This is a genomic window from Marinobacter sp. F4206, from assembly GCF_019392195.1.
Taxonomy (GTDB): domain Bacteria; phylum Pseudomonadota; class Gammaproteobacteria; order Pseudomonadales; family Oleiphilaceae; genus Marinobacter.
Map to the genome: position 1 here is coordinate 575,978 of NZ_JAHXKI010000002.1, position 54,552 is coordinate 630,529.

Sequence of the window (54,552 nt, forward strand, 5' to 3'; positions counted from 1 at the left end):
GCTCGGAACGCGTATGTACCTTGAGGCCGCCCTGCTGATTGCTGTTATGGGGTTTGTCGGCACCGTAGCCATGGCCAAATACCTGAAGCGGGGCAGCGTCATTGACTAAGCCACTACCTCGCCCAACCGCCTTTGGAGAACTTTTGCGATGAGCCAGTTTGCTGAGTACGCCATCTGCCTGCTATTGCTGACCGGTGGCGCGTTTACCCTGATAGGTGCTATCGGCCTCGCCCGACTGCCCGACTTCTTTACCCGACTCCACGGCCCCACCAAGGCGACCACCGTGGGCGTCGGCGCCATAGTCATCAGCTCCGTGATCTATTTCAGCAGTCAGGGAGGGGGCATTGGCACCGCGGAGATCCTGATCACGGTCTTCCTTTTCATGACCGCTCCGGTAAGCGCCAACATCCTGGGCAAGGCGGCCATGCACATCGGCGTGCCGACGGCGGAAAACACCCGGGGCAAGCCCTGGGAACAGTGACTGGCTGAACCCGACTGATCCGTTGGAGCTCATCGCCAAAATAGTCATTGGTCCTGAAGAATTTTTCCGTATAGTAGGCGCCCCACCCATTTTTGAGGAACCAGCGTATGCTGAAAGTTAACGAATACTTCGATGGCAAAGCCAAGTCCATCGCCTTCCAGACCTCAACACTGCCGGCGACTGTAGGCGTCATCAGCCCGGGTGAATACGAGTTTGGAACGAGCAAGAAAGAAACCATGACGGTGATCAGTGGTGCCCTCACCGTACTGCTACCCGGTGTGGAGGAGTGGATGACCTACGGTGCCGGCGAAAGTTTCGATATTGCAGGCCAGGCCAGTTTCAAGGCAAAAACCGATATCGATACCGCTTACCTCTGCACCTACGAATAATCTCTGGAACCGCAGAGCGTAACCGTCGTTTCATTTAAGCGCCGGTATGTTCTGCGTTTTTTTCTTTCTTCAAGGTTTCCGTTTTACTCAATCTGTGTCAGATTTACTCCTGTTTCTCGTGACAAAACCAACAACTGAGAAAGAGGAAACTCGTGATGGCACAAACCCGGATTCTCCCCCCTGCGGACAACGCCTATCAGTATCCGTTACTGATCAAGCAGCTTCTGCTCTCCGGCCCTCGTTATAACCCGGAGCAGGAGATCGTGTACGCCAATCGCAGCAAGTACACCTACACCGACCTGGTAGAGCGCATCCATCGCCTCGCCAACGCCTTGACTGATGCGGGTGTGAAGGCCGGCGATACAGTCGCGGTAATGGACTGGGATACCCCTCGCTACCTGGAGTGTTTCTTCGCCATCCCGATGATCGGCGCGGTGTTGCATACCGTGAACGTGCGCCTGTCGCCTGAGCAGATTGTCTACACCATGAACCATGCCGAGGACGACGTGGTTCTCGTGCACGACGACTTCCTGCCGATCCTGGAATCGGTCAAAGACGAGATCAAGACCGTCAAGACTTACATCCAGCTGACTGACGAGGCCTCTGCCCAGTCCACGCAGCTGGATACCGCGGGGGAATACGAAGCCCTGCTGGCCAAAGCCGCCACCGAGTTCGATTTCCCGGATTTCGACGAAAACAGCGTCGCAACCACCTTCTACACCACCGGTACCACCGGCAACCCGAAAGGCGTTTTCTTCAGCCATCGGCAGCTGGTGCTGCACACACTGTCCATGACCGGTTCTCTCTCCGCCTACGACGAGATGCCATTGCTCCGCTCATCCTCGGTGTACATGCCGGTCACCCCCATGTTCCACGTGCATGCCTGGGGCGTTCCCTACGCCGCCACGCTGATGGGCATCAAGCAGGTCTACCCCGGTCGCTACGAACCGGAGCTTCTGGTCGACCTGCTCAAGGAGCACAAGGTTTCCTTCTCCCACTGTGTGCCAACGATCATGCAGATGATGATGGGCACCGAGTCCATCAAGACCGCCGATCTGAGTAACTGGCACGTGCTGATCGGCGGTAGCGCCCTGACCAAGGGCCTGTGTGACGCCGGCGCCAAGCTCGGCATCCGCATGTACACCGGTTATGGCATGTCCGAGACCTGTCCGCTGCTGAGCGCCACCCACCTGGACCCTGAAGATCTGGATTTGCCGCTGGAACAGCAGACCGCCAAACGGGTCAAGACTGGCATCGCAGTGCCCATGGTGGAACTTGAAATTGTCGATCCCGATGGCAAGCCGGTTCCCCATGACGGTGACGCCAAGGGCGAAGTGGTCGCACGTGCCCCCTGGCTGACCCAGAGCTACTTCAAGGAAAAGCAGAAAGGCGAAGAGCTCTGGGAAGGTGGCTGGCTCCACACCGGCGACGTTGCCTCGATGGATCCGGACAACACGCTGGTGATCAAGGACCGCATCAAGGACGTCATCAAGACTGGCGGTGAATGGCTGTCATCGCTTGACCTTGAGAACCTGATCAGCCAGCACCCGTCCGTGGCCGGTGCAGCCGTCGTCGGGGTGCCCGACGAAAAGTGGGGAGAACGCCCCCATGCGCTGGTCACGCTCAAGCCGGGCGAAGAAGTTTCCCTGGAGGATATCCAGAACCACCTGAAGCAGTTTGTCGATGCCGGCGAGATCAACAAGTGGGCGATACCCAGCCAGATTGATTTTGTCGAGGACATTCCGAAAACCAGTGTCGGCAAGATCAACAAGAAACTGATTCGGGACCAGCTGCAGTAAGCTCTGGCCTGAGTCACCCAGCACTGAAAAAGCCAGCTCGCATGAGCTGGCTTTTTTGTCTTAACCGGTGCTTCAGACCCCGGTGAAGGCGAATTCCACCTCCGGCCGGCGCCCGCCGATGATGTCGGCCAGGGCGGCGGCTGAGCCACAGGCGTGGGTCCAGCCCAGGGTGCCGTGGCCAGTATTCAGATACAGATTGGGGAAGTGACTCTTGCCAATGTAGGGCACGTTGGACGGCGTTGCCGGGCGCAGACCGGCCCAGAACTCGGCCTGATCCCAGTAGCCTGCCTCGGGCATGACTTCGGCCGTACGCCGGACGATGGCGCGGCAGCGCGTGTGGTTCAGTTCCCGGGAATAGCCGCTGAGCTCGGCCGTGCCGGCCACCCGCAGACGGTCCCCGAGCCGAGAGTACACCAGTTTGTATTCGTCATCGGTCAGGCTGACGCTGAACGCCGCCTCCTCGTTCTTCACTGGCACCGTGATGGAATAGCCCTTGGCCGGATAGATATTGAGGGTCAGACCAAGCTGTTTCGCGAGGGGCCCGCTGAAGCTTCCGAGACTGAGAACGTAGGCATCGCCCCGCAGCGTCTCGTGGCAGCCATCCCTGATAGTCTCTACCCCCAGGACTCGCTCTCCGGCATGCTCGAAACCGAGCACCTCGGTACCGTAACGGAACTCAACCCCCGCCTCGACACACTTCTGGGCCAGATTCTGGGTAAACTTGCGAGCATCACCCGACTCATCTTCCGGCGTATAAGTTGCGCCCGCAATCCGGTCCTGAATCGGATTCAGGGCAGGCTCCAGCTCAACAGCCTTGTTCGCATCGATGATCTGACGATCACACCCCTGATCCTGCATGATCCGGGTCGGTTCGATAGCACCCTCAAACTCTCTCGGGTTGGTGTAGAAGTGCAGGATGCCCCTCTCCAGAGCATCGTATTCGATGCCCGCCTCTTTCCGCAGAGCCTGCAGCAGAGTCCGGCTGTAGGTGCCAAGGTTCACAATCTGTCGGATGTTGTGGGCAGCGCGCGCGGAGGTGCATTCGCACAGGAATGAGAGTGCCCAGCGCCACTGGTCGGGATCCATACGCGGCCGGAACAGCAGCGGTGCGTCCGGCTTGAACAGCCACTTGAGAACCTTGAGTGGGGCTGAGGGGTTGGCCCAGGGCTCGGCATGGGAAACTGAAATCTGCCCTCCGTTGGCGTAACTGGTTTCAACTCCGGCCTGATTCTGTCGGTCGACCACCGTTACCTGGTGGCCCTGCTTCTGCAGAAACCAGGCGGTGGTCGTGCCCACGACACCCGCGCCCAAAACCAGTATGTGCATGCATGCCTCCCGTCATTAGCCACCAGACCGTTTTACGGTCCAGCCTTTTGCCTGCAAAAGCGGGACAAGGATATCCCGCTGATCGCCCTGAATCTCAACCGTTCCGTCCTTGACGGTACCCCCGGTACCGCACTTGGCCTTCAGTACCTTGGCGAGGGCTTTGAGTTCCTTTTCATCCAGCGGGATGCCGGTAACCAGGGTGACGCCCTTGCCCTTGCGGCCCTTGGTTTCGCGGCTGACCCGGACAATACCGTCGCCTTCCGGCCGGGATGGTGTTCCGCAGGAGCACTCCGACACCGGATTCCGGCAGTCAGGGCACATCCGGCCCTGCTCCGTGGAAAAGACCAATCCGCCTTCAGATCGCTTCTTCATACCTGTGCTCTACTCCCCTTGCTCTGTCCTACTCGACTATTCAAGGCCGGGAGGGTACTTGGAAAACATCTCGGCCACTACCTCATCAATCAGTTCGTGGCGGGTCTCTGGTGACTGGTGCTCGGTCAGGTAGCGGCGACTTACAGCGCGCCAGACCACCTCATTGATGTCAGTGTCCACGAGTTCAACCACCAACTTGCCTTCTGTGACCTCCCGTACTGGCGGCGGAGCGGCAAGGCCCCAGCCAAAGTTGCTCCAGCCATAGCCGAATCCTACCCCCACACCGGTCTGCTCCAGCCGATCCTCCTCGACAATCTGCCAGTTGGCAAGCAGGTCCGCTTCGTCGGCCGTGACCTGTCGCATGGCTTTGCGCTTCAGCTCCCGCTCGACCGCATTCTGGACCCGGCTGCCATCCAGTGACATGAAGGAACCACTGCCGGCATCCTGGGCGAACGCCCAGGTGGCGTAATTGCCGAATACAACCGAGGAGTTGTAGTCCGTAATCACATTGCCGGAACACCCGGCCAAGGTCAGTACCAATGCCGAAATCATCAGAAAACGCATAGTGCAGTTCTCCTTTATTGGAGGTTTCGTAGCTTCAGTATACGCACAGGACACGGACCACGATGCCCTGCGGGTTCTTTATCTGTCGAGATCGTAATCCAGTTTCTGGGCCTCACAGAACGCGGCAAACTCTTCTGCCAGGGGTTCGGGCAACGCCACCCTGGCCGTGACCCGGGTGCCATACTCCACCGATTCCAGAACTGCACCATGAACCTCGCACCAGTGCCGAACGGGCTGTTCATCGGCAAAACCCATCACTACATCCGCCGGGATCATTGGCTGCTGAACCACTCGTTCAACAGCAGAAAGCACGCTCTCGGCAGCGCCGGCGTAGGCGCGTACGAGACCACCTGCACCCAGCTTGATACCGCCAAAATAGCGAACCACCATAACCAGAACATCCCCCATGTCCTTGTGCTGGATCACGTTGAGGATGGGTTTACCGGCCGTGCCGGAGGGTTCGCCGTCATCGTTCATCGCCGCCTCGGCGGCAGAGCCGGGGCGGCCAATCTGGTACGCCCAGCATATGTGCCGGGCGTCGGGGTGGTCACGGTGGGCCTGTTCCAGCCAGACCTTGACCTCATCCCTCGAACAGACCGGCGCGACGCGGGCAATGAACCGGCTTTTCTTCACTTCCGTCTCGCGCTCAAGGTATCCTGCCGGAACGGGGTAATCTCTGGTCATGAGTCGGTGAACCTTATGTCAACTGAAAACAATCACATCAGTCCGGGCACGGCGAAGCCTGCAAAACTCCGAAAGGCCGCCTGCGGGATTCGCTTCGAGGAAGACGAACTGCAGGAGGGCGTCGATTTCTCCGGCGCCGCCGAGCTCAAACCGGTGGATGAGGACGAATCGCAGGAGCGGCCGCCATCAGGCGGCGGTAAACACCGGCAACCGCACCGTCACCCGTAAGCCACCAGACTTGCCCGCCGCTGCGCTGATTTCGCCATCGTGGGCGGCTACGATATCCCGCGCAATGGCGAGCCCCAATCCCCAGCCCTTGCCGCCGCGTGACTTGTCGGCCCGAAAGAACGGCTCGAACAGGTGCGGCAATAACTCGGCCGACACGCCCGAGCCTTCGTCCTCGATATCAACCGTCACCTGAGCATCCGCCACCGACGACCTCACCTGCACCCGTTTCCCCGGTGGCGTGTGATCCAGCGCGTTCTGCAGGATGTTGTCAAAGGCCCGCTGCAGAAGGCCAGCATCGCCCAACACCGACACCCCGGCGGTCTGATCCGTAGCCAAAAGAGTGCATTCCACGCCCTGATGATCAGCGTAGTCCGCAGCATCCCGCAAGACCTGATTGATCAGTTTGACCGGCTTGACCGGTTCACGCTCAATATCACCACCCTGTTCGGCGACCCGGTACAGCGTCAGGATCTGCGAGGTCATGGCCTCCAGCCGCTCATTCTGGCGCAGGATGCTGGCGATCAACTGCTCGTCGGCCCCGCCGTCGCTGGCCAGTTCAATCGCAATACGCTGACGGGTGAGCGGCGTCCTCAGATCATGGGAAATATCCCGCAGCAGGTGTTTCTGGCGCTCGAGCAGACTGCACAGGCGTTCGGTCATGGCGTTGAAGGCGGTGGCAAGCTGGCCGACTTCATCCCGTCGGCGGGCTATGTCGTCGCCCACCCGCAGATCCGTATTACCACCGGCGATCCTCTGGGCTGTGCTCTCCATGTGTTTCAAAGGCCGTGAAACGAAACGGGCAATCCACCAGCACGCGAGCGTGATCAGTACGAAGGCCAGGCCCATCTCAATAAACCGGAAGAACTTCGGGTCGAGCCAGCCCTCTCCATTCACCCGGGGCCAGGCCACCAGTTGGTAGCCCTCGGCCACATCGATAACCGCAGGTTTCTGGGGGTACCAGCCAGATTTCATACGCTCGCGAATAGGCGATGGCAAACGCTCGTCGTCGTCCCGCTCAATCAGAATCAGGCGCAACTCCAATCGTCGTCCCTGATCGCGAAGAAAACGCCATGCGTCACCACGGCCCTCGGTTTCACGAATCGTGATGGCCTCCAGACCCAGATCCTTCAGGCCAACCTGACGCTCAATGGCCTGCCGCTCGCGATCCAGCAGCGTTCGCGTGGCCAGGCTACTGACCAACACGGTGACCGCCATGGCCAGCCAGATCGACAGGAAAATCCGCCAGAACAGGGGAAACATCAGGCGCCGGGTCACACAGGCACCCGATAGCTGTAGCCCAGTCCACGAACGGTTTCAATGCGCGGTGGATCTTCATTGCCCAGTTTGCGGCGCAGGTTGCTGATGTGCATGTCCAGGGTACGGTCATAGGCTTCTAGCCGACGCCCAAGCGCCCATTGCATCAAGTCGGTTTTGCGCACGACGCTGCCGGAGTGGGCCAGCAGAACCTGCAACACCTCATATTCGGTGGCGGTGAGATCAAGGGCGACGCCTTGCTGGAGAATGCGCCGGTGCCCCGGTTCAACCCGCAAATCGCCATAGACCCGGGCGGCGTTCACCTCGGTCTTCTGATCCCAGGCTATGCGGCGCAATAGTGCCTGAAGGCGGGCCACCAGCTCTCTCGGGTTACAGGGTTTGGGAATGTAGTCGTCGGCCCCCACTTCAAAGCCGACAATCCGGTCGGTCTCATCGCCGCGGGCGGTCAGTAGCACGACCGGCAGGTGGGTAGCTGCACGCAGCTCCCGCAACACCTCCAGGCCGTTGATGTCCGGCAGCATGATGTCCAGCACCACAATGTCACAATCCTGGCCGAGGGCCAGGGTCAATCCGTCCTGGCCATTGGCCGCCTCGCGGACGGTAAATCCCTGATTGGCCAGGTAGCGGGCCAGCAACTCCCGCAGTTCATCATCGTCTTCTACCAGCAACACCCGGTTTTGCATCGTCTGCCTCCGTAAGCACTGTCTGAAGTCTAACACGCATGCTCCAAGCCGCTGATTCGGTGAATTTTCCTTTGCAGAACCTTTACACGGAGCTGACACCCGCTGACAACCTTCAGCGCTACCATAGCGGCGAATCCCATCCATTGCCGCAGGTGCGGCGTTCAACCTGAGGAATTGTCATGAACAAACGCAAACACGCCATTATCACCGCCGGCATTCTGACGTCTGCCCTGCTCGCCGCAAGCCCCTTCGCCCTTGCTGACCACCATGGCGACGACAAGCGTGGCGGTCACCACGGCAAACACAACCTGGAAGAAATGTGCGAAAACCTTCGTAAAGGCAAGGGGCACTTCAACCATGACGAGCGTCAGGCCAAGATGGAGGCACGCTGGGCGGAGGTGGCCGAACGACTGGAACTGACCGAAGAGCAGCTCAAAACCTGGGAACAAATCAAACAGGAAAAGCGCGAGAAACACGAGCAACGCCGGGCTAAATGGCAAGAAAGGCTTCAGGAGCGTTGCGCAACCGTAGAACAGTGATCAGATACCGGGTTCTGGCGTATGGTATCGGGATAACCCCCAGGAGTCTCCCAAGCCATGCCCGAATCCGGACACCTCTCCCTTAACGCGTCCCTGACGGTCGAAACCTGCCAGTCCATTGAGGACATTGCCTCTGCGGACTGGGAACAATTGGCCGGCAGGGACAACCCGTTTCTGCGCTATGAGTTTTTTCAGGCGCTGGAGCACTCCGGCTGCACCTGTGCGGAAACCGGATGGCAGCCCAGCCACCTGGTGTTCCGGGTCGCTGGCAAGCTCGCCGGCGTCGCGCCCGCCTACCTCAAGTCCCACTCCATGGGTGAGTACGTGTTCGACTGGGCCTGGGCAGACGCCTATCAGCGCCATGGCCTGGATTACTACCCAAAACTTCTGATCGCCATTCCGTTCACTCCCTCTCAGGGCCCCCGGCTGCTGATGGACCCGGGGCTCCGGCAACACGTCGGCTCCGGCGAGCTCCCGGAGCTATTGGACAGGCTCATATCACAGCTGGGCGCCCACTCCTGGCACCTTCTGTTCCCCGATGCCGCAGACCGGGCGCTGCTTGAGCAAGAAGATGATCTGCATCGGATCGGTTGCCAGTTCCACTGGCACAATCGGGACTACCGTTGTTTCGACGACTTCCTCGCGCAACTGACCTCCCGCAAACGTAAATCCATCCGCAAGGAACGCCGTCAGGTGGCTGAACAGGACATCACCTTTCGACGGTTTCACGGGCGGGAGATTCCCGACCACGTCCTCTCTGCGTTCTATGTGTTTTACCAAGCCACATACCTCAAGCGCGGCCAGCGCCCCTACCTGAACCGGCAGTTCTTTGAACGGGTGCGGGAGAGCCTGCCCGAGCACCTGTACCTCGTGATGGCAGTCCGGGAGGGGGAGATGATCGCCGGCGCGCTGTTTTTGCGTGGTGCCGATACGTTGTATGGACGCTACTGGGGCTGCCTCGACGAATACAACCACCTGCACTTCGAAACCTGCTATTACCAGGGCATCGAAATGGCCATCGAGCTCGGCCTGGCGCACTTTGACGCCGGCGCACAGGGTGAGCACAAGCTGGTACGCGGGTTTGAACCAGTCATCACCCATTCGTGGCACGGCATCCAACACCCGGGGTTCCGCGAGGCGATCGCAGCGTTCACCGAGGATGAGGCCGAACATGTGGCCGGGTATTACGAGGAGGCCCTGACACTGCTACCGTTTCGGCAGCGGAACGGGGATTAGCTTCTATACTGAAAGTCCAACGCAATTTTTTTGCAAAGGGATTCAACCCCATGGAAACGGACCCACTTCTGAGCGTTCTCGACGGCCCCCATTTACCGATATTGATCGCCGCCTGTGCCTTGCTGGTCGGTCTCGCCGCCCTCTGGGTGGCAGCAAGCGCCAAACGGACCGCCAGTCACGAGGTAGAAACACTTCGCCAGCGAACTGGAGCCCTTGGTCGGGAGGTGGATGACCTTCGTGTCGGCCAGTTCAACGGACCGGAGCAGGGCAACTCCTCCTTTTCCGGTTCCGAGGCCGGCGCGGCCAGATACAAGGCCGAGAAGGACGCCTACGACCAGATCTGGCCCCAGCTCTGGCATCTTCATGATCGGCTGGGCATGTTTCTTCGGGCGGTCGAAAATGGCGAATCGGCGGGCGAGCTTCGTCTGGAAGCTCGAAATGCGGCGTTGGAAGCCCGTAACCTGCTGAATCGGTACCGGCCATTCTGCAGCGAATCGGTGGACGAACTGGTCACCCGGCTGATCGACACTGAAATCAAAGCGCACCTCGCGGCCTGCCAGCATCTGGACATGACCAAGGAGGTCTCCGGCTCCGCCTCGGATCACGAGCGACGGGTGTTACGGGACAAGTCTCATGCCCTCTACGACGGTGAGGCCCGGGACCTGATGAACCGTCTGGCAGGCGCCATACGGAGCCGGGTTATCAACGTCAGCTATCCTTGATGCGGAAGCCCACCTTCATCACGACCTGATAGTGCCCGACCTTGCCATCAACGATGTGGCCCCGGGTCTCGACAACCTCAAACCACTCCATGTTGCGGATGCTCTTGCCACATTCTTCAAGGGCATTCTCAATGGCGTTTTCGATGCTCTTGCGCGACGAACCGACTATTTCCACTTTCTTGTACACGTGATGATCGGACATAACGCCACTCCTTACTCTTCGATGACTGTTACCTTGAGCCTAGAAGACAAGCGGAACACCGGCAAACGCGCGGCGCACTCAATCGATCCGGCGACAATGGCGGGTCGTACCGACTAGACTTAAGTCATCCAACGAACACGGAACCCCGCTATGAAACGACTCCTGAAATACACCACCTGGTTAGTGGGTGGTCTGTTTCTGCTGCTGGCAGGCCCGGTATTGCTGGCCACCAGCGGCAGCCTTCAGGGGGCTGAAAACTGGCAGACGGCCACCCGGGAAAGTGCGGGAATCGCCCCCCGGCCGGGGCAATATGACGATGCCATTGTCCAAGTCTACGGTGCCCGGGCCTGGAGTTGGCGAGGATATTTTGCAGTCCATACCTGGATCGCCACCAAGGAAAAGGGGGCGGACGAATACCGGGTTCACGAAGTCACTGGCTGGCGCCATTACGTGGTGAACTCCCACCCCGGCGAACCGGATCGTCACTGGTACGGCGCCCGGCCCGAACTCTATGCGGATATCCGTGGCGCCAGCGCCGAGTCGCTGATCCCGGCAGTTTACGAGGCGGTGGAGAGCTACCCCTACCCGACCGAGTACAAGGCCTGGCCCGGCCCGAACAGCAACACCTTCATCGCCTGGGTGATTCGGGAAGTGCCCGGCCTTGATGTTGCTCTTCCCAGCAACGCCATCGGCAAGGACTACCTGGGTGACAGCGTGGTTGCCGAGGTGCCGGGTGGCACCGGCTACCAGTTTTCCCTTGGTGGTTATTTCGGGCTACTCGCCGGTGTCCGGGAAGGTCTCGAGCTAAACATCCTTGGCCTGTCCCTGGGGTTTAACCCCATGGCTCTGGGCATCAAACTGCCGGGCATCGGCGAGCTGGCGCTGCGCAATCCCAATCCTATGCAGGCGCCTGATCCCGAGCGGTGAGTCAGACCAGGTAGCGTACAATGCCGGCGGCGGCGATGCCGGCGCCAATGGCTGGCAAGGGCTTCCTAAGCGCCAGCATGGTCACGGTGGTGACCGACAGCGCCGCGATTGCCCCCAGGTCCCCGGCAAACGCCATAGGCACCACGATGGCGATCAGCACAGAGCTGGCCATGGTATTGATGAAACTCTCGATTCGGGGGCTAATGCGCACGAACGACATGATGAATACGCCACCGAATCGGGTCACCAGAGTGACAACGGTCATGATGGCAATCAGGGCGAGCACGCCCGCCGTGGTGGTTTCGATAGTCACGCGGCGTCCCCCTCCGCTGTCTCTGCAACGGGCTTCTTATCCAGCCAGAAGTAGCCGATCACGCCACCGGCAAGAGCGCCCACCACCACGTGGGTATTGGGCGGGAGCCACTTCCACGCCGCCAGGGAGGCCAGCGCAGCCGCAGCCCAGGCAACCAGAACCCGCGGCGATTTTTTGCCGCCCAGAGCCATCGCCAGCAGGAAACAGCCGAGCACCATGTCCAGGCCAAGACTCTTGGGATCCTGCAGCAGCCCGCCGAAGTAGACACCCAGCCACGTGCCCACAAGCCATGCCAGCCAGAGCACCAGACCACCACCCAGAATCACTTCCAGATTTCGCTTGCCGTTCTGGTAGTCCTGGGCGGATACCGCCCAGTTCGCGTCAGTTAGCAGCAAAAGCAAGCCGTACCGCTTGGCCGGAGCAACGTCTTTGAGCATCGGATACAACGAGGCGCCCATCAGAAGATGCCGGGAATTGATGGCAAACACCACGGCAATCAGTGGCAGAACCGAAACCTCACTGCCCCACATATCTGTCGCGGCAAACTGCGAGGCACCGGCAAACACCGTGGTACTCATCAGCAACGCTTCCAGCGGCAGCAGACCCTTCTGGGTAGCCGCCAAGCCGAAGGCAGCGCCGAACGCCACCACAAACAAGGAGATGGGAAGAAGCCGGGCAAACTCCTGGCGGACCTTGCTCGGCTGGATCTGATAAGAATAGGAAGCGACAGACATCAGAGGAAGCTAAGCCAGATCCTCCGGATCTCGTATAGGTGAATACCGAAGTCTGCCGCTTTTCTCAGACTAAGGTCCTAACCAAGGACTCATCCGCAACTGCCTTGGCGGCTAGTGGACGACATGGACCCGACCATCGGCTGCGGCAAAGGGATTGTTGAAACTGCTGCCTTCCCCCTGCAAGACCGCTTCCGGGTGATTCTTTGCCATCAAGGCTTCCATCTGCTCAACATTCGGCTTGGGCATGTCGACCATAATCAGGTACTTCCCGGCCTCAATATCCTTGTGAAAACGCCGGATACGATAGTTTTCGGTGCCAATCCCGCCAAAACCGCCCAGCCAGCCGCCGGCCAACACCATGAACACGCCCATGGCCACAAACGCGGATGCCGGCCAGTCCAGGCCACCCCACAGTGCCAGGGGCAACACGAAACACAGGGCAAACAACCCGCCAATGATCAGTCCCCGCTCCACAAACCGAGCCAGATCGGTCCTGTCGAGAACACTGGCGGAGTGCAGGCGGTGGGTGTACAGACCAGCCTCGTCCTTGCTGACAATGTGAAAACGCCAGTTGGTGACGCCTTCCTTGTGCAAATCATCGGAAATGCTCTCAACGCTGTCGATGGAATCGACCAGATAGAAAAGCCGCTTCATAACGTTCTCCTTCGCTCAGTCAGAGCGGGCCGCCACAGCTTTTTCCCCGAGTATAACCCACCAGGGCGTAGCTACCGGCGAGGGACTGGAAACGATTCGTACTAACGAAAACCGGCATAGACCCATTTCCTATAAAAAAATTTTGCCCGGTTCCCAGAGCCTTGCAGCACTTTGAGTTCGCTCATCCCGATTGTTCATGTTTCGCGCATTGACGTTAACGTAAAAAGTAACTAGTTTATTTGCCGTCCGGCCCCAAAAGGGCTTTTCCTCCTCCGGGAAACGGACACCTGAAATCGAAAAGCCGGCCACAAGCCGGCCGACAACAACAAGACAGCCACTCATGCCGAGATCCGGCCAGGTGGAGAGGATTTCAACATGTCACATACAGCTTCCCCCCAGGGTGGACTGCGTCTCGCGCAATCCCGCCCGTCGGCCGCAACCGACGTCTTCCGTTTCCAGAGACCAGCCCGGTCCCGATTTTCCCTACGCAACGATCAGCCGACACAGACGCCAGCCCCCTTTGCGGCTGACGACTCCTGCTGATTTCTGGAAACGGCGATAGCCATTCAGGAATAACGCAGCGCGCCCTGCAACACCAACAAATCGCGAATGCCGCGGTCTAACAACAAAACGCCGGCTAATGCAGGCCCCACAAGGGTAGCGATAGCCAAGGAAGAAAGGTGAAACGCCATGAACGTATTCAGCCATCCCGAGTTTGACAACCACGAGCACCTGTCCTTTTTCTGCGATCCGGAAACCGGACTGAAAGCCATCGTAGCGATCCACAACACCTCCCGCGGCCCTGCCCTTGGCGGTTGCCGGATGTTCCCCTACGCCAACGATGAGCAGGCTTTGCGCGATGTACTGCGCCTGTCCAAGGGCATGACCTACAAATCGGCACTCGCCAACCTGGATCTGGGCGGCGGCAAGTCCGTCATCATTGGCGACCCTCGCAAACAGAAGACCGAAGCCCTGCTTGAAGCCATGGGCAAACACCTGGAAGGCCTCGGCGGGCAGTACATTGCCGCAGAGGATTCCGGCACCAGTGTCCCGGACCTCAAGGTCATGGGCCGCCACACACAGAACGTCGCCGGCATTGCCGAACGCATTGGCTTTGACGGCCAGCCCAGCAATGGCGACCCGTCACCCGCCACCGCCTATGGCACCTTTATCGGTCTCAAGGCTGCTGTCCGGCACAAGCTGGGCCGGGATGATCTGAAGGGTCTGAAGGTCGCCATCCAGGGTATCGGCAATGTCGGTTTCCGACTGGCCCGGCATCTGAAAGAGGCCGGCGCCGAGCTCTGGGTGTACGACATCTACGCCGACAACATGCAACGCGCCGTAGACGAACTGGGCGCCAAGCCCGCCTCCGCCGAGGACATTCTGTTCCTCCCGGTCGACGTGGTCGCGCCCTGCGCCATGGGAGCGGTGCTGAACGACGACAGCATTCCGCAGTTGAAGGCCACCGTGGTGGCCGGTGCGGCCAACAACCTGCTCGAACACCCGGAGCACGACCAGGCTCTGAAGGATCGCGGCATTCTCTATGCGCCGGACTTTGCCATCAATGCCGGCGGCATCATCGATGTCTTTTACGAGCGCACCGGGGCATCGCCCGAGACGGTTCGCGCCCACGTGGACACCATCGGTGACACCCTCACGGAAATCTTCACCCGCTCTGATCGCAGTGGCCGTCCGACCGGCGCCATCGCCAATGAGCTGGCGGAGGAGCGTTTCCGCAAACACGAGGCCCGGGGGAATCCGGTGTCCGAACCTCTGGCCCGGGTCGGATAACCGCCAGGCCCAGTGTCTTTGAGGCCGTGCCCGCCGCGGCCTCTGCTTCCCCAAACAACAACAAGTACCAAGCAGGAGACAGTTATGTCTGTATCACAATCAGGTAGCGCCACCTATTCGGAGGCACTGGAAGGCTCCAACGCCCAGCGAGGGCTCTGGTCCTCGCGCCTCGCCTTTATTCTCGCAGCGACCGGCTCCGCCGTGGGTCTCGGTAATATCTGGAAATTTCCCTACATTACCGGCGAGAACGGCGGCGGGGCCTTTGTCCTGGTCTACCTTCTCTGCATCGCCGCAGTTGGCCTGCCGATCATGATGGCCGAAGTACTCATTGGTCGCCGTGGTGGCCGCAGCCCGGTCAACAGCCTCCGACTGATTGCCCAACGTGACCGGTTGAAGCCAGCCTGGCGCATGGTGGGTGCCGTGGGCATACTCGCCGGTTTCCTGATCCTGTCGTTCTATTCCGTGATTGGCGGCTGGGCCGTGTCCTACGTTGGCACCGCGGCCAGTGGTCAGCTGGTCGGCCAGTCTGCCGAAGCAATTGGCGCCATTTTCTCGGGCCTGCTGAGCGATCCGCTGACGCTGCTGACGTGGCACACCGTATTCATGGCCCTGGTCATGGTGGTGGTCGCCAAGGGAGTTCGTTCGGGGCTTGAGCGTGCGGTCAGCATCCTGATGCCCGGCCTGTTTGTCCTGCTTCTGATTGTGGTCGGCTACGCCATGACCACCGGCGAGTTTGGCCGCGCAGCCGCCTTTCTGTTCCAGCCGGACTTCTCCAAGTTGACCACCTCCGGCATCCTGGTCGCACTCGGCCATGCCTTCTTCACCCTGAGCCTGGGCATGGCAGTAATGATGGCCTACGGTTCTTATCTGCCGAAGAACATTTCCATTGCCAAGACCTCCATCGCCGTGTCGGTGATCGACACCGGTGTTGCCCTGCTGGCCGGTATGGCCATCTTCCCGATTGTCTTTGCCAACGGCCTTGAGCCTGGCGCCGGCCCCGGCCTGATCTTCCAGACACTGCCGCTGGCGTTCGGCCAAATGCCCATGGGCAGCCTGTTCGGCACCCTGTTCTTCGTACTGCTGATCTTTGCCGCCTGGACCTCCGGTATTTCGCTGCTGGAACCGATCGTGGAGTGGCTGGAAGAACAGAAGGGCATGAACCGTACTGTCAGTACGCTGGGTGCCGGCGTTGTCTGCTGGGCGCTGGGGATTGCCTCGATCCTGTCCCTGAACCTGTGGTCGGATTTCGCACCGCTCGGCAGCATCGCGATGTTCGAAGGCAAGACCATCTTCGACCTGCTGGACTTCTTCACCGCCAACATCCTGCTGCCCCTGGGCGGACTGCTGGTGGCCGTGTTCGCCGGCTGGGTGATGTCTCGTGAGGCGATCGAGAAAGAGCTGTCGCTGTCCGAGCCGATGTTCAAGCTGTGGTACATCACCATTCGCTATTTCACACCCATCGCCGTCGCAGCGGTGTTCCTCTACAACCTGGCCTGAACTCAGCCCCAAAAAAGCCCGCTTCAAGCGGGCTTTTTTTTAGAGCTGGTCGAGTGAAGCCCGGAGGGTCTCTCCGATTCTCGCATTCAGCTTCAGATCCACCATCTGCTCTGCCCGGGTCCTTCCGAGATTGAGAGTCGCCATGGGCTTGCCCCATTCCTTGGCGTAGCGGCAGAATCGAAAGCCCGAGAACACAATCAACGATGAGCCGACAACCAGCAGGGCATCGCTTGCCTTGAGCACATCCAGTGAGGAGTGGACCCGTTCCTTCGGTACATAGTCTCCGAAGAACACCACATCCGGTTTCAGAATCCCGTTACACTTCGGACAGTCCACCGGCCGGAAATCGCTGAAATCCACCTCCAGATCCGCATCGCCGTCGGGTGCCGTGTCTGCCCGGTAGTGACCAAACCCGGGGTTGAGTTGGGCGCATCGGTCATGGACTTCATCCCGGGGACACCGATACCCACAGCTCATGCAGATCACTTCGTCAGCCCGGCCGTGCAGATCGGTAACCGCCCGGGTGCCCGCTTTCTGGTGCAGCCGGTCAACATTCTGGGTGACTACCAGGTTACTGTGGTTAAGCAGCTCCAGATCGGAAATGTGATGGTGCGAGGGGTTCGGCGTGGCATTGCGCATCACCGGCCAGCCGATGAGGCTTCGGCCCCAATAGCGCTGCCGGGTTTCAAAGCTGTCCATGAAGGCCTGATGCTGGACCGGCTGCTTGCGCTTCCAGGCACCCTCGCCATCCCGATAATCGGGGATCCCGGAATCCGTGCTCACGCCCGCTCCGGTCAGGATCAGCAGCTTCGGATGCCGGCGAATAAAGTCGGCCAGCAGACTCCCGGCGTGCTCCGGTTCGTGCAGAACCGGCGCTTCATCAGTCGCCGGTAGGCGGTAGCTGGAGCTGAAGGGGCGGGTTCGGTGACGCATCACAGGCATAAAAACTCCGGATAATTCAACCCGGCTTGCGGGCTACATACACGGTGTTGAACGATTCCCTGTTCTGGAACGGGTTGAAGAAGGTTACAACATGGCAGGCGACATCCGTGAACACCTCACGAAGCACCGCCATGAACTCCTCATCTTCGCCTTCATTGGACCACATGGCAAAGATGCCTCGGGGCTTCAACTGCCGCGCCATCTGGCTGATGTTGTTCACGGTGTAAAAACTGGCATTGGAATCGTGCAGCAGGGCTCGGGGAGAGTGATCAATGTCCAGCAGGATGGCATCGAAGGTCCGGCCCGGTGCCCCGGGGTCGAAGCCGCCAGTGTCCGGCTCGGCAATGGCCAGGTCAAAGAAGCTACCGTGAACGTAACGGCTGCGGGGATCGGCGTTGATGTCCGTGCCCAGCGGCACCAGTTCCTGCCTGTGCCAGCGGATGACCGGCTCCAGGTACTCGACAATCAACAACTCCCCCACCCGCTCGTGTTTGAGCGCGGCGACAGCAGTGTAGCCAAGCCCCAGGCCGCCAACGACCACGCTGAGGTTTTCGCCTTCGGTTTCGTCGAGGCCGAGGTCTGACAGGGCAATCTCGGCATCCACGAACATGCTGGACATCAGGAATTCTTCGCCGAGTTTTACCTCGAAGATATTGCGGTCGCCAATGGCCGGGATCTTGCGCCGCCGGAGGGTAATCTCGCCGATTTCGGAGGGTTGGCTGTCGATTTGTTCGAAAAGAAGTCCCACTCGTTGCCTCATGATCTTGGGGGTTATCTGGCGTCGACTTTTTTGCGTCTACTCCGTGCTTTCGCAGGTGGAGGCCCCTTTCCAAAACCCGCTCCTTCGGCACGTCCATGTGACGCTTGAGCGTCGCCATCCATGGCTGCGCACAGTTTTGGAAAGGGGCCTCCACCTGCTCTTCGTTCTACTCCCCGGTATTCGTGGCGCTATTGAGACAACTCGAGAGCACTGCTTTCATTTTCTCGGCGCCCAACTCCTCCATCAGTTCGATGTTACGACCAGGTATTCCGTCCACGTCCGGGTGGCTTTCAATAGCCGCTTCCAGACTCGCTTCACGCAATAGGTGAAGCATCGGGTAGGGAGACCGATTGGTGTAGTTCTCTGCCGAGTCCGGCTCGGTTCCCGCAAACTGGTAATCCGGGTGGAAACTCGCAATCTGATATACGCCTTCCATATCCAGATAGGCCAGCAAGCCATCGGCCGCATCCAGAAACTCATTGTAGGCGGCGAAGTCCTGCAATACACCTGGATGGATCAAAACCGTGGTTTCAATCTCGGGCTCGTTTTCAAGAAGCTGGAGCTCGGAATGCAGTGACTGGAGCAAAGCATCTTCGTCGGCAGCGTCGGATACAACGAACCGCACCCGGTCCCTGATCAGCTCACGCTTTGCGAATGGACAAAGGTTGTAACCCACAACCACGTCTTCGACCCATTTACGAGTCGCGTTAATTACCTCAGTCTCACCCATGTTGATCTCTCTCAATTATCTGGAGGCCACGCAACGGTTTGATCGGGCAGCCGGGGCAAGCTGTCCAAAACTGTGCGTAGCCATGGATGGCGAAGCTCAAGCGTCACATGGACGTGCCGAAGGAGCGGGTTTTGGACAGCTTGCCCCGGCTGACCAGCCCCAATGCCGGATCTTTAAAAGTATCCCTGGCTCTTAAGATAATCATCATAAGAGCCACTGAAGTCAGTCACCCCATCCGCACTCAGCTCAATAATGCGCGTCGCCAGCGAGGAAACAAACTCCCGGTCATGGCTGACGAAGATCAGCGTTCCGGGATAGTTCTCCAGCGCCAGGTTCAAGGCTTCGATCGATTCCATATCCAGGTGGTTGGTCGGCTCATCCATCAGCATCACGTTGGGCTTCTGAAGGATCAGCTTGCCGAACAGCATCCGGCCCTGCTCACCCCCGGAGATCACCTTTACCGATTTCCCGATGTCGTCACCGGAAAACAGCATACGGCCGAGCGTTCCTCGTACCAGCTGTTCGCCACCGCTGGTCCACTGGGCCATCCAGTCAGTCAGGGTATCGTCAGCGGCGAAATCCGCGGTATGGTCCTGGGCGAAATAGCCCACCTCGGCACTGTCCGTCCATTTCACCTCGCCACCGTCGGGCTCATAGGCACCCGACATGCATTGCAGCAGTGTGGTCTTGCCGATGCCATTCGGGCCGATGATGGCCACGCGCTCACCCGCCTCTACCTGCAGGTTCAGCTTGTTGAACAGGGTCTCGCCATCGAAGCCCTTGGTCAGGTCCTTAAGCGTCACCGCCTGGCGGTGCAGCTTCTTGCCCTGTTCGAATCGGATGAACGGACTGACCCGGCTGGACGGTTTCACCTCTTCCAACTGGATCTTGTCGATCTGGCGGGCCCGGGAGGTGGCCTGCTTGGCTTTGGACGCGTTGGCCGAGAAGCGGCTGACGAACTGCTGCAACTCGGCAATCTGGGCCTTTTTCTTGGCGTTGTCCGCCATCATGCGCTCGCGAGCCTGGGTGGCGGCGGTCATGTATTCATCGTAATTGCCCGGGAACAACCGCAGCTCGCCGTAATCCAGGTCCGCCATGTGAGTGCAGACACTGTTCAGGAAGTGGCGGTCGTGGGAAATGATGATCATCGTGCTGTTGCGGGCCACCAGGATGTTTTCCAACCAGCGGATGGTGTTGATGTCCAGATGGTTGGTGGGCTCGTCCAGCAACAATACATCGGGATCGGAGAACAGGGCCTGAGCCAGCAACACCCGAAGTTTCCAACCCGGCGCCAGTGCACTCATGGGGCCATTGTGTTCTTCCAGCGGAATCTCCAGCCCCAGCAAGAGCTCTCCGGCACGGGCCTCCGCCGTATAGCCGTCCATCTCGGCGAACTGGACTTCCAGATCCGCGACGGCCATGCCATCTTCCTCGCTCATTTCAGCCTGGGAATAGATCCGGTCGCGTTCTTTCTTCACCTGCCAGAGCTCTTCGTGGCCCATGATCACGGTATCCATGACCGTGCACTCTTCATAAGCGAACTGGTCCTGGCGCAGCTTACCCAGCCGGGTATTCGGCTCGAGCATGACCTGACCGGCGGAGGGTTCAAGATCACCACCGAGAATCTTCATCAGTGTGGATTTACCGCAACCGTTGGCGCCGATCAGGCCGTACCGGTTGCCATTGCCGAACTTGGCAGAAACGTTTTCGAACAGGGGCTTCGCCCCGAACTGCATGGTGATATTGGCGGTGGAGATCAAGAAAAAAACCTATCAACGTGGGGGCCAGCCGTGCCTGGGGGCACTGGCGCCGGCGAGAGAAAGCCGGCATTGTACAGGTTTGCAGCCCCGACCGTGAGACCGCAAAAACACGGATAAAAAGCGCTTGCCTCAGGCAGTGGGTACGGGCAGCATTCCCGTTCTGATGTATTCATTCAACCCAAAAGGAGTCCAACCATGGCACAGGCAACAGCCCGCCACATTCTGGTAGACAGCGAAGCCAAGTGTGAAGAATTGAAGAAAGCCATCGAAGGTGGCCAGGATTTCGCAGAAGTCGCGAAGCAGCACTCGTCCTGCCCGTCCGGCCGCAACGGCGGCGACCTGGGCGCGTTTGGCCCGGGCCAGATGGTTCCGGAGTTCGACAAGGCCGTATTCAACGGCGAACTGAACACCGTTATCGGCCCGATCAAGACCCAGTTCGGCTACCACCTGCTGGAAGTTACCAGCCGTAGCTGATGGGTTTCGGCCCGACCCCTGAGAACGCCCCTGACGGACAGCGACTGCGCGTGCTGGCCTTTTTGGGCGTTCTTGCTTTGGCGCCACTGCTGTTCATCGGTGATCCCGACTGGCTACCCGGCCCTCTGAACCAGTCTGTCTGGAACCTGGGACACATTGCCCTTTTCGGTTCGTTGACACTGGTTGTCCGTCCCTGGCGATGGCTGCAAGGTTGGAGACTCTGGCTGGTTGCGACCGCGACCATGCTGTTGACAGGTGCCCTGATCGAAGCCGCTCAGTCCAAGCTGGGGCGGGAGGCAGACTGGCACGATATTCTGCGCAACCTGATTGGCGTCTGGCTGATTCTGGCCTGGTACCCGCTGGTCGCTCCCGACGCCAGGCGCAGCGTTCCGATCATCGGCCTGGCCATTGCATGCACCCTGTTCGTAATCGTTGAACTGGGCTCCACCGGTATCGTCGCGGCCCGGCAATTCGAGCTCAGCCATCAATTGCCGAAGCTCTACAACTTTGACCACGAGGATCCCACACCGTTCTGGCTCGGCGACCTCAAGCCTTCGCCGGACCCGGCTCGGGATCATGGCCGAAGCCTTCGGATTGAACTGGACACAGGTAGATACTCGGGCGCATCCCTGATAAACCTGCCGGCCGACTGGCGACAGTACAAGCGGCTCACCATCACCCTGTACAACCCAGACCAGAGCCCCCTGCCACTGACACTCCGGATCAACGATCTGGAGCATGAGCACGGCGACAATGCCCACAGTGATCGCTACAACACCTCATTTACCCTGGCACCGGGCGTCAACACTTATACTCTGGCACTGGAGGCGGTCAAGAACGCGCCCCGGAACCGCACCCTGGATATGAGCCGCATTCATCGGCTGACGGTGTTTGCCATGCGCCTGCCAGAGCCAAGAACCATCTACCTGCTGGACCTCAGACTGGATTGAGGGACCAGGGATTGGCGGTGATAGGCTCCGCGCCCTGATCGGTCACCAGAATCGTCTCACTGCAGCCAATCCCCCACTGCCCCGGCACACGCAGGCAAATCGGCAGATGGAATACCATGCCCGGCCTGAACTCGGTATTCCCGCCCCGGGCAATGAAACCGGAACCCTCCACCCAGGATGGTGGGAACTGGGCGCCAACGGTGTACCCGAATACGCCCGAAAAGAACACCATCCCCGCCAGTGGTGCCAGCGCCTTCTCCGCCGCCTGGGCTGCCGAATCAAAGGTAACGCCGGGTCTCACCGCAGCCAAAAGTGCATCCACAATGCGACGGCAACCGTCGAACACCCGCCGCATGTCGACCGAAGGGCTGCCCGCCACCACGGTCTGCATCATCGGCGCGGTATAGCGATGCCAGGCGGAGCCAAACTCCAGGAAGACCGGTTCACCCGGTTCTATACGGCAACGCTTGTGGTTGGCATGAATCACGCTGCTGCGTACCCCGGCGGTAACGATAGGCTGCATGCTCATGAACTCACTGCCCGCCTCTAACAGCGCCCTGGCGCCAACGGCGGCAACGTCATTGTCGGTCATCCCCGGGTGTACCGCAGCCACGGCCGCTCTCAGCCCCTCCGCCGTAATCCCCGCACTGCGGCGCAGGAAACCGATCTCCGCCTCGGACTTAACAAGTCGCACTTTCTTGACCAGTCCGCCGGCGTCGACGAAGCGAACACCGGGCAACCGGGCTTTCAGGCCTTCGAGCACCCCCTGGCGGAGGGAACCGTGCCAGGCGTCAATCCCGACCGTATCGGCCGAGTCATTCAAGGCATCAATCAACGGGCCCAGAACCTCACCGATTCCTTCCCAGCGATACCCGGATACCTCCCGGACACGGGTTGTCACCATCGCAGGCCCCATCTCGATGGACGGCACCTGAAGCAGCAGGGACGAGGCGGTGACCACCAGGGCAACATGCACCGACACCTCGAAGGTGCTGTAGCCGGTCAGGTAAAAAATATCGGAGCAGTCGGTCAAGAGCAGCGCGTCTATGTCATCGGCTTCCATCCGATTGCGGACGCGAGACAGTCTCTGGTCGTATTCCTCGGGTGGGAACGGACACTCGGAGCCTCGCGATTGAAGCGACAACGCTTTCTGATAGGCATTGAAATCCATGGGAGCAACTCCTTAGTTGCATATACTACTGAGATTGGACCCAAATTCGCCGTTGTACAACTTTCGGCCGCGGAGAATGACCGGCAGCCGGAATGGGAGGCACCCGACATGCCCCGAAACCACGATGGAACTGGCGCGTTTGAAGTGAGTGTGGAACTCGGCGCGCTTACCAGTATTGCCCACGATCCCCAGGTGGCGGTTAGGGTCGGTCCCGCGGTGGCCGCCCTGGTCAATGGCGTAGGCGGTGACCCACTTCTACAGCTTCGCTTGCTCCATCAGTGCCGCAGCCTTCTGTTCGATATCGGGGATAGTGGGCGCATGGCGCTGCGCTCCGCCCACCAGGTCAGCGATGTTTTTATCAGTCACGGTCATGCCGACCACATCGGTGGTTTTATGTGGTTCATGCGCAGCCGCATCGGCTATTTCCCGCCCTGTCGCCTGTTCGGTCCGCCGGGGCTGCTCGGTCACATTACCGGGATGCTACAGGGCGTTCTCTGGGACCGGGTAGAAGACCGCGGCCCGAAGTTTGTGGTTCACGAATGGCACGGTGACCATCTGAAGCGCTGGAAGCTGAATGCCGGCGAAGGCCCGCCGGAACCGCTGGAGGATCTGGCTACACCGGACAACGTGATCTACCGTGAGCCGGAATTCCGGGTCCGGGCTGCCATGCTGGATCACGGTACGCCGGTGATGGCCTATTCCTGGGAGCCTTTTGGCAAACTCAATGTCCGGAAGAACGCCGTGGAAGCCCTCAACACCCTGCCGGGACCCTGGCTGCACGATCTCAAGATGGCCGTTTTGCGCGATCGCCCGGATGAATTGATTTCACCGGGCAATGGGCACAGCTACCGGGCCGAGGATCTGGCGGCCAGGCTTCTGATTCAGACACCGGGTGAGCCGGTGGTGTACGCCACCGACTTCGCCGACACTCCGGAAAATATCCGGCGGATGACCGACCTGGCCCGCGGTGCCCATACGCTGTTCTGTGAGTCGTCGTTCATGCTGAAGGATGCTGCCCAGGCCAGACGCACCGGGCATCTGACCACGGAAGCCACGGCCCGCATCGCCAATGCCGCAGGCGTCCGGCAGCTGGTCGCCTTTCATTTCTCACACCGTTACGCCCGCAGGCGCGATCAGGTGTACTCGGAGCTTGGCCGGTTCACTGACCGCTTGCTGGTTCCGGAGCGAGAAACCGAGCCATCTGGCTCCCGACCGACTCGATCGGTTCAGTGATAGCCTGTTGGATGCTGTCAGTCACCACCCTGGAGAAAGCTGCGCCCGGGCCGCTCTCGAGAAAATCCAGGTACAACCCCATTTCCTGGGTGCCGATCTTTTCGTAGGTATACAGATAGCTGTCGTAGACCTGCTGGCCCACCACGCCCCGAATGGTACTGCGCTGGCTCTCGATCCGCTGTTTCAGCTGATCATACTGCATCGAATCGCTGCTGAAGGCCGCCATGGCTGTTGCCAGACCCAGTTGAACCGCGATAGAGGTATCCACGGCACTTTCGGTGGCGCGGGACGCCCGGTCAAAACGGTCAAACATCCGGGCCCGGTCAGTACCCTGGTATTTCTGGTTCAGCGCGGGCGCCTGGGCCTGAATGTTCTTCCAGGTCGCCGGGTCCGAGGCGGCAATTTCGGCCGCCGAAATCTTCCGGGCCACCGGCGTCTCATACCAGTCCCGGACCGCCTCCAGTTGCTTGTCGGTAAGGCCAGCTTCCAGATCCTTCACGATCTGCTGTTCGATATCCGCCGCGCGAAAGCTGCTGCTCACGACATGTCCGACGGTCTCTGCGACCATTGGCGGCATCTGACCACCGCGCTTGAGGCCATCCCGGATGCCCTGGCTCATCATGGCCGGGTACTGGGCGACAATGTCATCAACCGGTGATGCCGCCAGGACCTGCTGGGCACTGGGTGCAGCGGATGCAGAGCCAGCGACGAGCAGGCTGGCAACTAAAAGAGGTTTAACTAGGGTGCCAAGCTTCATTTCTCTATCATCCCAATGTGTGGATGCCCCGTTTATGACACGTGTTCCGCTCATTCATCAAGCAATCCCTGGGCTCCGGAGATGACAGTTTGGTAGGGAAACTCGGAAAACCGTGGCGCCGGCGCAAACGGCGCCGACAAACTCGTCGTAATGACTGGCGCTCCCGCGCCAAATGGTATGGGCTCCCTGTCCTTGGCCTTCTGATAGGAACCTGGGCAACGCTTCGCTTCAGCTTGCTGGCGCCGGATCCACCGGCCAACCCGGAAAACCTCTGCGAGATCTTCCGGGAGCATCCGGTGTGGTACGACTATGCCAGCGAGTCACAATCCCGCTGGGGCACGCCCGTGGCCACCCAGATGGCGTTCGTCTACTACGAGTCGTCGTTTCGCAGCCATGCCCGACCACCCAGAACCCTGCTGTGGGGACTGATCCCATGGACGCGCCCCACCTCCGCCTATGGCTATGCCCAGGCCCTGGACCCTGCCTGGCAGGAGTACCTGGAGGCCAATGGCGACGGCTGGTTTACGGTCCGGACCGACATGGAGCACGCGCTGGATTTCGTCGGCTGGTATAACCGGTTGACCCACCAGCAGCTGGATATTCCATTGTACAGTCCGCGCCAGCTCTACCTGGCGTACCACGAGGGGCGAGGCGGTTACAGCCGCAAAACCTTCGAACAAAAACCGGCGATCCAGTCGCTGGCCGCCCGCGTGCAGAGCCGCGCCTTTCGCTATGACAACCAGCTCCAGACCTGCGAGCAGGAATTCCAGTGCTGGCGCTGGTATCAGTTCTGGCCCTTCTGCAAATGACAGACGCTACAGGGCGTTGCTGATCTCAATCGAAGTTTCCAGCGCCTGGAGCCGGTCAACGAGATACTCCATCACAATCCGGACCCTGGCCATCTGCTGGGTATCCTGGCTCACATGCAGCCACAGATCGACACTCTCTCCGTCCAGCGGATCCGACAGGCGTCGAAGCTCACGGGCACTCTCGCCCAGGTAGCAGGGCAACACGGCCAGCCCGGCGCCGGCACAGGCCAGCGCGTGCATGGACTGCAGGCTGTTGCAGCGAATCTGGGACTGGGCGTTCTTGAGGTGTTTGCGATACCAGCGCCCGGTCGCCAGATGACTGAAGGTTTCGTCGGGAACAATCCAGACACACTCCTCCGGATGGTTCTCGATATCCATGTCCCGGTGCCGGCGGCAATAACGCGCCGAACCATAGACCGCGGAATCAACGGCGGCGATCCGCTCTCCGTCCAGGGTTGCCTGGGGTTTGTTTTCGCAACGCAGGGTTAGGTCGGCTTCCCGGTGACTGAGGTTGGCCACGTCGTTATCAGTCAACACCTCCAGCTCAATGTCCGGAAACTCCCGAACCAGCTCGGCCAGAATCGGACTGAGCAGCGCGTTCAACGTAGCGTCTTCCGCGGCCAGACGCACTTTGCCGACCGGGGAAGCATCCTGTCCGACGAGTTTACGCTCCAGATTTTCCATGGCCACAGCCAGCCTTTCGGCTTCCCGAAATGCGGTTTCACCGACCGGCGTAAGCTGTAATCCGTCCCGGTTTCGTTCAAAGAATTGCACCCCCATCGACTCTTCCATCTGATCAAGTCGACGCAAAACAGTGGTTTGGTGCACACCCAGTATTTCACCGGCCTTGGCAAGCGTTCCGCCTATTGCCAGGGCACGTACATATCGAAGATAATCCCAATCCATAATAACTGCATATTTGCAACGTGAGTAAGGATTTTACCGTATTACTACTGCAAAAAAGAACCCTTACAATCTTTCGTAAATTAAAGATAGATCGCTAATTAATCCACCAGATTAAGGAGGAAGGCGCTATGACTCAGAACCATATCGCAACCGTTCATCCGCTGCCGTCCACGATCCTCCACAACAGTGCTGAGGTCAGGCGCCAGTATACCCGTGCTGCTTCCAAGCAGGCGGTTCAGTTTATCAGCCGTAAGATTCGTTCCTGGAACAGGAAAGCAGGAGCAGTCACACCGGATATGACTCAGATGCAGGGCGGTCACTGAACCCGATCTGAGCACGCGCAGGCACTAGCGCAAGGTTGATAACCGCACATAAGGATTTGATAACGCCGGTGACACCGAGAGGAGTCACCGGCGTTTTACGTTGGGGAGCTCAGAATTCCCAGACCACTTTCTTCTTCTGACCGAACCACTCGTCCATTTTCCGGGTGTAGAAGTCTTCGATCACATTGCGCTTGATCTTCATGGTCGGCGTCAACATGCCGTTTTCCATGGTCCAGGGCTCCTTGACCACCACCACAAACGCCAGCTTCTCGTGGGCTTCGCAATCCGCGTTCACCGCATCCAGTTCCCGGGCGAGCTCTCCCTCCAGTTCCAGGCGATCCCCGCCCGACAGTAATTCGTCCCGGGCTTCTTCGGAGAGCAACACCATCAGGCAGGGCTGTGGCTGATTGGCTCCGGCCACGCAAACCACCTCCGCCTTCGGGTGATTGAACCGGCTTTCAATCGGGACCGGGACCACGTATTTGCCTTTAGAGGTCTTGAACAGGTCTTTCACCCGCCCGGTAATCCGGAGACAGCCATCGCTGTCGATCTCGCCCATGTCGCCGGTCTTCAGGAAGCCATCATCGGTGACGTCTTCCCGGGTTTTTTCCTCGTTCTTGAAATAGCCCAGCATCTGCCCGGGGCTCTTTACCTGAACCTCTCCGCCCTCGGCGATACGATGCTCGACCCCGGGATTGGCATTCCCCACGGTTCCTACCTTGGCCTGCCCCGGTCGGTTGGCGTGGGAATATCCGAAGTTTTCGGACATGCCGTACACCTCGAGCAATTCCAGCCCCAGGTTTCGGTACCAGCCTATGATCTCGGCGGACAAAGGCGCGGCACCGGTCAGGGCAGCACGACAATGGTCCAGACCGAGCTGCTTCAACACCTTCTTTTTCACCAGTGAGCGTACGACCGGGATACTGAACAGGAGCTTCTGTTTCCGGGGCGGCAGTTTGGCATTCACCCCCAGGTAGAATTTCATCCACAGGCGGGGTACCGAGAAAAACAGCGTCGGGCGCGCCCGCTGGAGATCTTCCTGAAAGGTCTCCAGGGAGTTGGCAAAATACAAATGGAAACCGTAATAGAGTGACTGGGTCTCCACCGCCGCACGCTCCGCCACGTGTGCCAGCGGCAGATAGGACAGCATGCGTTCGTCGGCGGACACGGGGAATAGCTGCTGCAGGCCGTCAGCCACCGAAATCATGGTCCGGAAGCTGTGCATGACGCCTTTGGGCCGGCCGGTGCTGCCGGAGGTGTAGACCAGGGTTGCCAGTGCATCGGGGTCCGGCAATTTGGGCTCAGCCGGTTCATTCTGCGCAACAAGGTCAACCCACTTGGGCGTATCGTCCCGGGGCGACATCGGCAGGGAGATGATCGGCAGGTCGACAGGGACATGGTCCTTGATGTCATTCCAGCCATCGGCGGTTCCGTCCAGCTTTCCAAGGAACATCAGTTTGGCTTCGCTGTGATCGAGCACGTAAGCGGCTGTCTCGCCATTCAGGGTCGGGTACAGCGGCACCGACACATGCCCGGCGGCCCAGATCGCAAGATCCGCAAGAATCCAGTGCGCGCTGTTCTTGCCCAGTATGGCAATGTTGCTGCGCTCCGGAAGGTTCAGGCTGTTCAGGTGCGCCGCTACCCGGGATACCTGATCGGCGGCGTCCTTCCAGGTAATCTCCTCGACCCGACCGTCGCTGAACGGCTGCGTCAGATAGACCTTGTCAGGGGTGTTTTCGGCCCAGTAGTAAAGGCAATGCAGGGATGTCTGCTTTCGAGGATCGACTGCCATTCCTGGCTCCTTGTTGTTGTTATCGCTCAATGGTTTTGTTGTTTTCGCTGCCATTCATAGTAGCCGCATTTCACAATCGCTCAATAGCTACAACGTTCGGACCGGGTAGCGAAAGTCACCAACAATGAGCATTAGTTCACAAAATTATCCGTGACAAGCTCCGGCCTTGGTCTAGAGTGACTGCTGAAGCGTATCGGTTCTCACCACTGTAGGAGGTGACCATGAAGACATCGTCTCGCTCGTTCCTGATTTTCCCCGCCTGGGGCGTCATCCTGATGGGCTCCGGTGCCTTTCTTTACTGTGCCTACGCGGGCCTTCTCGGCACCTGATCCGACGGAACTGGCCCCAACAGACTGATCACCGATCTGGCACAGGTCGCATCCTGCTGTAAACTGCGCTTTTCCGAGAATGGATGCCTCTTACATGTCAGATCTTGTGCTGTTCCACTACCCCATGTCGCCCTTTTCCGAAAAAATACGGGCCATGTTGGGCTACGCGAACCTATCCTGGTTCTCTGTCAAAGTCAGTGAGATGCCGCCTCGCCCGGAGCTCAACGTCCTTGCCGGTGGCTATCGCAAAATCCCGGTTGCGCAACTGGGCGCTGATATCTTCTGTGACACCCGTACCATCGCCGCCGAAATTGCCCGGCTGGCTGACACGCCCGAGCTGATTCTGGACCAGCAACCCGACGACGTTCAGGCCTTCGTCGAGACGGTGGATCTGGACATCTTCATGGCGTGCGTGATCGCCGCCAGTGACGGACGGCTGCTGCGCAAGCTGATTCGTGAAACTTCTCTGATCCACGCCTTTCGGTTTCTGAAGGACCGCATCAGCATGGGCAAACAATCCCGGATCAAAGCCGTCCGGGGCGCCGAGGCCAAGGACAAGGTTATCGCCCACATCGCAGACCTGGAACGCCGGCTGGATCAGGATTTCCTCTTCGGCACCCAGCCTTGCATCGCCGACTTCTCGGCCTACCACGGGCTGTGGTTTGTGTGTGAGCTGGCCGGCAAACCGTGGCTCCGGGATTACCCGAAGGTTGCCTCGTGGATGTCCCGCATGAAGGCCTTCGGCCACGGCACCTCCAGGGACCTTTCATCGGATGAGGCTATAGAGCGGGCGCGCACATCCGAGCCAAGGGAGCTGCCAACGGGAGCCGATAACGACTTGCTGGGCAGCACGGTCAGCGTGGCGCCAACAGATTATGGCCGCGACCCGGTCACCGGGACGCTGGTCCATGCCGGCGCGCACGAGGCCATCCTTGCCCGCGAGGTACCGGAGGCGGGGCGGTTGCATGTGCATTTCCCCAAACAGGGATTCTTTATCAAACCGGCGTAACCTTAGCGCCGGAAACGGGTCTCCAGCACCACCGCCGAATTGGTGCGCTCCACCCCTTCCAGATTGCCGATGTCATCCAGAACCGCACTCAGTTCTTCCAGGGACTGGGCCTGGACGATGGCAATCAGATCGTACTCGCCGCTGACGGAAAACAGTTGCGCTACCTGGGTGATCCCCTCCAATGCAGCGTTGGTTCGGGCGGTCAGTTTCTGCAACACCTTGATCGACACGTGCGCCTCCACCTGGTTGGCCGAAAACTCCCCTCCCAACAGCACCGAATAGCCGCGAATAACGCCACTGGCCTCCAGCCGGGCAATGCGGTTCTGCACCGTGGATCTCGAGACATGCAGGGTGCTGGCGAGGTCGGTGATGCTGGCGCGGGCGTTCTGACGCAGCAGCATCAGCAGCTTCTGGTCCTGTTTTCCTATCATTCCGTCAACTCAATTGATCACTTTGCCACTAGCTTAACTCACATCGGTCATTTTGCATCTGCAAATCGACAGATCTACTGGTCATACTGTGCCAAAACCATTTCAGGATGTTGGTTATGATCATTCGCCCGATTGCGCACACCGATCTGGATACGCTGTACCAGATTGCCATTGAGTCCGGACCGGGGTTCACCTCCCTGATGCCGGATCGCGATGCACTTGCGCACAAGATTGAGCACTCCATTGTCAGTTTCCAGCGCGCAGTGACCGCGCCCGGTGACGAGCACTACCTGTTCGTGCTGGAGGACGAGGAAACCGGGGAGATCATGGGCACGACCGGCATCGAGGCCTCCGCCGGGCATACCCGGCCGCTCTATCATTTCCATCGCAATACCGTCACCCACCATTCCCGCGATCTCGGTCTGCGCCGGAGTGTGGAGACCCTGACCCGCTGCAACCACTATTCCGGCTGTTCCGAGATCTGCTCGCTCTACCTGCGACCGGAGTTTCGCCGCGCCAACGCGGGCAAGCTCTTGTCCCGTGTCCGTTTCCTGTTCATGGCCTTGCACCCCGAACGTTTCTCCGACACCGTAATTGCCGAAATGCGTGGGGTGTCAGACGCCTCTGGCCAGTCGCCGTTCTGGGATTGGCTGAAAGCACACTTTGTGGACATGGAGTTCGCCTCTGCCACCAGCCTGGTCGGCTCCGGCTACACCGACTTCATCGAAGAGCTCCTGCCCGCGCATCCCCTTTACACCTGCCTGATGAGCCCGGAGGCCAGAGCCGTCATCAGTCAGGTCCACCAGCACACCCGACCGGCGCTGCACATGCTTGAGGCCGAAGGCTTTCACCACAAGGGATTGGTTGATCTGTTCGACGCCGGCCCAACGGTGGAGTGTCCGCTTTCCGAAATCCGCAGCGTTCGGGAGTCCCGGACCTGGCGGATCGAAGTGGACGAAAGTCCGGCAACCCAGTTTCAGAAACGAACCCGTGAACAGATTGCCACGCCGCTGCTCATCACCAATACTGGAACAGCGGGATTCCGGGCCACGGTGGTGACCGACGCGGAAAGCCGGCCCGGCGCCAACACCCTTTGCCTGAATCCGAATTTGGCTAACGAACTGGGCCTTGAGCGGGGCGGCGCCTGCCTCGCCCTGCCCCTGGCCAGCCCGCTGCGTAATGCAACGGCAGACCTCAACCCACCTCGTCCGGAGATGAATTATGCACACTGACCGCGCTTCCCTGTTTCAACAACTCTGGCAGAGCTATCGGGAGGTCACACCCTCGGCGGAGGAAATCCACCGAATCCTGGGGGCCGAAGAAGGTCAGGCCATCGTTAACGATCATATCGCTCTGCGCACCTTCAACCTGCCACCGGTCGGGCTCAATGCCCTTGCACAACACTTTCTGACCCTCGGCTACCGCCAGGGCGGCGAGTACCATTTTGAAGCCAAGAAGCTCTACGCCCGACACTATGAGCATCCGGACCCGGATGCGCCGAAGGTGTTCATTTCCGAGCTGCTGGTCGAGCAGTGTTCACCGGAACTGCAGTCAATCGTCAAGGACCTGGTCGCACAGGTCTCCCCTGATAGTGTGACTGCGGATAACTTCCTGTATTCGGGCCGACACTGGGAGGTGGATTACCAGACCTACCGGACCCTGCTGGAAGAGAGCGAATACGCCGCCTGGATGGCGGCCTGGGGCTATCGCGCCAACCACTTTACCGTCAGCATCAACCATCTCACACAGTTCCACACCGTGCCCGAGATCAACCAGTTGCTGAAAGACCACGGCTATACGGTCAATGCCTCCGGTGGCGAGGTCAAGGGCTCACCGGACGACCTGCTGGAGCAGTCCTCCACCATGGCAGACCGGATGCCGGTTCGCTTCTCGGATCGCGAGGAAACCGTACCCAGCTGCTTCTACGAATTTGCGCTGCGCTACCCCAAACCGGATGGCACGCTGTACAGCGGCTTCGTCGCTGCCTCCGCCGACAAGATCTTCGAGAGCACCAACGCGGCCGGCTGAGCCCGGAGCAAGGCAGCAGGGGAGGTCAGGACCACCCCTGTTCGCCGAGCAAAGGTACGAACCTGACATCACCCAGGTTGTCACTGCGGAATTCGGTGTCCGACACCCGGGTAATCCGCTGCAATGACTGCACCGTGTGCACCGATCCCACCGGTATCACCAGATGGCCACCGACACTGAGCTGCTGCTTCAGGGCTTCCGGCACGGCAGGCGCGCCCGCCGCCACACAGATGCCAGCAAAAGGCGCCTGTTCGGGCCAGCCCAGGGTGCCGTCGCCACACCGCACCACCACATTATCGTAACCCTCAGCGGACAGGGTTTTCGCCGCCGTCTCCGCCAGTTCCGGAACGCGCTCAATGCTGTAGACCCGGGCAGCAATCGATGCAAGCACGGCCGCCGCATAGCCCGAACCGGTGCCAATATCCAGCACCACTTCCCCGCCCGTCAGGTCCAGCGCATCGACCATCAGTGCAACGATGTAGGGCTGGGAAATGGTTTGCCCTGACCCGATGGGCAAGGGTCCGTCGTCGTAGGCGCAGTCGATCATGCTGCGGATCACGAACTTTTCCCTTGGCACCCGCCTCATCGCCTCGATGACCAACGGCGAAGAGATTCCCCGCCCAGCGATCTGATCCTCCACCATCCAGGCCCGGCGTGACGCAAAATCCTGCTGCTCGTTCATGGTGCCCCTCCTCCGCCGGCTCACTTACCGGCCGTTACAAATCGGTAACTTATTTACAACGGCGCCCAGGGCTGACCCTGTCTATTTTTTAGTCATGGCTGACCGCAACGACAACCGTTGGGCGCCTCAAAACAACAACAATCAGGGCAGTCTGGACCCGATCAGCGGTTCCGCTGTCATGGAGGAGTATATGTCTGCATCCGTGAATCACCTCGAAGAGCGGACCCAGGATCCGTCCGAGCTGCTCGAAAACATCATGCCTTCCGCTATAACACTTGCGATGATGCTGCGCCACAAAAAAATGGCGACTTGGCTGCGGGCTGAATTCGATGGCTATCAGGACAGGGAACAGGCACCGCCATACCGGCGCGACCTGCCCGGCCACATTGTCGCCCGGTCACCCCAATATGGCTGGATTCCCGCCCCGGTCAACGATCAGCAGAAACAGGAATATGGCCACCTTGACCTGATCGAGGGCACCAAGGCCCTGGAAAAAATCTGCGTGAACAGCAAAAAAGGCGATGGTAACCGGGTACTCCTCAACCGGGAGGACATGCTGGTTCTCCAGAACCAGATTAACCTCAGCGCCGAACTGGCGATCAACATCAGCCGCGATCAATATTGCCGGTTGCTTCGGACCGTTCGGGGCTCGATCTACCTGTGGACCCGGGAACTGATGGCCAAGGGCCTGTCCGGCGAGCACAACCACTACAGCCCTGACGAACGGGCCCTGGTGGCGGATCTGGATGACCCTGATCGGTTCTGGCGCAACGCGATGGACGAGCTGGACAATCTGCCGGTGGCGGACGTGAAACCAGCCGGTTTCTTCGAGCGGGTGTTCGGCCGGGCCAGTTAAAAAGCCCGGCCCATCAGCCGAGCACGCTGACCATACCGATGCTGCTGACAATCAGCAGCACGGTGCCCAGAACCCGGAAAAAGACCGGCGTTTCAGCCCGAAGAATACGGTCGTGGGCCCGGAGTCCGATGACGTGGCCCACGGCAGCGCAGGGCAGCAACCACAGGTGGTGGACCAGCTGGAGGTCCACGCCCGCCCAAACAAACGCCCCCATTTTGATGAGCACCAGAATAAACCAGAGCGCGAACAGCGTATCCCGGAGCTTTTCTTTCGGCAGGTGCTGTGCTGCAACGGCAATGATCAGGGGCGCCCCGATCAGAGACGTTCCGCTGATGTACCCCCCCACCATCAGGAACAGGGCGTCCACCGTCTTGCTGCCACTGCGGAAAGGCTTGTTGATGATGTAAGACACCGAATACAGCGCCACGATCACGAAGATAATGGCGCTGAGAACATCGCCGGGCATGGTGATCAGGCCAAACACTCCGATCAGCTTGGGTACGATCATGATGGCCAGAATGCGCCACAGATACTGCCAGTCCACCGTACTTTCAGCCACCACCGACTCCCGCCCGGTGGATAGTGATGGCGACCGCTTGCGGTTGTTCATCCAGATCGTCAACGAAGAGAACACCAGAAGATGCACGGCGATTATTGGCAAAAACACCAGCGGCTCGTCCAACACCAGCAACAAGAACGGCAGCGACAGGACGGCACCACCGAAACCAAGACCGGAACGGACAAACCCGCTCCAGATGAAGATCAGCGCTATCAGCAGGTACTGAACGAGACTGAGATCAGACATAATTCCCTTGTGGCCGGATGAGTGGGCGGGCCAGAGTATACCCAACTTCGATTCGAACCGCTGGTGGCGGGAGAAACACGAAACCTTGCAGCAACCGCTTGCACGCCCGGGGAGTCAGGGGTAGCATGACCACTACTGTACATTTAAACAGTACTGGTATCCCCTATGAAAACCCGTGCAACCGGCCTCAATCCTCACAACCGCTTCCAGACAATTGTCACCGACCGTGACCTGGATGACGGCTGGCACCACGCGCCAGAGGACGACCTGAACCCGGACACCCTGGCCACCGAGGTTATCAACGAGACCGCGCGGTCCATCATCAGCCGCAACACCTCGCCGGACGTGCCCTTTGACCAGTCCATCAATCCATACCGGGGCTGTGAGCATGCCTGCATCTACTGCTTCGCACGCCCGACTCACGCTTACTGGGATATGTCGCCGGGCCTGGATTTCGAGACCCGGCTAATCGCCAAACCCAACGCCGCCAGAAAACTCCGGGAGGAACTGGACAAACCCGGCTACCGGGTGTCCCCGATCGCACTCGGCGTAAACACGGATGCCTACCAGCCGCTCGAGCGCACGCGCCGAATTACCCGCGAGCTGCTCGAAGTGCTTCTGGAATACCGCCACCCGGTCTCGATCATCACCAAGGGCGCCCTGATCCTCAGGGACCTGGACCTGCTGTCAGAACTCTCGGACCAGGGCCTGTGTTCCGTTCGCGTCAGCCTGACCACCCTCAGCAACGACCTGAAACGACGGATGGAACCGCGGACAGCGGCCCCGGCCACCCGGTTGAAAATGATTGAGCGGCTCTCCGGAGCCGGCATCCCCACCGGCATTATTCTTGGACCGGTGATACCCTTTGTGAACGATCAGGAAATCGAGTCTATCCTGACTGCTGCCGCATCAGCGGGTGCGAGCCGCGCCAGCTGGATCATGTTGCGCCTGCCGCTGGAACTGGACGAGCTCTTCCGGGACTGGTTGCAACGGCATTTTCCGCAGCGGGCGGAACACGTCATGAACCGGATCCGGGATTTGCGTGGTGGCAAGAGCTACGATTCGACATTCGGGCGTCGAATGACCGGCACAGGGCCATACGCGGATTTGATTCGCCAGCGTTTTGCCCGGAAAGCGAGGCAGTTGGGTTTGAATCTGCACGAGGCCGAACCGCTCAGGAACGACCTGTTCCGAAAACCCGCGGGGGAACAAATGGGGCTCTGGTAGCGTCCAAACGTGAACCCGTTCAGAGGTAACCTGAGGGTGTTCAGGGAAGAACCGGAGAGACCGAATGCTTGCACCCAGGAATGTCTGCCGCAGTCTGCTTTTGGTTTTTACCATGGCCCTGACGCCCGGCTTCCCAGCATCCGCCGCTGCCGACGAAGCCATTGTCGAGCGGGTCGAAACGCTCGATGCCTGCGTCCCGGTCGAGGTATTCGGCCATCCTCTGCTGGCACGGCAGGCATTGTCGAATTTTTATGGGGCCCGGGAATATACCAGGGCCTGGCAATCCGCGAGCCATCGCCAGCAACTGATTGACGCCATTGAGGCCGTCAGCAGAGATGGCCTGGATCCCGCCGACTACCATGCGGATATCCTTTCCGGACTCTCTGACAAAGCCCTGGATGAACTATCCAGTGAGCTGCTGGCCGACGTGGACATGCTGTTCTCGGATGCGTTCATGCTCCTCGGCTCGCACCTGCTTGAAGGCAAGGTCAATCCCCGGACCATCCACACCGAGTGGACGGCCAATCGCCGGCAGCGGGAGATGGGCAAAGTCCTCACGGCCGCGCTCACCAGCGGCGACATTGCCGGGGCACTGGATTCACTGCGGCCAGACCACGTCGGATACCACAGGCTCGCAGGCGCCCGTCAAGCCCTGGCCAGACTCCTTGGTCAACCCTGGCTGCCGATCGCCGGCGGGCCCGCAATCAGGCCCGGTGACCGGGACGACCGACTGCCGGAAATACGCCGGCGGTTAACGGCCCTGGGCGATCTGCCAGACTACCAACTGGCGTCGGACCTGCGGCACTACAGCGGTGAAATGGAGGTCGTGATTCCGTCGTTTCAGGCCCGCCACGGTCTGGAGCCGGACGGCATCATTGGTCGCGACACACTCGCCGCACTGAACCTGTTGCCCGTTGAACGGATCCGCCAAATTGATGCGGCGCTGGAGCGATGGCGCTGGCTCCCGGAATCCCTTGGAGACCGTTTTGTTCTGGTCAATATTGCCGGCTACGAGCTAAAAATGATCGATAACGGCCGGGAACTGCTCCGAAAGAGAGTCATTGTCGGCCAGCCATACCGGCAAACCCCCGTCTTCAGTGATCGCATCCGGTACCTGGTACTGAACCCCACATGGACGGTACCCCGGAAACTGATGATCGAGGATTACCTGCCGCAGATCATCCGCAACCCCGCGTACCTGGACCGTTTGAATATGCAGGTCTACCTTGGCTGGGGCACGGATCGTCGCCGGGTCGACCCGACCACGGTTGACTGGGCGTCATTATCCCGCGATAACTTTCCCTACCAGCTGGTGCAGGTGCCCGGCCCGAACAATGCGCTGGGCGAGATCAAGTTCATGTTTCCAAACCCGTATAACGTCTACCTGCACGACACCCCGTCACAGGGTCTGTTCGGCCGGGTAGACCGGTCATTCAGTTCCGGCTGCATTCGTGTGGAACAGCCATTCTCGCTGGCCGAACACCTGTTGGCCGGCAACCCGAAGTGGTCCCCGGAGCGTCTCCGGGACGCAGCCCGCTCGACCGAGACCCGGACCATCGAGTTACCGACCCCCGTCCCCGTCTACATTCAGTACTGGACCGCGTGGGTGGATAACGACGGTGAGCTGCAGCTCCGCAATGACATCTATAATCGTGATAGTCGACTTATCTCAAGGCTTCGCGAAACGCCGTCGGGTGATTCCCGGCGGCTCACGCCGGTCGCCGTTTTGCAGAGGAAAACCCCAAGCATCAACAGCCAGGAGCAGCCATGAAATGCCTCGTCGCCGTTCTGACATCAATCCTTGTGCTCACCGGGTGCCAGTCACTTCCCGACAAGCAGGAGGGTGCCGCCCGCAATGCCGTGTTTCTCAGTGCCCAGCATTGCCTGAGCGAATACCTGGAAGACCTCGACAAGAACCACTACGGGCCGTGCCTGAAAGTCACCACCGTGGAAGGCAAGCCGCCGCAGGTCCGGGACGACGGTTTTATTGAACTGCCCATCGCCACCCCCCTCACCCTCGGGACCAGCTGCGTTTACCGCCATGCCGACGGCTCTCCAATTCCGAAAACCATGGAAACCGTCGATTTCGAGGTAACTGAACGGACTTTTACCAAAGCCGGTCAGCGCTGGTATCTTCATGCCCATAAGCAGGCCCGGGGCGTGATCGGATGCGAACCTACACTGTCACGATCGACCTACCCGACCTACAAGACCGATTGAAACCTCCCGGGACAGGAAACCAGCGTTTGGTGGAAGCCCACACGTTACAGCGTCCGAAAACGATCACGGGCGATCAAAGCCTGCGACTGTCCGATGGCCGTCGTCTGACCTACACCGATCTGGGCGATCCGGCGGGCTACCCGCTGGTTTTTGGCCACGGCATGCCGGGCTGTCGGCTGGAAGGCCGGTTTCTGCATGAACGGGCCAGGCGTCACGGTTTCAGGATACTCACGCCAGACCGGCCAGGCATTGGCGGCTCCGACTATCAGCCCGGGCGGACCCTCCTCGATTACCCGGCCGACATTGGCCAACTGGCTGACGCCCTGGCCATCGACCGCTTCAGCCATCTCGGCTGGTCCAGTGGTGGCTCACGCACCCTGGCCTGCTGCTTCAGACTCGGAATCCGGGTCGACCTTGGCGTGTGCCTGTCCGGCTACACCCATTTTGCCGAGTACCCGGGCGCGCAGAACCTGATCGAGGCGACCCGCTGGCCCGGTCCGAGGCTGGCCCGCAACAGCCCCGGCCTGACCCGGCTGGTGGTAAGACTGGTGGCATGGCTGTCACGACGACACCCGGGCCTGTACCTGCGCGAGGCGGAACAACTGGTCAGCGAAGAAGACCGGCAGCTGCTTCGCTTCTTTCTCAAGGGTGAGTCCTTCCGCCGCGACCAGCTGATGTGCCTGGCGAGTGGAGGCAAGGCGATTGCTACCGATCTGATGACCGAGCTTGAGGACTGGGGTTTTCACCTGGCCGAGGTCAACACACCCATCCTGATTTACCAGGGCGAACAGGACCCCTTTATACCGGTGGACTACGCACACCACCTCGCTGACAATCTGCCCCACGCAGAGCTGACCCTGCTGCCGGGTGCCGGCCACCTGTACCCATTGGCCGAGCAGTTTCAGGAGCAATTATTCCTGCGAATTCGCGAACAGCTGAACCAATCCCGAACACGAACGGAGACCTAACCCTATGCCCAACCGAGTCGATATTCACTATTGCACAGGCTGCCGCTGGCTGCTGCGCTCGGCCTGGATGGCTCAGGAACTGCTCACCACCTTTGAAGGCGAGTTGCAGGAGCTGACCCTGCACCCGGGCACCGGTGGCATTTTCGAGGTTTGGGTCAATGGCCGTCGCATCTGGTCCCGCAAGGAACAGCAGGGATTTCCGGAAATCACCAAGCTCAAGCAGCTGGTCCGCGATGAGATCGATCCGGACCGCTCACTGGGCCACTCAGATCGCTAACGGATCGCGCGTGATACCGCGGTTCAAATTATCTGACCGGATTCATCGGAAGAATCCGCTTTAAACCTGAACCGGCGCCAGCGACCATGCGTACTTGAACATTCAATCAAGAATGGGAGGAACGACATGAGCGACGTCATGCAGAACAGCCGCTTCAGCAACCTGACACTGGCCAATCGATTTGCGCTTGCGCCCATGACCCGGACCAGCGCGGAGCCCGACGGCACCCCCAACGAACTGATGGCGGATCATTACGAGGCCTATGCCAAGGGTGGCTTTGGCCTACTGATCACCGAAGGCACCTACACCGACGATGGCGCCAGCCAGGGTTACGCGAACCAGCCCGGAATCATTAGCGACACCCAGGTTGAGGGCTGGAAAACCATTGTCAATCGCGTCCATGCTGCGGGCAGCAAGATTATTGTTCAGCTCATGCATGCTGGCGCCCAGTTCCAGGCCAGCCACCATACCGATCAGCCCCTAGCTCCCAGCGCCGTCAAACCCAAGGGTGCGCCACTGGGCTTTTACGGCGATCAGACCGAGTGGCAAACCCCCGCTGTCATGACCGAGGCCGACATCAAGACCGCGATCCGTGGCTTTGTACAATCGGCAATTAACGCCAAGGCAGCCGGTTTCGACGGCATTGAACTACACGGCGCCAATGGCTACCTGCTGAACCAGTTCCTGAGCACGCACTTCAACCGTCGTGAAGACAACTACGGAGGTTCACTCGATAACCGCCTGCGTGTGGTGGTCGAAACAATTGAAGCCGTGCGGGAGGCTGTGGGTAACAATTTCGCGCTCGGTATTCGCCTGTCCCAGGGCACCGTGACAGATCCGGACTACCAACTCCCCGAGGGTGAGAACGGTTTCCGCAGGATCGTTGAGGCCGTGCGGGACGCCGGCGCGGATTTCATCCACACTACAGACGGGGACGTCCGTCGGGCACCCTTCACCGACGGCGAGAAAAGCCTGGCCGAGGTTGTTCGCAACGCGGGCGGCGTGGACTTGATCATCAATGGCGGCATTGACGAAACCAACCACCCTGACCTGGCGGCAGAGTATCCGGAGGCGCTGCTGGCCGTTGGCAAGAAGGCCCTGGCCAACCCCGACTTCGTCCAGCGGCTGAAGGATGGCAAGGAGATCGACGAGCTTGATTTTGCCATGCTGCAGCCCAAGGCCACGATCCGGAACGAGATCGAATGGCGCCGCAACCAGGCCGCGTGAATCGATCTCCAGACTCGGGAGCATGAATGGACACGGATATCAGCATAGTCTGGCTTGGCACGCTGGCGAGCCTCCTCGCCGGCCTGGCCAGCGGCCTTGGGGCGCTGGCCGTGTTCTTTCTCAGGACCGTGACCGATCGACTGCAGGACAGCATGCTCGCCGGCGCCGCGGGCGTGATGCTGGCTGCATCGTTCTTCTCCTTGCTGCTACCGGGGCTGGAGTACGGTGAAAGCCTGATCGGAACGACCTGGGCCGCAGCCCTGTTCGTTATCTTTGGCGTCCTTTCCGGAGCCGGGGCGCTGTTCTATATCCATCAGAAACTGCCTCACGAACACTTCAACCTCGGGCTGGAAGGCTCGAACCCCGCGCATATCCGGCGGATCTGGCTCTTCATCATTGCCATTACCCTGCACAACTTCCCCGAAGGCATGGCTGTCGGTGTCGGTTTCGCCGGCGGCGACGTGCGCAACGGCTACGTGCTGGCAACCGGCATTGGCATCCAGAACATACCGGAAGGGCTGGCCGTTGCCTTTTCATTGCTGGCGATCAATTACTCCCGGGTAAAGGCTTTCGGGATTGCCCTACTCACCGGGCTGGCCGAGCCGGTAGGCGGACTCTTTGGCGCGACACTCGTGTGGCTGGCCGAACCAATCATGCCCTGGACCCTCGGCTTCGCCGCGGGCGCTATGCTGTTTATCATCAGCAACGAGATCATTCCCGAAACCCATCGCAATTCCTACAAAACCCTCGCCACCTTTTCGCTACTGGCCGGGTTTGTGGTCATGATGTTCCTGGACGCGACGCTGGGGTGAACCTGCCGGGGCCGGGGCATCAAACAACCAGACCCCGGCCAGTGCCTCCAATGCTTCGGCAATCACCGGCTCGGCTTCCCGGTCCTGGCGCCAGATGAAACTCAGGGCGCAGGGTAGTCGAACCCCGTCGACGACCACCAACCCCCGTTCCTGACGCTCGGCCATGGCCAGTGCGTCCCGGGCCAGGCTCAGCCCGACGCCCGCCCGCACCAGATCCAGCATGCACGCTTCCTGATCGACCTGGGCAACGCCATGAGGCACCAGACCCAAGGGTTCGGTCGCCTCGGCCAGCAGCCGGTTATGCACCGAATCCGGCGGCGTCACGATCCAGGGCAATTGTGCCAGGCTGGCCCAGCGCGTATCGGCAACCCGGGCCGCCCAGCCCGGCGGTGCCACCACATGGTAGTCGAACAGGGCCAGCTCCCGGTGGGCCAGCTCAGGTAATGCAGGACCCGACCCCGGGGGGGCCAGAAAGTAGCCCACATCGAGTTTGCCGGACCGGACCTGCTCCAGCACGCTGCCACTCATCCCCTGGTGCAGCTCGGTTTCCAACTGGGGGGCCCTGGCCACCAGTCGATTCAGGAAGGCCCCCAGGCGGATGAATTCCGGGTCGACAATGGTGCCGATCCGGAGTCGGCCCCGCACAGTGCTGTGAAGAGCCCGGGCACTCTGTTCAAAGGCGGCCAGCCCGGCCAGTGCCTTCTCCGCCATCGGCAGCAGGCTATGACCGTCCCCGGTGAGCACCAGCCCCTGGGGTTTTCGCCTGAATAACTTCAATCCCAGATCGTCCTGCAACTGCTTGAGCTTCAGGCTTACCGCCGGCTGAGTCAGATGAAGCCGTTCCGCCGCCCGGGAGACACTGCCCTCCCGGGCCACCGCAACGAACGCACGTAATCCTTGAAGATGCTGCATCGGACATACCTCGGTGAGACCAATATAAGCATCACTTATACCATGGTTTTGAATTACTCAATTGCTTCGACGCCTGACTGGCACTAATTTATTTGTTTAATTCTTCATCAACCAGGCACAACGCCAGAAATAACGGTTACTGAAGAAACACACGAATAAACAGACCAGCGCAGAAACGAGGCCACAATGAGCACTCCGACGATCCAGCATTATATCGATGGGCAAATGTCAGACGGTACGTCCGGACACAGCCAGGACGTTTTCAACCCGGCCACCGGCAAGGTGACGGGCCGGGTTGCTCTCGCCAATCGGGATGATGTCGAGCAGGCGGTCGCCGCTGCCAACGCCGCTTTCCCGAGCTGGGCCGACACGCCGCCCATTCGCCGGGCCCGCGTCATGTTCAAGTTCCTGGAGCTCCTGAATCGGCACAAGGATGAATTGGCCGAGGCCATTACCCGCGAGCATGGCAAGGTCTTCACCGACGCCCAGGGCGAGGTGGCCCGGGGCATCGACATTGTCGAGTTTGCCTGCGGCATCCCTCAGCTCCTGAAAGGCGACTACACAGAGCAGGTCAGCACCGGCATCGATAACTGGACCACCCGCCAGCCCCTGGGGGTTGTCGCCGGCATTACCCCGTTCAACTTCCCCGCCATGGTCCCTATGTGGATGTTTCCGGTGGCCATTGCGGCCGGCAATACCTTCATCCTCAAGCCCAGCCCGATCGACCCCAGTGCCTCGCTGATGGTTGCGGATCTGCTCAAGCAGGCTGGCCTGCCCGATGGCGTATTCAACGTGGTGCAGGGCGACAAGACCGCCGTGGAGGCCCTCATCGAGCATCCGGACGTCATGGCGCTGAGCTTTGTCGGTTCCACCCCTATTGCCAACCTGATCTACGAGAACGGCGCCCGCCACGGCAAGCGCATCCAGGCACTCGGCGGCGCCAAGAACCACATGGTGGTCATGCCCGACGCCGACCTGGACAAAGCTGTGGATGCCCTGATCGGGGCTGCCTACGGCAGCGCCGGCGAGCGTTGCATGGCGATCAGCGTGGCAGTACTGGTTGGCGACGTCGCCGACAAGATCATGCCGCGACTGGCCGAGCGGGCCCGCGACCTGAAGGTCAAGAACGGTATGGAACTGGACGCCGAGATGGGGCCGATCGTCAGCGCCGCCGCCCACCAACGCATTACCGGCTACATTGAGAAGGGCGTGGCGGAAGGCGCCGAACTGGTTGTCGATGGCCGTGACTTTAACAGCGCCAACACCGGGGAAGGCTGCGACGAGGGATTCTGGATGGGCGGAAGCCTGTTCGACCATGTCAGCCCCGGCATGACCATCTACAAAGAGGAAATCTTCGGACCCGTGCTGGCCTGTGTCCGGGTTCCGGACGTGGCTACCGCGATCCGGCTGATAAACGATCACGAGTTCGGCAACGGCGTCAGCTGCTTCACCGAGAGCGGCAGCGTGGCCCGGGAATTCGGCCGCCGCATTCAGATCGGCATGGTCGGCATCAACGTGCCCATTCCGGTCCCGATGGCATGGCACGGCTTTGGTGGCTGGAAGCGCTCCATGTTTGGCGACACCCACGCCTATGGTGAAGAGGGGGTAAGGTTCTACACTCGCCAGAAATCCATCATGCAGCGCTGGTCCGACTCCATCGATGCCGGCGCCGAATTTGTGATGCCCACGGCCAAGTAGCACCGTGGAATTTACCGTCCATAAAAGAACCGGAGAAAGCCATGTCCGACAACAAGAACGCACAGGGACAGCTTGAGTTCGACTACATTGTGGTGGGCGCCGGCTCTGCCGGCTGCCTGCTGGCGAACCGCCTGAGCGCCGACCCCGACAACCGGGTGCTGCTGATTGAAGCGGGTGGCCGCGACAACTACCACTGGATTCACATTCCCGTCGGTTACCTCTACTGCATCGATAATCCGCGCACCGACTGGTGTTTCCGGACCGATCCGACCCCGGGCCTGAATGGCCGCACACTGATCTACCCCCGGGGCAAAACCCTCGGGGGCTGCTCCAGCATCAACGGGATGCTGTACATTCGCGGGCAGGCCCGGGATTACGACCAGTGGGCCGACATAACCGGCGAGGACGCCTGGAACTGGGCCAACTGCCTGCCGGATTTCATGCGCCATGAAGATCATTACCGGTTGGACGACGGCGGCGATGCCGATCCGGAACACCGTAAATACCACGGCCATGGCGGGGAATGGCGCATTGAGCACCAGCGTCTGAAGTGGAAGATTCTGGAGGACTTTGCCGAGGCCTGCGTGCAGGCCGGCATTCCCCGCACCCGGGATTTCAACCGGGGCGACAACGAGGGGGTCGACTACTTTGAGGTCAACCAGCGTTCCGGCTGGCGCTGGAATACCTCCAAAGCCTTCCTGCGGGACGCCGAGAAACGCCCCAATCTAACCCTGTGGCACTCCACCCATGTTCTGGGTCTGGAGATGAGTGGCGGCGCTGAGCCCCGGTGCACGGGCGTTCGGGTCGAGCGCCCCGGCGAAGGCGAGATCACTGCCCGGGCAAACCGGGAAGTCATCCTGTCCGCCGGTGCCATCGGCTCGCCCCAGTTGCTTCAGCTCTCGGGTATTGGCCCGGCCGATCTCCTGAAAGCACACGACATACCGGTGGTCGCAGACCTTCCCGGCGTCGGCGAGAACCTGCAGGACCACCTGCAGATTCGTTCGGTCTACAAGGTCCAGGGCGCAACCACCCTGAACACCATGGCCAACTCGCTGATGGGCAAGGCCCGCATCGGCCTCGAATACCTGTTGACCCGATCCGGGCCCATGAGTATGGCGCCCTCCCAGCTGTGCCTGTTTACCCGCAGCTCGGAGGACTATGATTACGCCAACATCGAATACCACGTTCAGCCACTGAGCCTGGACGCCTTCGGACAGCCGCTGCACAATTTCCCGGCGATCACCGCCAGCGTGTGTAATCTCAACCCGACCAGCCGCGGCAGCGTGCGTATCCGAAGCAGGGATCCGAAAGAGGCGCCCTCCATCGCGCCCAATTACCTCAGCACTCCGGAAGACCGGAAGGTGGCGGCGGATTCGCTCCGGGTGACCCGTCGTATCGCTGAGCAGCAGGCCTTTGCCCAATATCAGCCAGAGGAGTTCAAGCCCGGCCTGCAATACCAGACCGATGACGAGCTGGCCAAATTGGCGGGGGACATCGGCACCACCATCTTTCACCCGGTAGGCACCACGCGCATGGGCCGCCCGGATGACGAGTTGGCGGTGGTCGATCCGCGTCTGAAGGTCAGGGGTGTGAGCGGGCTGAGGGTGGTGGATGCCGGGGTCATGCCCACCATTACCAGTGGTAACACCAACTCCCCCACCCTGATGATTGCGGAAAAGGCCGCGGCCTGGATTCTGGCGGGAGAGTAGATACGGTCTAGTTGGCCTGCTCCAAGATGTCCGGATACTCCCGGGTTCGAACCACCTGCTCGGCCAGCGGTTTCGTTGTCAGCGTGCACACTTCGTTGACCATGGCCCGGGCCACGGTGGCCGCCGGCACACCCCGGAATTTCTCCAGCGGACCAACGAGAGCCCGGTTCACCAGGGGCATCAACCTGATCCCCAGCGCTTCGGCGGTGCGCTGCTCCTGCCGGTCTCCAAGCAACAGGCTCGGATGGTAGATTGACAGGTAGGGATAGCCAAGATCACGAACGGCATCCTCCAGTTCGCCCTTCACGCGGTTGTAAAAAATGGTCGAGTCGGAGGAGGCGGCAATGGCCGACATCAGGATGAAGGCGTTTGCCCCGGCTGCCCGGCCCAGTTCCGCGGCTTTCAGACAGTAACCATAATCCACCTTCCGGAACTGTTCCCGGGATCCGGCCTTCTTGATGGTGGTGCCAAGGCAGCAAACGATGGCATCGACATCGAACAACCCTGCGTGCGCCTCAAGGTTGTCAAAGTTGACCTCATGCTGAACCAGCCTGGGGTGAGTCGTGTCCGTCTTGCGCCGCACCGGCGTGATTACTGATTCGATCTCTGACCGCTCGAGCAGCCCCTCAACGACCTTGGCGCCGGTCAGTCCGGTCGCACCTAACACCAAAACTTTCAACGTACCGTCTCCTGTCGCTAGCTGTCGGGTCAATCTTCATTGAACAGCAACACCAGTGTGCCGCCACGACGTACACTGCCATAATTCAGGTTGATGCCGAAAGACACGCTGTCCGGAAAGCTGAGCCCTCCCGGCAATCCCATCTGCCAGCCGAGCCGAGCTCGGGATCATCCAACTGGGCAATCTCATTGGGATCGAAATCCCAGAGGCCGAATCGGAGGGACTCGCCATGGGTCAGAAATGCCGCCAGCGCAAAGGTCTCGGCGATCTGCGTTTGAACAAAGCGCTCCAGCTCATCCGCACACACCCGGGCTGAAAACCCGGCACGGCTCACCAGGGCGACGGCAAACAGGCAGGCTCTGGCTAACGGTGAGACGACCATAGGGCCTCAAACGATTCAGGGAAGGGACCTATCTAGGTTAGATCAGATTGCCGAGGCCGTCTGGCGTTTCTAAGGTCAGGAGTAGGCGGCGGAAGTCCGTTACGGCAGTGTCGGCCGTCCCGAACGGCGCTACTGCAGCAGGCCACGTAAGTAATTCAGGCCCGACAACTGGTCCATCTGGCCCCGGATCCAGGTGACCCGGCCCCAGACATAGGCCGACGGATTCACCGCACTCAAGACCTTCGGATTGGGCAGCACCGCTGCCAGTCTGGCCGCCTGAACCCCGGAGAGCTGGCTGGCCGGAATGCCGAAATAGAGTCGGCTGGCCGCTTCCACACCATATATGCCGGGACCAAACTCCGCGATATTAAGGTAAACCTCAAGAATGCGTTTCTTCGGCCAGAACACATCAAGCCCCAATGCCAGCCCGGCCTCCAGTGCCTTGCGGACAAAACTTCGGCCGTTCCACAGGAACAGGTTCTTGGCGGTCTGCTGAGTGATCGTGCTGGCGCCTCGCAGGCCCTCACCCGCCTTGTATTCCGCCAGGGCCTTACGGATGGCACTGAAATCCACGCCCCAATGATGGGGGAAACGCTGGTCCTCACTGGCCACCACTGCCAGCGGCATCCAGGGCGAGATTTTCTCAAGATCGACCCACTCCTGATGCAAGGTCTGTCCCGGTGCCGCCAACCGATAGCCCAGCATGAAACTTGAGGTCGGTGGATCCACGAACCGGAACAGGATGATCGCGGCTAACATCAGCAATACGACCCCCACCAGCGTCCACACCAGTGCGTTCAGGGATTTTCTGATCAGGGATTGTCGTGCCACGGGTTCTTCACCAGACAGTTTTGACTATCATCAATTAAGGGCGCTCAGTATGTCGTGGTTTGAACCCTGTTTGAATTACCAATCATTCAGGCGGCCCCATCATCGGAGTGCCTCAATACGTCGTATACCGAGAACGCCTGACCTCAAAGGCATCGGATTATGGTGGAGCATCTCAAGCATCCAGAGGGAATCCAGCTTCTGCTGACCCCCAATCACTCCCTGAGCTGGCGTGGCAATGTCCGGATCTGGCTGGGCCTGCTGGCTATTTCTGCCGTGATTGCCGGGGCTATGGCGGTGGCCGGCGCCTGGGTCATCATTCCCTTCGCCGGACTGGAACTGGCCGCCCTCGCGGCCGGCATTTACGTTACCTCACGGGCCTGCCAGCGACGGGAGGTACTCACTATCGATGACACTGATATCCATCTGGAGAAAGGCCGGACCCGGAAACTGGCGGAATGGACCCTGCCCCGGCGCTATGCGCGTCTGCGTCTGAATGCGCCCCGACATCCTTTCACACCACCCCGGCTGGAGCTGATCCACCGGGATACCAGTGTGGCGCTCGGCACCTTCCTGAACATTGAGGACACCGATACCCTCATACAATTGCTGGAAGCACGGGGCCTGGTGGTTGAACGAAGAGAGCCCGATCCTGAGATCGGGCTCTGGTTCTAGCCGGCGGTGGCCAGCCTGGTGTAGATTCGCTCCACCACGCTCGGGTGCCACAGCAATTTGAAGTGCCCCAACCCCTCCGTCTGCAGCTTTTCCGAGCCAGGCCATTTCAGATGAACCCGGTCACTGTGGCTGGCCGGAACCGACTGATCATCGCGATCAACCACTACCAGCCCTCGGGGGGCGAGGCCCGGTGCCAGATCATCGAACGAGAACTGGCGCCAGACATCGGGGCCAAACCGCTGCTCCATCCGTCGGCGCTGTTCGGACACCATGGCGTCTGAAAGACCGAGCATGGCCCCAAACCCGGCGACCACGGACTGTAGATCCCGGGGCGGAGCCAGCATGATCAGGTGCCGCGCCCGGACCCCATCCACCACGGCCCGCGCGGCCGCCAGTGAGCCAATGGAGTGGGCGATGATGGCCTCGACTTGCCCCACGCTGGCGGCGACCCTGGCTACCACATCCGCCATCTCGTAGAGATTGGTCTGGCTACCCTGGGCCCGGCCATGGGCGGGCGCATCAAACACCACCACCCGAAATCCGGCCTTGACCAGGGGCTTCACAAACGCCCCGAACTGTATGCCACCGCCAGACCAACCGTGCACCATCATCACCACCGGTCCATGCCCCCAGCTGTATACCGGGATGACAGTGGCACCGTACTGAAGCTGGGTGTAGCTGGTTGCCTCGTCGAGCAGGTATTCGTACCGGATCGGCAAAGGCAGTCGCTGGGGTGAGAAAAACAGATTCTCGACGATGTTGCCGGCGGTGTTGGGGGCGACCCGATGCAGCCATTGCAGAGCGGTGCCAATGGCGGCCACCGGAGGAACATTCCGACGAGCCAGCGGTGCTTTAGAAAGCCGTTTTGCGGCGCCAGTGGTGGTAATGAATTGAGCACTCATGACAATCCCTCCTTCGCTGCTGGCCGAATGGCCAACCTGATTGACCGTTTCAGGTTACGACTTGCCAGACCGGTTCCGGAGTGTCATATTTGACACTGTAGATGCGAAAAAGGACATCACATCATGACGAAAATTGTCATTGTCGCCCTCCCCTTCTGCCACGGCAGTGGCATTGTCGGCGTAATGGATTTCTTTGCCGCCGCCAACTTCTGCGACCGTGCCGCGCCCCGGAGTGAACCCCGGTTCGATTGCCAGATCGTGACCATCGACGGCGAACCGGTCCGGTCCTATAGCGGGATTCCCATTGCGCCGACGGTGCGCTGGGAGGATGTTCACCCCGATTTAATCATTGTCGGCTCGGCGATGGAGGCCGTACTCGGCGACCGCCACATTGATGCAGCAATGGATCAGTCCCGCCCTCTTCACCCCTGGCTGCGTTCAGCGGTGGATCAGGGCGCTGTCGTGGCCAGCGTCTGTACCGGAAGCTTCGTACTGGCAGAGGCTGGACTGCTGACAGAACACGTGGCCACGACCCACTGGCGGGCGGCTCCGGCCTTTCGCCGGCGCTATCCGGATCTCCGGCTGGAGACGGAACAACTGCTGGTGGATAACGGCCAGATCATCTGCGCCGGCGGCGCAACTGCGTTCATCGATCTGTGTCTGTACCTGGTGGAAAAGCTGGGGTCGCCCGCGCTCGCGGTGGCCTGCAGCAAACTGCTGGTTCTGGACGCCCGACGGACGGAACAGACGCCTTACATGAACTTCTATGGCAGCAGGGCCCATCAGGACGAGGTGATTGGCGAGATACAGAATTGGCTGGAGCAGCATTACGCGGACAACATCGCCATTGACGACCTGGCGGAACGGGCCCGGCTGGGACCGAGAACCTTCAAGCGACGGTTCAAGGAAGCCACCGGCGAAACGCCCCTGCACTACCTGCAACATCTGCGAATTGAAGCGGCCAAGCACGGCCTTGAGTCGACCCGGCGCCAGACCGCCCAGATTATCTGGGACGTCGGCTACGAGGACGCCAGTTCGTTCCGGCGCCTGTTCAAACGAAACGTCGGCTGCACCATGGAGGAATACCGCAGGCGTTTCAGCTACGTAACGCCGGGGCGCGTCAGAGCGCCCGGCACCACAAGCCCAATGTCGGAAAGTGCGCCTTATTCGTAGCGCGCCTCGATGGCGTCAAGCTCCCCGGCAGCGCGGGCTTCATCCAGAGCCTGCTGCAGGTCGGCGACAATGGCCGGGTCGGTATTCTTGCTCAAAGCCAGATACATGGGCGTTTCACGGAATACCAGAACTGGCTTGAGCCCGGTAATGCCATGTTCCTGCTCAGCCACCAGCGGCCCGACCAGACCGTCCGTTACCCAGAGATCCGCCTGACCCAGCATCAGTCGACGGGTGTTCACGTCGCCCGACATACCCATGGTCACATTGAATCCCTGATCCACCAGATACTCCGACATGACATCGCCCTTGTAACCGGCAATCTGCAACTCCCTGGCGTCCTCCAGGCTGTCCAGGGTAATGTCCGAATCCGGGGCGGCAAACAGGGTCCACTTGATCGATGCCAACGGCCCGACCCACTGGAACAGGTCTTCACGCTCTTCGGTTCGGGCCGTGCAGAAAAGGCCGTGATTTTCCCGCCCCTGGACCCAGTCATAGGCGTAGCTCCAGGCCCGCATCTTCATCACGTAGTCGTAGTCGACCCGGGCCAGCATGGCCTTGACCATATCGGTGCAGATACCGGTGATGTCATCCTCTTCATGGGCAAACCCCTTACCGGATACCGATGCGTTGTAGGGCGGATAGTTCTCGGTGAATATGTACAGCCGTTCGGCGGCGACCGCCGCTGTTGCAACGGCTGACAGGGTAAGGGCTAGAACACTGGCTTTGGCGGCGTTCAACATTGTTGTTACCGCTGCTGATTGACTGGGCATTTCGTGTCCTTGATCAAAGCTGAGGGTTGATGAAGAGGGACCTTGTCACGGCAGGATACCGAGCCGAACGACATAATTGCCAAAGCTACCTACTGGAGGTTTCGGCCAGTCGACCTGGACGTTTCTGCCATCGGCGCCCATGATTGCGCGTCCAACCAGAAAAGTCAGTGACAAAACGTATCTGGCCGGAAAACGAAGGGAAAGCCCGGATAAACCGAGATGCTGTCAGCGTTGGCCACCGGCAGCGGAGGACGACGATCCCGTGCTCACCACAGTGGGCCCGATGACGGACAGCACGTGTGGCCGGCACAGCACTTTGAGGGGCGTTTCCCCGACCACGTCGCCATCCGCCGTCACCGTTTTGGGCTTTCCCGTCTGCACCGAACAGTGCGTGCCTTTCAAATGGACAATGGTGCTGGTCCGCTGGGGTGAACTCCGGTTGAGCCGGACCATGAGAAATGTGAGCAACAGTTGGAACAGCGGCCGTGGCTTTACCGCAATGACATCCAACTGACCGTCGTTGGCGGAGGCTTCGGGAATCTCGTTGCCGCCACCGAAAAAAGCACCGCTGGCGACCGCTATGGACAGCCACCGACCTTTGACAAAGCCCTTGTCACAGCGGATTTCCGCCTTGAACCCTCGCTTGGCGTTGATTCGCCGCAACAACCCGATGCCGTAACTGAAGCGACCGAACATTTTTTTCTCCGCACCTTCCGACTCCCGAACCGGCAAGGTCCCCAGGCCAATATGGGCAACATTGAGAAACAGCGAATGACCGAACTCGGCAATATCCACCCACTGCCGGGTACCGCTGGCAATGAGGGCGCACAGGTCCGCAGGTTCCTCAGGCAGCCCCAGATTACGGGCAAAGTCGTTGGCAGTGCCCGAGGGCAGAACCGCCAGGGTTGCGTGTTTTTCAACGCACACCTGCGCGCCGCGATTCACCGAGCCATCACCGCCGGCTACCATCACCACATCGCCGGCCCTCACTCTGCCGATCCAGTCATCGTCGGCAAAGTCACAGCATTCCGGATCCGCGACACCGGCTGACGCCAGTACGTCGAGCCAGAACTCGCGCCCCCGATCACCCGATCCGGCGTTGGGATTGGCCACCAGCCAATGGGTCATTGCAGCTCGTTCCTGTGCCTGTCTGTTTGATCGCGCATCGCGCCGCCGCATTCAGACAAACCATAACCCATTGGCTCCGAACGCGCCTCACGACTATGGTTACGGTATGGAGAACAAAGGCTATACCGCACACATCGGATTCCTGTATCCGGGCCATGCTGCCGAAGATGACTATCCACGCCTGGCCCGAATGGTGCGCCCGGTGGCAGATATTCAGGTTGTACATACGAGTTTTGTTGAAGACGCTCATACCGTCGAGGCCCTGACCGAGATGGGCAGCCCCACGAGATTGATTGAGGGAGCCACGCGTCTTCGCGACTCAGGCATTGAGGCGGTCCTGTGGACCTCCACCAGTGCCAGCTTCGTTCGTGGCCTTGATGGAATCCGGGAACAGATCGACACCCTGGAGAAAGCGTTGCAGGTACCCGCCTCAACCACCGCCATGGCGTTCGCCCGGGCGGTTACCGCGGTCAACGCCCACCGGGTAGCCATCGCCGCCACCTATCCGGCAGACGTGGCAAGCCTGTTCCAGGGGTTTCTGGAGCACTTCGATATTGAAGTGGTCGGACTGGCGAGCCATGGTATTGCCACTGCGGCTGAAGCCGGAACACTGGGCAAGGACGCCGTCCTGCGCTTTGCCCGGGAAAACAATCACCCGCGCGCCGATGCCCTGCTGATCCCTGACACCGCCCTGCACTCGGCAAGTTGGCTGAAAGAGCTGGAAGCGGTGGCGGGTAAACCGGTACTCACCGCCAACCAGGTCAGCTTCTGGGAAGGGCTGCGTCTCTGTGGCAAATTGACGCCCCAACGGGGACTGGGCACACTCTTCGCCACAGAACTCTGAAGCCGGTCGGCCTCAACGAGACGAACAGACACGATAATAAGGCAACCGCCATGGATTTCGTCAGAACCCCCGAGAAGCGATTCGAACGCCTGCTCGATTATCCCTTCGAGCCTCATTACGCCGATATCGACGGCCTTCGGATGCACTACGTCGACGAGGGACCGGCAGACGCCAAGCCAATTCTGATGCTACACGGCGAGCCCTCCTGGTCGTACCTCTACCGACACATGATTCCGGTCTGCGCCGCGGCGGGCCATCGGGTGATCGCCCCGGACCTGATCGGTTTCGGAAAATCCGACAAGCCCACCTCGATGGATGACTACAGTTACCAGCAGCACATGGACTGGATGCAGTCCTTCATCGACCAACTGGATCTGAATGACATCACCCTGGTGTGCCAGGACTGGGGGTCCTTGCTGGGATTGAGACTTGCCGCCGAAAACCCTGACCGATTCCGGGCCATCGTGGTGGGGAACGGGATGCTGCCGACTGGCGATCAGAAAGCACCTCGGGCGTTCAAGATCTGGAAGAATTTTGCCCTGCACAGCCCGTGGTTCCCCATTGCCCGGATTATCAAAACCGGCTCGTTCCGCAAACTGGGTCCGGAGGAGATGCGCGCCTACGACGCTCCGTTTCCCGGGAAAAAGTTCAAGGCAGGTGCCCGGGCCTTTCCCAGGCTGGTGCCCATGTCTCCGGACGATCCGGCTACCGAAGCCAACCGGGCGGCCTGGGAAGTGCTGAAACAGTGGGAAAAGCCCTTCCTGACCACGTTCAGCAACGGCGATCCGATCACCCGGGGCGGTGACCGGTACATGCAGGAGCGGATTCCCGGCGCTCGAAACCAGCCCCACATCACCCTCAAGGGCGGACACTTCCTTCAGGAAGATTCACCGGTGCCCTTTGCCCGAGCGATCAACGATCTGCTGGCCTCCATGGCCTGATCCGACTCGCCGCTTCA

At 60.1% G+C, this 54,552-nt stretch carries 63 protein-coding genes (2 of these 63 only partly in view); 33 read left to right on the top strand and 30 right to left on the bottom strand.

Features of this window, described 5'->3' with window-relative positions; genetic code table 11:
- From KZO34_RS04900 to KZO34_RS04915, 4 genes are all read left to right on the top strand, one after another.
- Positions 1–109: the 3' portion of a K+/H+ antiporter subunit F gene (locus tag KZO34_RS04900; RefSeq protein WP_219473946.1), read on the top strand. Its footprint begins 161 nt before the window's first position; only the last 109 of its 270 coding nucleotides appear in the window; its start codon lies off the left edge, out of view; the stop codon is at positions 107–109.
- Positions 110–148: 39 nt separating this feature from the next.
- A complete protein-coding gene (locus KZO34_RS04905) occupies positions 149–481 on the top strand; it encodes a Na+/H+ antiporter subunit G (RefSeq protein ID WP_219473948.1) in 333 nt (110 codons plus the stop codon).
- A 107-nt stretch (positions 482–588) separates the two neighbouring features.
- Entirely contained in the window at positions 589–870 is a 282-nt protein-coding gene (ppnP, locus tag KZO34_RS04910; RefSeq protein WP_219473949.1) for a pyrimidine/purine nucleoside phosphorylase, read from the top strand.
- Positions 871–1,025: 155 nt separating this feature from the next.
- On the top strand, positions 1,026–2,669 hold the full coding sequence (locus KZO34_RS04915; protein ID WP_219477175.1) for a fatty acid--CoA ligase: 1,644 nt from the start codon (positions 1,026–1,028) through the stop codon (positions 2,667–2,669).
- Between the two features lie 72 nt (positions 2,670–2,741).
- Here the strand turns inward: KZO34_RS04915 and KZO34_RS04920 are convergent, their stop codons facing one another.
- The 4 genes from KZO34_RS04920 to KZO34_RS04935 form a co-directional block, all read right to left on the bottom strand.
- The gene (locus tag KZO34_RS04920; RefSeq protein ID WP_219473950.1) at positions 2,742–3,995 is read right to left on the bottom strand and encodes a D-amino acid dehydrogenase; all 1,254 of its coding nucleotides are present in this window, start codon (positions 3,993–3,995) and stop codon (positions 2,742–2,744) included.
- A 15-nt stretch (positions 3,996–4,010) separates the two neighbouring features.
- A complete protein-coding gene (locus tag KZO34_RS04925; protein WP_219473952.1) occupies positions 4,011–4,367 on the bottom strand; it encodes a translation initiation factor Sui1 in 357 nt (118 codons plus the stop codon).
- Between the two features lie 36 nt (positions 4,368–4,403).
- Positions 4,404–4,931 carry a DUF4136 domain-containing protein gene (locus KZO34_RS04930; protein ID WP_219473954.1) on the bottom strand — a complete coding sequence of 176 codons (528 nt, stop codon included), beginning with the start codon at positions 4,929–4,931 and terminating at the stop codon, positions 4,404–4,406.
- Positions 4,932–5,009: 78 nt separating this feature from the next.
- A complete protein-coding gene (locus KZO34_RS04935) occupies positions 5,010–5,615 on the bottom strand; it encodes an IMPACT family protein (protein WP_219473955.1) in 606 nt (201 codons plus the stop codon).
- Between the two features lie 15 nt (positions 5,616–5,630).
- On the opposite strand from KZO34_RS04935, the gene KZO34_RS04940 reads away from it, so the two are divergent.
- On the top strand, positions 5,631–5,843 hold the full coding sequence (locus KZO34_RS04940) for a hypothetical protein (protein WP_219473957.1): 213 nt from the start codon (positions 5,631–5,633) through the stop codon (positions 5,841–5,843).
- Here KZO34_RS04940 and KZO34_RS04945 read toward each other — a convergent pair.
- Together KZO34_RS04945 and KZO34_RS04950 are read right to left on the bottom strand one after the other, a co-directional pair.
- Entirely contained in the window at positions 5,802–7,118 is a 1,317-nt protein-coding gene (locus KZO34_RS04945) for a sensor histidine kinase (protein WP_219473958.1), read from the bottom strand. The two genes, KZO34_RS04940 and KZO34_RS04945, sit on opposite strands and share 42 nt — an antisense overlap.
- Positions 7,115–7,801, bottom strand: coding sequence for a response regulator transcription factor (locus KZO34_RS04950; protein WP_219473960.1), 687 nt, complete (start codon positions 7,799–7,801; stop codon positions 7,115–7,117). The genes KZO34_RS04945 and KZO34_RS04950 overlap by 4 nt, the downstream gene beginning before the upstream one ends.
- A gap of 179 nt (positions 7,802–7,980) precedes the next feature.
- Here KZO34_RS04950 and KZO34_RS04955 point away from each other — a divergent pair, with 179 nt between their 5' ends.
- From KZO34_RS04955 to KZO34_RS04965, 3 genes are read left to right on the top strand one after another with little or no spacing between them, the layout of a single operon-like run.
- Positions 7,981–8,340 carry a hypothetical protein gene (locus tag KZO34_RS04955; RefSeq protein WP_219473962.1) on the top strand — a complete coding sequence of 120 codons (360 nt, stop codon included), beginning with the start codon at positions 7,981–7,983 and terminating at the stop codon, positions 8,338–8,340.
- A gap of 57 nt (positions 8,341–8,397) precedes the next feature.
- Positions 8,398–9,576, top strand: a complete 1,179-nt coding sequence (locus KZO34_RS04960) for a GNAT family N-acetyltransferase (RefSeq protein ID WP_219473964.1) — start codon at positions 8,398–8,400, stop codon at positions 9,574–9,576.
- A gap of 50 nt (positions 9,577–9,626) precedes the next feature.
- Complete coding sequence (locus tag KZO34_RS04965; protein WP_219473966.1) at positions 9,627–10,298, top strand: hypothetical protein; 672 nt, start codon at positions 9,627–9,629, stop codon at positions 10,296–10,298.
- On the opposite strand, the gene KZO34_RS04970 is transcribed toward KZO34_RS04965, so the two are convergent.
- Positions 10,285–10,500: a dodecin gene (locus tag KZO34_RS04970; protein WP_219473968.1), complete on the bottom strand. Its 216-nt coding sequence runs from the start codon at positions 10,498–10,500 to the stop codon at positions 10,285–10,287. The two genes, KZO34_RS04965 and KZO34_RS04970, sit on opposite strands and share 14 nt — an antisense overlap.
- 150 nt (positions 10,501–10,650) lie before the next feature.
- Between KZO34_RS04970 and KZO34_RS04975 the strand changes: the two genes are divergently transcribed.
- On the top strand, positions 10,651–11,427 hold the full coding sequence (locus KZO34_RS04975) for a DUF3750 domain-containing protein (RefSeq protein WP_219473970.1): 777 nt from the start codon (positions 10,651–10,653) through the stop codon (positions 11,425–11,427).
- A 1-nt stretch (position 11,428) separates the two neighbouring features.
- Here KZO34_RS04975 and KZO34_RS04980 read toward each other — a convergent pair whose 3' ends face one another.
- From KZO34_RS04980 to KZO34_RS04990, 3 genes are all read right to left on the bottom strand, one after another.
- Entirely contained in the window at positions 11,429–11,740 is a 312-nt protein-coding gene (locus tag KZO34_RS04980) for an AzlD family protein (protein ID WP_219473973.1), read from the bottom strand.
- Complete coding sequence (locus tag KZO34_RS04985; protein ID WP_219473974.1) at positions 11,737–12,474, bottom strand: AzlC family ABC transporter permease; 738 nt, start codon at positions 12,472–12,474, stop codon at positions 11,737–11,739. The genes KZO34_RS04980 and KZO34_RS04985 overlap by 4 nt, the downstream gene beginning before the upstream one ends.
- 111 nt (positions 12,475–12,585) lie before the next feature.
- Positions 12,586–13,128: a hypothetical protein gene (locus KZO34_RS04990; RefSeq protein ID WP_219473975.1), complete on the bottom strand. Its 543-nt coding sequence runs from the start codon at positions 13,126–13,128 to the stop codon at positions 12,586–12,588.
- Between the two features lie 690 nt (positions 13,129–13,818).
- Between KZO34_RS04990 and KZO34_RS04995 the strand changes: the two genes are divergently transcribed.
- Both KZO34_RS04995 and KZO34_RS05000 read left to right on the top strand, forming a co-directional pair.
- Positions 13,819–14,919, top strand: a complete 1,101-nt coding sequence (locus KZO34_RS04995) for a Leu/Phe/Val dehydrogenase (protein WP_219473977.1) — start codon at positions 13,819–13,821, stop codon at positions 14,917–14,919.
- An 84-nt stretch (positions 14,920–15,003) separates the two neighbouring features.
- Positions 15,004–16,416, top strand: coding sequence for a sodium-dependent transporter (locus KZO34_RS05000; RefSeq protein WP_219473978.1), 1,413 nt, complete (start codon positions 15,004–15,006; stop codon positions 16,414–16,416).
- Between the two features lie 39 nt (positions 16,417–16,455).
- Here KZO34_RS05000 and KZO34_RS05005 read toward each other — a convergent pair whose 3' ends face one another.
- The 4 genes from KZO34_RS05005 to KZO34_RS05020 form a co-directional block, all read right to left on the bottom strand.
- The gene (locus KZO34_RS05005) at positions 16,456–17,358 is read right to left on the bottom strand and encodes an NAD-dependent protein deacetylase (RefSeq protein ID WP_219473980.1); all 903 of its coding nucleotides are present in this window, start codon (positions 17,356–17,358) and stop codon (positions 16,456–16,458) included.
- A gap of 16 nt (positions 17,359–17,374) precedes the next feature.
- Positions 17,375–18,106: a polyamine aminopropyltransferase gene (locus KZO34_RS05010; RefSeq protein WP_219473982.1), complete on the bottom strand. Its 732-nt coding sequence runs from the start codon at positions 18,104–18,106 to the stop codon at positions 17,375–17,377.
- Between the two features lie 178 nt (positions 18,107–18,284).
- Positions 18,285–18,848: a DUF1415 domain-containing protein gene (locus tag KZO34_RS05015; RefSeq protein WP_219473984.1), complete on the bottom strand. Its 564-nt coding sequence runs from the start codon at positions 18,846–18,848 to the stop codon at positions 18,285–18,287.
- A 173-nt stretch (positions 18,849–19,021) separates the two neighbouring features.
- Positions 19,022–20,608: an ABC-F family ATPase gene (locus KZO34_RS05020; RefSeq protein ID WP_219473986.1), complete on the bottom strand. Its 1,587-nt coding sequence runs from the start codon at positions 20,606–20,608 to the stop codon at positions 19,022–19,024.
- Positions 20,609–20,803: 195 nt separating this feature from the next.
- Here KZO34_RS05020 and KZO34_RS05025 point away from each other — a divergent pair, with 195 nt between their 5' ends.
- Both KZO34_RS05025 and KZO34_RS05030 read left to right on the top strand, forming a co-directional pair.
- The gene (locus tag KZO34_RS05025; RefSeq protein WP_219473988.1) at positions 20,804–21,082 is read left to right on the top strand and encodes a peptidylprolyl isomerase; all 279 of its coding nucleotides are present in this window, start codon (positions 20,804–20,806) and stop codon (positions 21,080–21,082) included.
- Positions 21,082–22,032, top strand: coding sequence for a VanZ family protein (locus KZO34_RS05030; RefSeq protein ID WP_219473990.1), 951 nt, complete (start codon positions 21,082–21,084; stop codon positions 22,030–22,032). The genes KZO34_RS05025 and KZO34_RS05030 overlap by 1 nt, the downstream gene beginning before the upstream one ends.
- On the opposite strand, the gene KZO34_RS05035 is transcribed toward KZO34_RS05030, so the two are convergent.
- Positions 22,019–23,203 (bottom strand): M24 family metallopeptidase, encoded by a 1,185-nt coding sequence (locus KZO34_RS05035; RefSeq protein ID WP_219473992.1) that lies wholly within the window; start codon positions 23,201–23,203, stop codon positions 22,019–22,021. The two genes, KZO34_RS05030 and KZO34_RS05035, sit on opposite strands and share 14 nt — an antisense overlap.
- A gap of 108 nt (positions 23,204–23,311) precedes the next feature.
- On the opposite strand from KZO34_RS05035, the gene KZO34_RS05040 reads away from it, so the two are divergent.
- Positions 23,312–24,436 (top strand): MBL fold metallo-hydrolase, encoded by a 1,125-nt coding sequence (locus KZO34_RS05040; RefSeq protein ID WP_219473993.1) that lies wholly within the window; start codon positions 23,312–23,314, stop codon positions 24,434–24,436.
- Here the strand turns inward: KZO34_RS05040 and KZO34_RS05045 are convergent.
- A complete protein-coding gene (locus KZO34_RS05045) occupies positions 24,363–25,193 on the bottom strand; it encodes a DUF2059 domain-containing protein (protein WP_219473994.1) in 831 nt (276 codons plus the stop codon). The genes KZO34_RS05040 and KZO34_RS05045 overlap by 74 nt on opposite strands.
- A gap of 89 nt (positions 25,194–25,282) precedes the next feature.
- Here KZO34_RS05045 and KZO34_RS05050 point away from each other — a divergent pair, with 89 nt between their 5' ends.
- Entirely contained in the window at positions 25,283–26,002 is a 720-nt protein-coding gene (locus tag KZO34_RS05050; RefSeq protein ID WP_219473996.1) for a transglycosylase SLT domain-containing protein, read from the top strand.
- Positions 26,003–26,008: 6 nt separating this feature from the next.
- Here the strand turns inward: KZO34_RS05050 and KZO34_RS05055 are convergent, their stop codons facing one another.
- Positions 26,009–26,908: a LysR family transcriptional regulator gene (locus KZO34_RS05055; RefSeq protein ID WP_219473998.1), complete on the bottom strand. Its 900-nt coding sequence runs from the start codon at positions 26,906–26,908 to the stop codon at positions 26,009–26,011.
- Positions 26,909–27,036: 128 nt separating this feature from the next.
- Between KZO34_RS05055 and KZO34_RS05060 the strand changes: the two genes are divergently transcribed.
- Positions 27,037–27,231 (top strand): hypothetical protein, encoded by a 195-nt coding sequence (locus KZO34_RS05060; protein ID WP_219474000.1) that lies wholly within the window; start codon positions 27,037–27,039, stop codon positions 27,229–27,231.
- Between the two features lie 109 nt (positions 27,232–27,340).
- Here KZO34_RS05060 and KZO34_RS05065 read toward each other — a convergent pair whose 3' ends face one another.
- Complete coding sequence (locus KZO34_RS05065; RefSeq protein ID WP_219474002.1) at positions 27,341–29,023, bottom strand: AMP-binding protein; 1,683 nt, start codon at positions 29,021–29,023, stop codon at positions 27,341–27,343.
- 423 nt (positions 29,024–29,446) lie between these two features.
- Between KZO34_RS05065 and KZO34_RS05070 the strand changes: the two genes are divergently transcribed.
- Entirely contained in the window at positions 29,447–30,361 is a 915-nt protein-coding gene (locus tag KZO34_RS05070) for a glutathione S-transferase family protein (RefSeq protein ID WP_219474003.1), read from the top strand.
- Between the two features lie 2 nt (positions 30,362–30,363).
- Here the strand turns inward: KZO34_RS05070 and KZO34_RS05075 are convergent, their stop codons facing one another.
- Positions 30,364–30,792 carry an Lrp/AsnC family transcriptional regulator gene (locus KZO34_RS05075; RefSeq protein WP_219474005.1) on the bottom strand — a complete coding sequence of 143 codons (429 nt, stop codon included), beginning with the start codon at positions 30,790–30,792 and terminating at the stop codon, positions 30,364–30,366.
- 116 nt (positions 30,793–30,908) lie between these two features.
- On the opposite strand from KZO34_RS05075, the gene KZO34_RS05080 reads away from it, so the two are divergent.
- Positions 30,909–32,024, top strand: coding sequence for an arginine N-succinyltransferase (locus KZO34_RS05080; RefSeq protein ID WP_219474007.1), 1,116 nt, complete (start codon positions 30,909–30,911; stop codon positions 32,022–32,024).
- The gene (locus KZO34_RS05085; protein WP_219474009.1) at positions 32,014–32,820 is read left to right on the top strand and encodes a DUF1338 domain-containing protein; all 807 of its coding nucleotides are present in this window, start codon (positions 32,014–32,016) and stop codon (positions 32,818–32,820) included. Before KZO34_RS05080 ends, KZO34_RS05085 begins: the two co-directional genes overlap by 11 nt.
- Positions 32,821–32,845: 25 nt before the next feature.
- Here KZO34_RS05085 and KZO34_RS05090 read toward each other — a convergent pair whose 3' ends face one another.
- Complete coding sequence (locus KZO34_RS05090; RefSeq protein ID WP_219474011.1) at positions 32,846–33,502, bottom strand: protein-L-isoaspartate(D-aspartate) O-methyltransferase; 657 nt, start codon at positions 33,500–33,502, stop codon at positions 32,846–32,848.
- 190 nt (positions 33,503–33,692) lie between these two features.
- Here KZO34_RS05090 and KZO34_RS05095 point away from each other — a divergent pair, with 190 nt between their 5' ends.
- Positions 33,693–34,358: an AbiTii domain-containing protein gene (locus KZO34_RS05095; RefSeq protein ID WP_219474012.1), complete on the top strand. Its 666-nt coding sequence runs from the start codon at positions 33,693–33,695 to the stop codon at positions 34,356–34,358.
- 13 nt (positions 34,359–34,371) lie between these two features.
- Here the strand turns inward: KZO34_RS05095 and KZO34_RS05100 are convergent, their stop codons facing one another.
- Positions 34,372–35,163 (bottom strand): TSUP family transporter, encoded by a 792-nt coding sequence (locus KZO34_RS05100; protein ID WP_219474013.1) that lies wholly within the window; start codon positions 35,161–35,163, stop codon positions 34,372–34,374.
- Between the two features lie 165 nt (positions 35,164–35,328).
- Between KZO34_RS05100 and KZO34_RS05105 the strand changes: the two genes are divergently transcribed.
- The 7 genes from KZO34_RS05105 to KZO34_RS05135 all read left to right on the top strand — a co-directional run bounded on the left by KZO34_RS05105 (position 35,329) and on the right by KZO34_RS05135 (position 41,894).
- A complete protein-coding gene (locus tag KZO34_RS05105) occupies positions 35,329–36,390 on the top strand; it encodes a PA0069 family radical SAM protein (RefSeq protein ID WP_219474014.1) in 1,062 nt (353 codons plus the stop codon).
- Between the two features lie 64 nt (positions 36,391–36,454).
- Positions 36,455–38,161, top strand: coding sequence for a L,D-transpeptidase family protein (locus KZO34_RS05110; protein WP_257900199.1), 1,707 nt, complete (start codon positions 36,455–36,457; stop codon positions 38,159–38,161).
- The gene (locus KZO34_RS05115) at positions 38,158–38,610 is read left to right on the top strand and encodes a hypothetical protein (protein WP_219474015.1); all 453 of its coding nucleotides are present in this window, start codon (positions 38,158–38,160) and stop codon (positions 38,608–38,610) included. Before KZO34_RS05110 ends, KZO34_RS05115 begins: the two co-directional genes overlap by 4 nt.
- 29 nt (positions 38,611–38,639) lie before the next feature.
- Complete coding sequence (locus KZO34_RS05120) at positions 38,640–39,578, top strand: alpha/beta fold hydrolase (protein ID WP_308318772.1); 939 nt, start codon at positions 38,640–38,642, stop codon at positions 39,576–39,578.
- 4 nt (positions 39,579–39,582) lie between these two features.
- Positions 39,583–39,855: an Rdx family protein gene (locus tag KZO34_RS05125; protein ID WP_219474017.1), complete on the top strand. Its 273-nt coding sequence runs from the start codon at positions 39,583–39,585 to the stop codon at positions 39,853–39,855.
- Between the two features lie 126 nt (positions 39,856–39,981).
- Positions 39,982–41,082: an oxidoreductase gene (locus KZO34_RS05130; RefSeq protein ID WP_219474018.1), complete on the top strand. Its 1,101-nt coding sequence runs from the start codon at positions 39,982–39,984 to the stop codon at positions 41,080–41,082.
- 26 nt (positions 41,083–41,108) lie between these two features.
- A complete protein-coding gene (locus KZO34_RS05135; RefSeq protein ID WP_219474019.1) occupies positions 41,109–41,894 on the top strand; it encodes a ZIP family metal transporter in 786 nt (261 codons plus the stop codon).
- Here KZO34_RS05135 and KZO34_RS05140 read toward each other — a convergent pair.
- Positions 41,844–42,806 carry a LysR family transcriptional regulator gene (locus KZO34_RS05140; RefSeq protein WP_219474021.1) on the bottom strand — a complete coding sequence of 321 codons (963 nt, stop codon included), beginning with the start codon at positions 42,804–42,806 and terminating at the stop codon, positions 41,844–41,846. The genes KZO34_RS05135 and KZO34_RS05140 overlap by 51 nt on opposite strands.
- 186 nt (positions 42,807–42,992) lie before the next feature.
- Here KZO34_RS05140 and KZO34_RS05145 point away from each other — a divergent pair, with 186 nt between their 5' ends.
- The gene (locus KZO34_RS05145; protein WP_219474023.1) at positions 42,993–44,504 is read left to right on the top strand and encodes a CoA-acylating methylmalonate-semialdehyde dehydrogenase; all 1,512 of its coding nucleotides are present in this window, start codon (positions 42,993–42,995) and stop codon (positions 44,502–44,504) included.
- A gap of 41 nt (positions 44,505–44,545) precedes the next feature.
- Positions 44,546–46,213: a GMC family oxidoreductase gene (locus KZO34_RS05150; RefSeq protein ID WP_219474025.1), complete on the top strand. Its 1,668-nt coding sequence runs from the start codon at positions 44,546–44,548 to the stop codon at positions 46,211–46,213.
- Positions 46,214–46,220: 7 nt separating this feature from the next.
- Here KZO34_RS05150 and KZO34_RS05155 read toward each other — a convergent pair whose 3' ends face one another.
- The 4 genes from KZO34_RS05155 to mtgA all read right to left on the bottom strand — a co-directional run bounded on the left by KZO34_RS05155 (position 46,221) and on the right by mtgA (position 48,105).
- Complete coding sequence (locus KZO34_RS05155; protein WP_219474027.1) at positions 46,221–46,892, bottom strand: NAD-dependent epimerase/dehydratase family protein; 672 nt, start codon at positions 46,890–46,892, stop codon at positions 46,221–46,223.
- 29 nt (positions 46,893–46,921) lie between these two features.
- Positions 46,922–46,999 carry a hypothetical protein gene (locus KZO34_RS18840; protein WP_374706525.1) on the bottom strand — a complete coding sequence of 26 codons (78 nt, stop codon included), beginning with the start codon at positions 46,997–46,999 and terminating at the stop codon, positions 46,922–46,924.
- Positions 46,978–47,274, bottom strand: a complete 297-nt coding sequence (locus tag KZO34_RS05165; RefSeq protein WP_219474031.1) for a Solitary outer membrane autotransporter beta-barrel domain — start codon at positions 47,272–47,274, stop codon at positions 46,978–46,980. The genes KZO34_RS18840 and KZO34_RS05165 overlap by 22 nt, the downstream gene beginning before the upstream one ends.
- A gap of 129 nt (positions 47,275–47,403) precedes the next feature.
- A complete protein-coding gene (gene mtgA, locus KZO34_RS05170; RefSeq protein WP_219474033.1) occupies positions 47,404–48,105 on the bottom strand; it encodes a monofunctional biosynthetic peptidoglycan transglycosylase in 702 nt (233 codons plus the stop codon).
- A gap of 159 nt (positions 48,106–48,264) precedes the next feature.
- On the opposite strand from mtgA, the gene KZO34_RS05175 reads away from it, so the two are divergent.
- Positions 48,265–48,777 carry a DUF2244 domain-containing protein gene (locus KZO34_RS05175; protein ID WP_219474034.1) on the top strand — a complete coding sequence of 171 codons (513 nt, stop codon included), beginning with the start codon at positions 48,265–48,267 and terminating at the stop codon, positions 48,775–48,777.
- Here KZO34_RS05175 and KZO34_RS05180 read toward each other — a convergent pair.
- Positions 48,774–49,679 (bottom strand): alpha/beta fold hydrolase, encoded by a 906-nt coding sequence (locus KZO34_RS05180; protein WP_219474036.1) that lies wholly within the window; start codon positions 49,677–49,679, stop codon positions 48,774–48,776. The genes KZO34_RS05175 and KZO34_RS05180 overlap by 4 nt on opposite strands.
- Before the next feature lie 123 nt (positions 49,680–49,802).
- On the opposite strand from KZO34_RS05180, the gene KZO34_RS05185 reads away from it, so the two are divergent.
- On the top strand, positions 49,803–50,852 hold the full coding sequence (locus tag KZO34_RS05185; protein WP_219474039.1) for a GlxA family transcriptional regulator: 1,050 nt from the start codon (positions 49,803–49,805) through the stop codon (positions 50,850–50,852).
- On the opposite strand, the gene KZO34_RS05190 is transcribed toward KZO34_RS05185, so the two are convergent.
- Both KZO34_RS05190 and KZO34_RS05195 read right to left on the bottom strand, forming a co-directional pair.
- Positions 50,843–51,592 carry a substrate-binding periplasmic protein gene (locus KZO34_RS05190; protein WP_374706526.1) on the bottom strand — a complete coding sequence of 250 codons (750 nt, stop codon included), beginning with the start codon at positions 51,590–51,592 and terminating at the stop codon, positions 50,843–50,845. The genes KZO34_RS05185 and KZO34_RS05190 overlap by 10 nt on opposite strands.
- A gap of 255 nt (positions 51,593–51,847) precedes the next feature.
- The gene (locus KZO34_RS05195) at positions 51,848–52,750 is read right to left on the bottom strand and encodes a diacylglycerol/lipid kinase family protein (protein ID WP_219474045.1); all 903 of its coding nucleotides are present in this window, start codon (positions 52,748–52,750) and stop codon (positions 51,848–51,850) included.
- A 106-nt stretch (positions 52,751–52,856) separates the two neighbouring features.
- On the opposite strand from KZO34_RS05195, the gene KZO34_RS05200 reads away from it, so the two are divergent.
- Together KZO34_RS05200 and KZO34_RS05205 are read left to right on the top strand one after the other, a co-directional pair.
- The gene (locus tag KZO34_RS05200) at positions 52,857–53,594 is read left to right on the top strand and encodes a maleate cis-trans isomerase family protein (protein WP_219474046.1); all 738 of its coding nucleotides are present in this window, start codon (positions 52,857–52,859) and stop codon (positions 53,592–53,594) included.
- Between the two features lie 50 nt (positions 53,595–53,644).
- On the top strand, positions 53,645–54,535 hold the full coding sequence (locus tag KZO34_RS05205) for a haloalkane dehalogenase (RefSeq protein ID WP_219474047.1): 891 nt from the start codon (positions 53,645–53,647) through the stop codon (positions 54,533–54,535).
- A 14-nt stretch (positions 54,536–54,549) separates the two neighbouring features.
- On the opposite strand, the gene rarD is transcribed toward KZO34_RS05205, so the two are convergent.
- A protein-coding gene (gene rarD, locus KZO34_RS05210; protein ID WP_219474049.1) for an EamA family transporter RarD crosses the window boundary here: on the bottom strand, positions 54,550–54,552 show its 3' portion. 888 nt of this gene lie beyond the right edge of the window; 3 of the gene's 891 nt are visible here — the last part of the coding sequence; its start codon lies off the right edge, out of view; its stop codon occupies positions 54,550–54,552.

Excerpts from the sequence above, each read along its gene's own strand:
- KZO34_RS04905 (WP_219473948.1), top strand. The coding sequence starts at position 149 with ATGAGCCAGTTTGCTGAGTACGCCATCTGCCTGCTATTGCTGACCGGT.
- ppnP (WP_219473949.1), top strand. The coding sequence starts at position 589 with ATGCTGAAAGTTAACGAATACTTCGATGGCAAAGCCAAGTCCATCGCC.
- KZO34_RS04915 (WP_219477175.1), top strand. The coding sequence starts at position 1,026 with ATGGCACAAACCCGGATTCTCCCCCCTGCGGACAACGCCTATCAGTAT.
- KZO34_RS04920 (WP_219473950.1), bottom strand. The coding sequence starts at position 3,995 with ATGCACATACTGGTTTTGGGCGCGGGTGTCGTGGGCACGACCACCGCC.
- KZO34_RS04925 (WP_219473952.1), bottom strand. The coding sequence starts at position 4,367 with ATGAAGAAGCGATCTGAAGGCGGATTGGTCTTTTCCACGGAGCAGGGC.
- KZO34_RS04930 (WP_219473954.1), bottom strand. The coding sequence starts at position 4,931 with ATGCGTTTTCTGATGATTTCGGCATTGGTACTGACCTTGGCCGGGTGT.
- KZO34_RS04935 (WP_219473955.1), bottom strand. The coding sequence starts at position 5,615 with ATGACCAGAGATTACCCCGTTCCGGCAGGATACCTTGAGCGCGAGACG.
- KZO34_RS04940 (WP_219473957.1), top strand. The coding sequence starts at position 5,631 with ATGTCAACTGAAAACAATCACATCAGTCCGGGCACGGCGAAGCCTGCA.
- KZO34_RS04950 (WP_219473960.1), bottom strand. The coding sequence starts at position 7,801 with ATGCAAAACCGGGTGTTGCTGGTAGAAGACGATGATGAACTGCGGGAG.
- KZO34_RS04955 (WP_219473962.1), top strand. The coding sequence starts at position 7,981 with ATGAACAAACGCAAACACGCCATTATCACCGCCGGCATTCTGACGTCT.
- KZO34_RS04960 (WP_219473964.1), top strand. The coding sequence starts at position 8,398 with ATGCCCGAATCCGGACACCTCTCCCTTAACGCGTCCCTGACGGTCGAA.
- KZO34_RS04965 (WP_219473966.1), top strand. The coding sequence starts at position 9,627 with ATGGAAACGGACCCACTTCTGAGCGTTCTCGACGGCCCCCATTTACCG.
- KZO34_RS04970 (WP_219473968.1), bottom strand. The coding sequence starts at position 10,500 with ATGTCCGATCATCACGTGTACAAGAAAGTGGAAATAGTCGGTTCGTCG.
- KZO34_RS04975 (WP_219473970.1), top strand. The coding sequence starts at position 10,651 with ATGAAACGACTCCTGAAATACACCACCTGGTTAGTGGGTGGTCTGTTT.
- KZO34_RS04985 (WP_219473974.1), bottom strand. The coding sequence starts at position 12,474 with ATGTCTGTCGCTTCCTATTCTTATCAGATCCAGCCGAGCAAGGTCCGC.
- KZO34_RS04990 (WP_219473975.1), bottom strand. The coding sequence starts at position 13,128 with ATGAAGCGGCTTTTCTATCTGGTCGATTCCATCGACAGCGTTGAGAGC.
- KZO34_RS04995 (WP_219473977.1), top strand. The coding sequence starts at position 13,819 with ATGAACGTATTCAGCCATCCCGAGTTTGACAACCACGAGCACCTGTCC.
- KZO34_RS05000 (WP_219473978.1), top strand. The coding sequence starts at position 15,004 with ATGTCTGTATCACAATCAGGTAGCGCCACCTATTCGGAGGCACTGGAA.
- KZO34_RS05005 (WP_219473980.1), bottom strand. The coding sequence starts at position 17,358 with ATGCCTGTGATGCGTCACCGAACCCGCCCCTTCAGCTCCAGCTACCGC.
- KZO34_RS05015 (WP_219473984.1), bottom strand. The coding sequence starts at position 18,848 with ATGGGTGAGACTGAGGTAATTAACGCGACTCGTAAATGGGTCGAAGAC.
- KZO34_RS05025 (WP_219473988.1), top strand. The coding sequence starts at position 20,804 with ATGGCACAGGCAACAGCCCGCCACATTCTGGTAGACAGCGAAGCCAAG.
- KZO34_RS05030 (WP_219473990.1), top strand. The coding sequence starts at position 21,082 with ATGGGTTTCGGCCCGACCCCTGAGAACGCCCCTGACGGACAGCGACTG.
- KZO34_RS05035 (WP_219473992.1), bottom strand. The coding sequence starts at position 23,203 with ATGGATTTCAATGCCTATCAGAAAGCGTTGTCGCTTCAATCGCGAGGC.
- KZO34_RS05040 (WP_219473993.1), top strand. The coding sequence starts at position 23,312 with ATGCCCCGAAACCACGATGGAACTGGCGCGTTTGAAGTGAGTGTGGAA.
- KZO34_RS05045 (WP_219473994.1), bottom strand. The coding sequence starts at position 25,193 with ATGAAGCTTGGCACCCTAGTTAAACCTCTTTTAGTTGCCAGCCTGCTC.
- KZO34_RS05055 (WP_219473998.1), bottom strand. The coding sequence starts at position 26,908 with ATGGATTGGGATTATCTTCGATATGTACGTGCCCTGGCAATAGGCGGA.
- KZO34_RS05060 (WP_219474000.1), top strand. The coding sequence starts at position 27,037 with ATGACTCAGAACCATATCGCAACCGTTCATCCGCTGCCGTCCACGATC.
- KZO34_RS05065 (WP_219474002.1), bottom strand. The coding sequence starts at position 29,023 with ATGGCAGTCGATCCTCGAAAGCAGACATCCCTGCATTGCCTTTACTAC.
- KZO34_RS05070 (WP_219474003.1), top strand. The coding sequence starts at position 29,447 with ATGTCAGATCTTGTGCTGTTCCACTACCCCATGTCGCCCTTTTCCGAA.
- KZO34_RS05075 (WP_219474005.1), bottom strand. The coding sequence starts at position 30,792 with ATGATAGGAAAACAGGACCAGAAGCTGCTGATGCTGCTGCGTCAGAAC.
- KZO34_RS05080 (WP_219474007.1), top strand. The coding sequence starts at position 30,909 with ATGATCATTCGCCCGATTGCGCACACCGATCTGGATACGCTGTACCAG.
- KZO34_RS05085 (WP_219474009.1), top strand. The coding sequence starts at position 32,014 with ATGCACACTGACCGCGCTTCCCTGTTTCAACAACTCTGGCAGAGCTAT.
- KZO34_RS05090 (WP_219474011.1), bottom strand. The coding sequence starts at position 33,502 with ATGAACGAGCAGCAGGATTTTGCGTCACGCCGGGCCTGGATGGTGGAG.
- KZO34_RS05095 (WP_219474012.1), top strand. The coding sequence starts at position 33,693 with ATGTCTGCATCCGTGAATCACCTCGAAGAGCGGACCCAGGATCCGTCC.
- KZO34_RS05100 (WP_219474013.1), bottom strand. The coding sequence starts at position 35,163 with ATGTCTGATCTCAGTCTCGTTCAGTACCTGCTGATAGCGCTGATCTTC.
- KZO34_RS05105 (WP_219474014.1), top strand. The coding sequence starts at position 35,329 with ATGAAAACCCGTGCAACCGGCCTCAATCCTCACAACCGCTTCCAGACA.
- KZO34_RS05110 (WP_257900199.1), top strand. The coding sequence starts at position 36,455 with ATGCTTGCACCCAGGAATGTCTGCCGCAGTCTGCTTTTGGTTTTTACC.
- KZO34_RS05115 (WP_219474015.1), top strand. The coding sequence starts at position 38,158 with ATGAAATGCCTCGTCGCCGTTCTGACATCAATCCTTGTGCTCACCGGG.
- KZO34_RS05125 (WP_219474017.1), top strand. The coding sequence starts at position 39,583 with ATGCCCAACCGAGTCGATATTCACTATTGCACAGGCTGCCGCTGGCTG.
- KZO34_RS05130 (WP_219474018.1), top strand. The coding sequence starts at position 39,982 with ATGAGCGACGTCATGCAGAACAGCCGCTTCAGCAACCTGACACTGGCC.
- KZO34_RS05135 (WP_219474019.1), top strand. The coding sequence starts at position 41,109 with ATGGACACGGATATCAGCATAGTCTGGCTTGGCACGCTGGCGAGCCTC.
- KZO34_RS05140 (WP_219474021.1), bottom strand. The coding sequence starts at position 42,806 with ATGCAGCATCTTCAAGGATTACGTGCGTTCGTTGCGGTGGCCCGGGAG.
- KZO34_RS05145 (WP_219474023.1), top strand. The coding sequence starts at position 42,993 with ATGAGCACTCCGACGATCCAGCATTATATCGATGGGCAAATGTCAGAC.
- KZO34_RS05150 (WP_219474025.1), top strand. The coding sequence starts at position 44,546 with ATGTCCGACAACAAGAACGCACAGGGACAGCTTGAGTTCGACTACATT.
- KZO34_RS05165 (WP_219474031.1), bottom strand. The coding sequence starts at position 47,274 with ATGGTCGTCTCACCGTTAGCCAGAGCCTGCCTGTTTGCCGTCGCCCTG.
- KZO34_RS05175 (WP_219474034.1), top strand. The coding sequence starts at position 48,265 with ATGGTGGAGCATCTCAAGCATCCAGAGGGAATCCAGCTTCTGCTGACC.
- KZO34_RS05180 (WP_219474036.1), bottom strand. The coding sequence starts at position 49,679 with ATGAGTGCTCAATTCATTACCACCACTGGCGCCGCAAAACGGCTTTCT.
- KZO34_RS05185 (WP_219474039.1), top strand. The coding sequence starts at position 49,803 with ATGACGAAAATTGTCATTGTCGCCCTCCCCTTCTGCCACGGCAGTGGC.
- KZO34_RS05190 (WP_374706526.1), bottom strand. The coding sequence starts at position 51,592 with ATGTTGAACGCCGCCAAAGCCAGTGTTCTAGCCCTTACCCTGTCAGCC.
- KZO34_RS05195 (WP_219474045.1), bottom strand. The coding sequence starts at position 52,750 with ATGACCCATTGGCTGGTGGCCAATCCCAACGCCGGATCGGGTGATCGG.
- KZO34_RS05200 (WP_219474046.1), top strand. The coding sequence starts at position 52,857 with ATGGAGAACAAAGGCTATACCGCACACATCGGATTCCTGTATCCGGGC.
- KZO34_RS05205 (WP_219474047.1), top strand. The coding sequence starts at position 53,645 with ATGGATTTCGTCAGAACCCCCGAGAAGCGATTCGAACGCCTGCTCGAT.